This window comes from Nocardioides salsibiostraticola, from assembly GCF_054783655.1.
Genome location: NZ_BAAGQD010000026.1, coordinates 456,546 through 513,102, shown reverse-complemented (window position 1 = coordinate 513,102; position 56,557 = coordinate 456,546). Strand labels below are relative to the sequence as shown.

Below are 56,557 nucleotides of genomic sequence, written 5' to 3'. Positions count from 1 at the left end.
ATGAACCTGAGGGGCACCGTCGGCGCCGCGTTCGCTCGCCAGCCGCTGCGGCAGACCCGTCGCTCGGCGGGCCCGGGTCGCGACCGCGGCCCGAACGGCCGCCTCTGTGCCCACGATCCGCACGAACTTCTCGGCCCGGGTGACCGCGGTGTAGAACAACTCCCGCGTCAACAGCCGGGAGTCGGCGTCGGGGAGCAACACGGTCACGCGCTCGGCCTGGCTTCCCTGGCTCTTGTGGATGGTCATGGCGTGCATGGTCTCGATGGCGTCGAGGCGTCCGGGGGCGAAGTCGCGCACCCCGTCGGCGCCGTCGATCCAGGCGCGGACCCGCCCGTCGGCGCCGGCGACCACGACCCCGGTCTCTCCGTTGTAGATCTGCAGGGTGTGGTCGTTGGTGGTGACCAGGAGCGGACGGCCGACGTACCACTGACCCGCGACGGACGCGGTCGGTTGACCGGGAGCGGCCGCCAGCCACTCCTCGACCCTGCGGTTCCAGTGTCGGACCCCGAAGGGCCCCTCCCGATGGGCGCAAAGCAGTCGGTGGCGGCCCAGAGCGGTCAGCGCATCGGTGGGTCGACCGTCCTGAGCGGCGGCCTGGATCGCGATGGCCGACTCCAGGCACTCCGACTCCAGGGCGGCCGCCGGGTCCTCGGTCTCGACGAACTCGACCTCGGTCGAGGTCACCCGCAACGCGGCGAGCACGTCGTCGGCGTCACCGTCACGTAGGGCCTCAGCCAGGCGCTTGATGTCTTCGGTGGACCGGTAGTTGTGGGTCAGCTCGACCACCGGTGAGGACGCGGCCGCGGCGTACCCACGCACGATGTCGTCGAGCACGGCTCCGGCGCCGACCGAGGTGAGTTGCTGCCGGTCCCCCACGAGGATCAGCCGGGCGTCGGGGCGCACGGCCTCGAGCAGCCGGGCCATCATCGTCAGGTCGACCATCGAGCATTCGTCGACCACGATCACGTCGTGCTTGAGCCGGTTGCCGCGGTGGTGGCGGAACCGGGTGGTGTTGTCGGGACGCCAGCCCAGCAGGCGGTGCAGGGTCATCGACTCCACCGCCCCCAGGGCAGCCGGATCCACGGCGGGCGCCACGGACAACTCGGCGACGATCGCTTCGTTCAGTCGGGCCGCGGCCTTGCCGGTGGGGGCGGCCAGCGCCACCGAGACCGAGCGACCCCCCGCCGCCGTCTGGTCGGCGATCAGGGCCAGGATGCGGGCCACGATCGTCGTCTTCCCCGTGCCCGGGCCACCGGTCAGGACGGTGGTCCGTTGCCGCACGCACCGCTGCGCCGCCTCGGACTGTTCGTCGCTGAGTCGCCCGGCAACGATCCGCCGCACCGCCGCCTGGAGCCGATCCTCGTCGACCTCGGGAGGGGCACCGGCACCGCGGGACAGCAGGTCGTCGCAGACCTGGCTCTCCTGTCGGTGGTAGCGGTCCAGATAGAGAAGGTCGTGCTCCCAACGCAGCACCCCCTGGCGGGTGAGGGGGGACGTGCGGACCGCTTCCACCCACTCCTCGGGGTCGGGCCAACCGCCACGGGGGGTGACCTCGGGGGCCAGCTCCGGAACCGCGCGCAGGTCCAGGCAGACCGAGCCGTGGCGCACCGCTCGCACGGTCAGGGCCATGGCGAGATGCACCCGCGGGTCGGGTTCCCCGCCGAGTTCGGCGATCCGGGTGGCGACGTGGATGTCGGAGGAATCGATCAGGCCCGCCTGATTGATCTCGGCCAGCGCCCCGACCGCGGTTCCGCTCAGCCGCCAGTCGAGGGGTCCGGTGGGTTCGAAGATCTCGGTCATCGGGGGGCTCCGTCCAACAGGTCCGAAACAGCCTCGACCAGCGCCACGGGCGGCTGCCACTGGAAGATGCCGCAGGGTCGGCCCTCGATCAGAGGGGTGCCGGGTCCACACATGCCCCGCAGGTAGAGGTAGAGCACCCCGCCGAGGTGAATGTGCGGGTCGTAGTCGGGTTGGCGCCAGCGCAGGAACCGGTGCAGGACCACGGCGTACAGGAGCGCCTGAAGGGGGTAGTCGGAGTGCCCCATCGCCTCGTCGAGGGCCTCGGGTCGGTAGGAGTCGGCCGTCAGTGGCTCCTCCCTCGGGCCCAGCCAGTTGGTCTTGTAGTCGACCACGACGTACGTCGGCCCGTGCGGTCCCGAGACGCGCAGCACCACGTCCACCGAGCCGGTGAGGTAGCCGCGCAGGGCCTGCTCGCCGAGGTGGGGATCGGTCAGCGCGTCGGCGTACCCGCGCACGGGGTCACCGACCGGCAGGTGTTCGCGGAGCAGGGACGCCAGATCACCGAGCAGCGGTCCGTCGATCCCTCCGCCAGCCAGATCACCGCCAGCCAGGGGCAACTCGAAGTCGAGCTCGCGCAGCCGGTCCCGGAGCGGAATCTCTCGCAGGGTTCGACCCACCAGTGGCCCCAACGGTGAGTCACACACCTCGATCAGTGCGTCGGCAAGGGCTTCGCGCTCCACCTCGACGGGCCACCACACGCGCTGCTCGTCGATGTGGCCGAGCAACTCTGCACGAAGATCTGGCGCATCGGGGTCGGTGTGTTCGAGGACAGCGTGGACCAGCGAACCGAAGGTCGCCCCGAGCGGCAGGTCGGCCATCGGGGACGGCACGGACTGCGCGGCTCGCGGCTCGCTGTCGCCGGTGGTGACCTGGGGGTCGTCGGACTCGTCGTCCTTGGCGGAGACCTCCGGCTCGCTGGTCGCTGCGACCACCGAGGCGTGAGCGGCGTAGTCGGGCCGCGCGGTGAGGGAGGAGTAGGACGTGCGACGCCAGGTGACATCCACCCCGCGGGTGAAGGAGCGTGCCTGCAACAGCGGCTCGGGCGGAGTCGGCGGCTCGGTCCCCAGGGGGGCCGGGGTGGCGATCTCCGGGACGGGGCCCCCCGACTCGCGCCACCGGTCGAGGAACGTGGCGGTCTCGTCGTCGGTCCGCAGGGCCACCTCGTCCGGCACCTCGGGCAGGTCGGGGCGACGTCCGATGAGCATGCGTTGCAACGGAGAGGCGGGGGTGTTCTTGGTGGGAGCCCACCAACACACGACCTGGGACTTGGCTCGGGTGAGGGCGACGTAGAGCAACCGGAGCCACTCCCCGGAGTCCTCGGTCCGCCAGCGCTCGACCGAGGTGGACCACTGGCCGCCACCGGGACCGCCGACGTCGAGGCAGCGCTGACCCTCCTCGTCGTGGAACAGGGGGGTCCGGGGCTTCTGGACGGCACGGTCGGCCAGGGAGGGCAGGTAGACCACGGCGTACTCGAGACCCTTGCTCGCATGGATGGTGACCAGCTGCACCGCGGCGGCATCGGAGTCCAGGCGACGGGTCCGCTCGGTGCCCCGGCCGCCGCGGCCCTCGGCGATCTGGCCCCGCAGCCAGGCGACCAACGCCACCAGCCCGAGGCGGTCGGTCAGGGCGACCTCGTGCAGCACCTCACCCACGTGTCGCAGGTCGGTGAGGAGTCGTTCGCCCCCGACCTGGGCCAGGACGCGGCCCGGAAGTCCGGCCGCCGAGGCCGCCTCGAGGACGGCGGCCACGCCGCGTTGACCGAAGACCTCGGCCCAGCGACGCATCTGGTCGGCCACCTGATCGGTCAGTTCGTCGGCGGTGGCGGCGCCCGGCCCGCCCTCGTCGAGATCTCGCGCGCTGCGTCCGACGAAGCAGGTCAGGGCCGCGCTGCGGACCCGGGCGGCGCGGTGGGGCTGCTCGAGCGCCTCGAGGAGCACCAGCCACTCGACGGCGGCCTCGGTGCCGAAGACGCTGCCACCGCCGGCGATGACCGCGGGGACGCCGACCTCTCGCAGCGCATGCTGGGCCGCACGCAACTCCCGGTGGGCGTACGCGATGACCGCGACGTCGCGCGGCGCCAGAGGTTCGCCGTCGAAGGTCGCCCCGGACGCGAGCAGTTCGCGGATGTCGTGAGCGAGATCCGCGGCGATGTGGGGCCGGGTCTCGTTGACGAAGAGGCCCTTCACCCCACGCCGTCGGAACTGGTCGCGGCGGATCACGCGGAGCCGGAAGGGGTCCGGATGCGGCGCCCCCTGGAGTCGGGACCCCTGGTGATGGGCGGTGACGTCGCGGACCAGGATCCGCGGATCGCCCAGGGAGGCCCCGGAGAGCATCGTCTGGAGTCCGTCGACCAACGCCTGGTCGCTGCGCCAGTTGACCGCCAGGGTCTTCTCCGAGGTGGCCTGCTCCCGCGCCTGGAGGTACGTCGTGACGTCACCCCCACGGAAGGCGTAGATCGCCTGCTTGGGGTCACCGATCAGCACCATGGTGGCGTGCCCGGAGAAGGCCCGGTCCAGGACCTGCCACTGCACCGGGTCGGTGTCCTGGAACTCGTCGACCAGCACGATCTGCCAGCGCTGCCTCATCCGCGCCCGGGCCGGGGCGTCGGGCGCCTCGAGTGCGGAGGCCAGCTGGGAGAGCAGGTCGTCGTAGGACAGGATCCCGAGTCGTCGCTTACGCCGGTCCATCTCGGCCCGAACCGCGTGAGCGAAGGCGACCCGCCGTCCCGAGGGGGTCGCGCGATCATCCGCCGAGGGCTCGAGCCGCGCCTGGGGGTCGCCCACCGCCGTCCGGGCGATCGACATGGCCTCCTCGAAGGTGAAGACAGGGGCGGTGTCGGCGTGAGCGAAGGCCCGCAGGTAGAGGTCGTCGACGACCTCGGACATCAGTTCCTCGAGGTCCTCGACGAGGTGGGCGTGGGCGTCGGTGTCGCCGGCGACACCGAGCGAACCCAGCACCATCGAGCAGAACTGGTGGGTGGTCGCGATGGTGGCGGCGTCGAAGCTGGCCAGGGCTGCTACGACCCGGCGGTGTCTCAGCGCCCGCTCGGTCGCATCGCAGGCGAGCAGGTGGGTGATCAGGATCGACGGCTCTGCAGATCCCTCGGGCGTGGGGGCGGGATCGGCGGCGAGGTAGCGCTCGGCCTCGACCAGTTGAGCCCGCACCCGCTCGCGCAGTTCCTGACTGGCGGCACGTCCGAAGGTCACCACCAACATACGCTCGAGGCTGACCCCCTCCTCGGCGACGAACCGGGTGACCAGGGACCCGATGGTCCAGGTCTTGCCGGTGCCGGCGCTCGCCTCGAGCAGGGTGGTGCCGGTGGGCAGATCACCGGTGATGTCGAACCGATCGTTGGGTGCGGTCATAGCGGCGACACCCTCTCGTGGGTCAGTAGCGGCTCCCAGATGCGCCAGGCAACCTCGCCCAGCCCAGCGTCCTCGAGGGCGGACACCGGGGCGTCGGCGCCGTAGACCTGGATGTGCCAGGCGTCGTCGTCCTCGTTGGTGATCCCGAAGGTGTTGAAGCGGTCGGTCACCCACCCGCGGGCTGCCGCCTGAGCCGGTGATCGATCGTTGCCCTGGGACTCCTGGAGGTGGGCCTCGGCCCAGGCGCACGCGGTCGCGACCGGTGCCGGCAGCGGTCGGCGCAGGCCCTCGTCGCGCAGCGCGACCAGGTCGGCGAGCCACACGCCGGCCTGATGGTCCAGCGGCCCGGCCAGGCCCCGCTTGGGGCCCGCCCGCTCGCGTCCCACCGCGTGCGAGGTCCAACTCCGATCCGGTTCCGCGGCGGAGAGGGCGAGCAGGTCGATCCAGGCCAACAGTCGCTGCCGCGGCTTGAGTCTGCTGTAGCCCAACGTCAGCAGGCGGTCACCGAAGATGTCGGACACGGTGCCGGTGACGCGGCGTCCGTCCGGCAGGGGTACGTCGACATCGAGGGTCCGGCGCCGGCCCTCCCGCAGTCCGACGGTGGCGTTCATCAGGCGATCCACCTCGTGGGTGATCTCGGAAAGTGCCCGGACCCCGAGGTGGCCCGGAGGCAGGGTCCCGCGCAACTGCTCGGCCAGCATCACGGCCTGGGGGTCCTCCCCCGCCAGGACCTCGCGCAGAAGTCGATCACCGACCCCCCACTTCTCCAGGTTGTCGAGGTCGATGGGGATCGCGTCGAGCACCTCCTCGGGGTCGAGCGGCGCGGTGATCTCGAGGCGGGACCGGCAGAAGGTGCGCACAGGATGGGTGAAGAAGGACTTCAGGTCCGCCAACGACACATCACCCGCGAGCCTGCCCTGCACCGGGGTCAGCGCCCCGGTGAGGAACGGCTGGCGCGGAATCGCCTGCGTCGCGGCTGCCTGCGCCCCGGCCAGGGCGGAGCGGTCGAAGCTGAACGGCACCTCGGGCACCAGCACCCCGGCCGTCAGGTTGCGGGCGTCGTAGGGCTGCAGCGGGTGTCGGGTGAGCACCTGACCGCGCACGGGGGCGGCGGTGGTCCGGTCGGCGGCGTCGAGGATCTCCCCGAGGGGGACGGCCGGCGGACGGGAGGCGCCGGATTGCTCGTTGGCACCGGTGTAGGTGATCACGACCGTCTCGGTCGCGGCGAGCAAGGCATCGAGGAGGAGTTGGCGGTCCTCACTGCGAGGGTCGCGCTCCCCGGTCAGAGGATGCCGGGCCAGGACGTCGTCACCGTCGGGCGTTGAAACGCGGGGGAACACCCCGTCGTCGAGTCCGACCAGGCAGATCACCCGGTGCGGAACCGAACGCATGGGCACCAACGTAGCCACCGTCAGGGTGCCGGTGCGGAAGTTGGCGCGGGTGGGCCGGCCCTCCAACCGGCCACCGAGCAGGGAGCGGACGTCGGCCAGGCGCAACTCGATGCCGCCCTCGGCCGAGTCGGCGGCCCGGGCCAACTCGCGATCGAACTGAGGCACCTGCCAGGCGTCGTCGCCGCCGACCTCGGTCAGGGCGTGGGTGCCGCGGCTCAGCGCCTCCATCCAGTCCTCGACCGTCGTCGCGGCCTCGGTGGCCCGCAGGCAGACACCGAGGCGGTCGAGGAGTTCGGCCAGGCGACCGGCCAATGAGATGTCGCCGCTCGCCACGTCGTCCAGGGGCAGGCCCCGACCGAGGTGACGGTGGTGGTCGCCGCTGAGGGCGACCCCCAGGAGGATCCGATCCAGACCGGCGCGCCAGGTGTTGTGAGCGAACCCGTCCATCAGGAAGGCCGACCGGTGCTCGGCGTCGACGCCCCACCGGATGCCGGCCGCGCGCACCCACCCCGTCATCCGACCCAGGTCGTCGTCGGTGAAGCGGAACCGGGCGCGCACCGGTTCGCTGGCGATCAGGTCCAGCACAGCCGAGGCGGTCACCCGACCTCCGGCCAGCTCGATCAGATCGGCGGCGACCGCGAGCAGCGGGTTGGTGCTGCTCAACGCCCGGTCGGCCAACAACACGCGCAGGCGATGCGCCGGGTGCCCGCCGCCCTCGGTGTCGGCCACCACCTGAGCCAGGCCGAACCCGGCCGAGATGAGCGGAGCGAAGGTCTCCACGTCGGGGCACATGATCAACACGTCACGTGGCTCGAGGTCCGGCTGGTCCTCCAGGAGTCCGACCAGCACCTCGCGCAGCACATCGATCTGCCGCGCCGGGCCGTGGCAGGCGTGGACCTGGAGGCTTCGGTCGGCGGGGTCCACCGTCCGGGCCGCGCGCGCCGTGGCGTCGGGCAGGGTGTTGGTGCGCAGGTCGTGTTGGATCCAGCCGAGCAGGGTCTGCGGTGCCGTCTCTTCGACGGGCACCGGTCGACTCGTCTCGACGGCCTCCTGCGGGAGCAGTCGGCGCAACTCCCGGGTGTCTCGTCCCAGCGAAGCCAGGAGGGGGTGGACCACCAGGGACGAAGAGTCGTCGGTCGCCCTCGGGACAACGCCTCCCACCCCGGCCAACTGGTCCCACAACACCGGCGAGGGCTGGGGCAGCCACAGGTGGACCTCGCGCACCTCGCCGAGGGCTCCGAGCAGTTCGACCTCGGTCACGGTCAACCGGGTGTGGCCGAACAACGAGAGCCGGTCGGGCAGGTCAAGGGCGTCGAGCACCGTCGGGTCGCCCGCCCGCAGTCCGGTGACCACCCGGAGATGTCGCAGGTCGGGGGCCTCCTCGTCCACGCGGGCCAGCAGTGCGCGCCACAGCTCGGCCTGCCACAGGAGGTCCTGGTCCAGCTCACCGCCAGCCCCGTCGGTATCCCGGCCCTGTCGCCAGTCGCCGATGACGCCAGGGCGAGCTGCGGCGTACGACGAGAAGAGCCCAGCCAATCGCCGCGCCACGGAGTAACGACGGTTGCGGCGCAGGATCGCCTCCTCGCCCTCGAGCCCATGGCCCAGGTGCGTCGCCAACGTCGAGCACCAGGGCTCGTCGAGGTGTTCGTCGATGGTGGCCAACAGCGGCCAGACCAATCGCTCGGGATCCCAGACGTCGTCGCGGTCGCGATCGAGGAGGAGCGAGACCAGGGAACGCGGGTTGAGGAAACGGATGCCGGCACACACCCCGTCGCCCCCTCGCTCCCCCACTCCGAGCCGGTGCGAGAGCCGTTGGGTCAGCCACCGCTCCACCCCTTTGGCAGGAACGACCACGATCTCTTCGGCGAACGGGTCCGGAAGGGGGGTCGCGAGCAACTCGCCGAACGCGTCGGCGAGGAGGTCGGTCCGGGAGGCCCGGTGCAGGGTGAGCGTCATCGACGATGACCCTAGACGCGACCGCCGACAGAGGACAGGACAGTGGGCTCAGTGCCGCCCGTGGGCCACCGGGGGACCGCCGTGCCAGACTGCGGAAGTGGCCGCACTGTTGATCATCCCCGCGTTGGCCATGCTCCTCGTGGGACACGGCGTCGGGAAGTTGTCCGGGGCCACCGTGGTGGTCAAGCCCCTGCGCGAGTCGGGCTTCCCCGAGGACTACTACACGCCCTTCGGGATCTTCGACCTCGCCCTGGCGGGGGGCCTGTTCCTGGGCCTGTTCTTCACGCCGGTCGGTCTGTTCTGCCTGCTGATCCTGGTGCCCTACTGCTTGCTCGCCTTCGTCTTCCACTTCCGGGCCGGGAACCCCCAGGCGGTCCCCATGCTCGTGTTCGGTGCGCTCGCGGCCTACGCCATCTACGCCGCGCTGAACGCCACCCCGACGCCGGACCGGCCCGACGAGTACGGCGACCTGGGCCAGTTCAGTCGCTCAGCGAACTGAGCCGTCGTCCGCGTCGTCCCCGTCATGTCTGTGGTCCCAGCCGGCGCCGTCGTCGGCCGCCTCGATGTCCCTGTTGAGCAAGGCTCGGGCCTCGGGGTTGTCGTGGAACCGGCGGTAGGAGTAGACGAGCATCCCGGCCGCGAAGATCGCGGAAGCCACCTGGACCACGCCGGTCCACAGGCCACCGACCAGCCACCAACTGTCTGGCAGCCCCCACCAGCCCGGGGCCGGCGGGTCGACGATCCACAACGCCCCCGCGGCGGCCAGGAGGAGTACGCCGACACTCGAGGCGAGGATCCGCGGCACCGTCTCGACGCTCTCCGCAGCCCCGTTCATCGCGCGTAGGCGGATCGGTTCAACCCGCTTGTCGGCCCATTCGTACTGCTGGGACAACAGGACCATCCCGGCGAACAGCGCCAACAGTCCCGGTCCCGGGGCGAAGATGAGAACGACGCCAGCGATGAGTAGGAACCAGCCGAGGCCCTCGAGCACGATGCGCTTGGCCAATCCGGCCCCTGGAGCATTCACGTGTTGACTTTCTCAGGTCCCACCAAACCACCGTAGGCGGCGAGGTACTTCTCCCCGTCGGCTTCCAGCCGTCCGTGCTGCTGGGCGATCCGGGCCCAACGAACCGACATCGAGGCGAATCGCATCGGGTTGTAGATGTCCTCCTCTCGAGAGAACAGCCCGTCCCCGGCGTAGGTCATGATCGTCAGGTTCGATTCCTCATGCACCGAACCGTCGCCCGGATCGGGCATCAGGTTGCGGACCTCGCAGATCAGCCGGGCGGTGGGGATGTCCACCACCTGCCAGGCCAACGGGAACCCGGTCATCACCCGTCCTGGGAATCCGGTCATCGTCCTGACCGCCCAGGCGCGGATCTCCTCCCGCCCGTGGAAGGTCCCGAAGGCGTGCTCGACGTACTCCGCGTCGGGGGTGAAGTGCAGGGCGAAGTCGTCCCACTCCCCACTCTCGGCGTATCCGGCGACGCTGCGATGCAATGCGGCGTAGGCCTCGGTGATCTCCTCGGAGTTGAACGTGCTCATGGCAGTCATCCAACCAGTTTCGACCGAACAGCGGCGCGTCTTGACTGACGCAGGGAGGCCACGGTGGTCAGCAGCAGGATGCCCACGATCACCCCGAGCGAGACGAGCGTGGGGATCTCAGGCACCGGGGACCACACCAGGTGTGCCCAGTGCAGGGCCAGTTTGACGCCGATGAACCCGAGGATGGCGGCCAGACCGTAGGAGAGGTAGACCAATGTCGCCAAGGCTCCCTCGAGCACGAAGTACAACGCCCGCAGACCCAGCAACGCGAAGGCGTTGGTCACGAACACCAGGTAGGGGTCGCCGGTGATGCCGTAGACGGCGGGCACCGAATCGACGGCGAAGACGACGTCCGTGGCGAACACCGCGATCACCACCAGCGCGAACGGGGTCAGCGCCCGACGACCGTCCACCCGCACGGTGAAGCGGGTTCCGGCGTACCGGTCGGTCACCGGCATCAGCCGACGCACCACGCGCACGATGCGCATCTGATTGATGTCGATCTCGTGGCTCTGCCCGGAGAGTTCGTCACGCAACAGCTTGACCCCGGTGAGCAGGAGCACCAGACCGAAGATCAGGAACACCCAGTCGAAGCGGGACAGCGCCGCGGCGCCGAGAGCGATGAAGATGCCGCGCAGCACCAACGCACCGACGATGCCGTAGAGCAGGACCCGTTGTCGAAGCACCCTCGGCACCGCGAAGGCGGACAGGAGCAGAATGAAGACGAACAGGTTGTCGACCGACAGCGACTTCTCGACCACGTAGCCGGTGTAGTACTCAAGACCGCGTTCCCCGCCGTGGTTGGCCCAGATGTAGACGCCGAACGCGAGCGGCAGGGCGATGTAGAAGACCGACCATCCGACAGCCTCCCGCATGGAGACCTCGTGTGGTTTGCGGGTGGCGACGAAGTCGACGACCAGGAGCGCGATGACGGCGCCGATGGTGACGGCCCACAGGGTCGGGGTGGCGATGGTGTCCAATCCGGACATGACTCTCCTCGAGCTGGCAGCTCGAGGTCTCCCTCCTCCACGTCTCGCCCCGGCGGGCCAAGATGCGGCGCCCACCCGAGATGCCGATGGCGGCGTCGTATTGACCGGGCGGGTCTTTGGGCGAGGTACTCCCCTCGCACTCAGCATAGAGGACGGCAGGTGATGGTGAAATCCACTCACGCGCGTCGCGTCTGGGTGGGACACTGACCCGACGACGACCTGGGGTGGGAATGACCGAGAACGACACGATCCGGTGCAACTTCTGCGGCCGGCAGTACGACGGTGATGCCGCGAACTGCCCCGGCTGCAACTTTCCGAGTCCCGGAACCACCTCGGCCGGCACCGTGAGCAACAAACGAATCGAGCCGACCAAGGTCCTGCTGGTGGCCGGCGTCGCCGCCCTCGCGGTCGCCCTGGCCATCGGGGTCAGCGTCGTGGTCTCCGGTGATGACGACGAGCCGGCGGCGCAGACTCCCGGCTCCAGCACCGTCGGTGACGCCAGCAGCCGGGCCGAGGCCTGGTCCTCCACGGTCAACGGAGCGGTGGCCAGTCAGGTCGCCCTCCCCGACGCGTTGGTGGTGTCCACCAACGACCGTCTGACCCGTATCGACGCCGACGGTGGCGACGCCTGGATCACCTCGCTGGCCGCCGACGCGAACGTGCTCGCGGAGTCCGCGAACGGCGAGTACGTCCTGACCGAGGACACCACCGGCAGCGGGGTCGGCGCCTACGACGTGGCGTCAGGCGAGCAGCGGTGGTTCCTCGACGGCCTCACCTACGTCGCGGTCGCCCCCGGTGGCGCGATCGTTCGAGCCGGCGACGGCCCCTTCGGTCTGGTCGATCACGACGGCGGCCTGGCCTGGCGGGTCGAGACCAACGACCAGGCCGCGTTCCCCGACTCCGGCGAGGACGCGGAGGTCGTGTTCGTCCGCACCGGACCCCGCGTGGTCGGACTCGACGTCGCGACCGGCCAGGAGCGTTGGTCCCAGCGCACGTCCTTCAAGGTCGGCGGCGGGGACCCGCTAGGGATAGCCGCCACCAACGACATGGTCGTGCTCGGCGGCCCCGGACAGGTCCTCGCCCTGGACGCTGACACCGGCGAGCAGTTGTGGAAGGTGGACGGCGACGGCAGCGTCCCGCAGGTCCAGCAGTTCGGGCCGGACCTCGTCGCCGTCGCCTTCGACGCCGACTCCGCCACGGTGTTGTACGACGCGAACGGCGAGAGGGCGACGCTGACCGGCGCCAGCCGCTCCACCATGACGGTGGTGTCCTTCGAGGTGGACGGCACGTCGTACGCCGCTGATGTCCGCAACTCCAGCGTCTACGACTCCTCCGGGTCGAGGGTGGGGACCTACCCCGAGGGCGCCCTGACCCCCGCCCCGGACGGTTACTTCGTCACGGCTGCGGACCTGGCCATGCACTTCACCGTGGGCGCCAGCGCGGCGGACTACACCGTGCCGGCGCCCTCCGGGTCATTGCTCGCGCCGCTGACGAACCGTGTGGTGGTCAGCGCCGGCGCAAACGTTCGCGGGTACTGATCTCTCAGGAGACCAGCGCGATCGAGTCCAGTTCTTCTTGCAGGGCCCGCGAGCTCCGCTCCTGGCGGACCGCCCACACGATGCCGTAGATCCACAGAACGGCCAGTCCACCGGCGATCATGCCGACCTGGGCGCCGGAGGCGCCGAGGGCCTCGGCGATGGTCTTGGAGTTGGTGACGATGATCAGGCCACCGGCAGCGACACCGAGCACGCGGGCGGCGAGGATCTTCACGAGGTACGCCGCGATGGGGGCTGCGATGACGCCACCCACCAGCAGCGCACCGGCGTAGGACCACGGGATCTCACTCGACGACAGGGCGAGAATGAAGCCCAGCGAGCCGCCGACGGCCACGACGAACTCGGAGGTGTCGATCGAACCGACGACCTTGCGCGGCTCCAGGCGACCGGAGGACAACAGGGTGGTGGTGCCCACCGGGCCCCACCCACCGCCGCCGATCGCATCGAGGGCGCCGCCGAACAATCCCATCGGGGCAAGCATGGCCACCGAGGGGCGGCTCTTGAACACGGGGCGACGACCACCGAGGACCAAGAACCGGTAGACGACGTACACCCCCAGGGTCAGGAGCAGGCCCGCGACGTACGGCTTGGCGGCGGCCCCGTCGAGACTGGCCAGGAACGTTGCGCCGACGAAGGCACCCACGAACCCGGGCAACGCCAAGATGGACACGGTGCGCCAGTCGACGTTGCCCAACTTGGAGTGCGAGATGCCGGAGACCAGCGACGTGCCGATCTCGGAGAAGTGCACGGCGGCCGAGGCAGCGGCCGGTGCGACCCCGACCGTCAGGAGCAACGTGGTCGAGGTGACGCCGTAGGCCATGCCGAGCGAGCCGTCGATGAGTTGGGCCAGCAGGCCCACGAAACCGAGGACGAGAAGTTTGCGCATCAGGTGATCCTTCGAGGAAGAGGAAAGCGAGTCTTGTTGATTCAGTAACTTTGTCTAATCCATTAACTTGGTAGACATTAAAGACATGACGACGCGCTGGCAAGTCGACGCGCTGTGACGGCTCGGTCAGCCAGCAGGGATGCAGGGCTTGCGAATGATCGGGATCCGGCAGTTCTGGCCGACCCCTCCGCGCGATCGAGCGGGCCGGTAGCGGCGCGCCTGCTCCTTGGCGGTGGGGATGAAGAAGCGTTTCAGCGTCGCCGACTTGGTGGCGCTGATGTGCAACTTGTCCCACCAGCTGTAGATACCGTGGCTGCGGGCCCTGCAGGTCGTGGCGTTGCAGAACGCCGGGCTGATGTCGATGTAGCGGGTGTCGCCGCGCAGCTTGCCGATGTTCCTGGCCAGGAACCGGTCGCTCGCACGCTCGGCGAAGTAGGCCCGGGATCGGGCGACCCCGCAGTTCCAGGGAAAGGTGCCGCGATCGCAGTCGGGTTCGTCCGCCGGCACCGCAGGGCCCTGCGCGTTGACGTCGACGTGAACGCCCTTCTTGCCCAGCCACTTGAACAGGGCCGGGGTGCTGCGCCGGAAGAACTGGGCGCTGGCGGCGTTGATGCTGGGCCGCTCACCGCGCCTGATCTGCTTGAGCGACTGAAGGTAGATCCCCCAGAACGAACCGAGGATGACGCTGACCGGGCGGTCCTTCTTCTGGAGCTTCCGCACGAACCGCATCGCGCGGTCGTTGGTCAGGTCGCACGGCGAGGCGTTGCGTCTCGTGCGCGCGTTGAGCGCCGGGTTGCCCGGCGGGCAGGCCCCCATGATGAAGGTGACCAGGTTGACGGGCTTTCCGCGGACGGCCTTCTCGATGGCGGGGATCATCATCCACATGTGGGAGTCGCCCCACAGCACGAGCGTGGGACGGAACTTGTCGAACGTGTTGAGGTTGCACACGATCGGATCGCCCGGCGTCGTGTCCTCGGTCGTCAGGCACTGCTGCGGCAACTGCACGTGGTCGCTCTGCGGATCCGCAGCGGCGGCAGCAGGACCGGCCGGGAGCACCGCGAGGAGGGCGAGGCTCAACAGTCCCGCACACAGCACCGCGACCCAACGGGAGGTGAATCGACTCATCGATCAGCGCTCAGGACATCGTCGACGGAGGCCTGGAAGTAGGGGGTGAGCTTGCGGGCGCGGCTTCCGGAGAGGTGGAGGTAGTCGTACCAGGTGTTGGTGGGACCCACCTTGGCCCGGCAGAAGGAGGCGTCGCAGAAGGCCTGGTTCACGTCGATCACGCGGGCTCCGCCGCCCAACAGCCGGCGGCCCCCCTCGATCATGTTGCTGGTGCGTTGCTCCATCGGCAGGGCACGGCCGCGTCGTACGTCGCAGCCCCAGGGAACCCGCTGCTGACAGACCGACTTGCGCGGGATGATCGCCACCTGACCGACGACATCGGTATCGATCCCCCGGTTGCCGAGCCAGCGGAACAGCTTGGGCCCCATCGTCTTGAAGTACGGCGCGGCCGGCCCGCCGTACCCGGCGCGCTTGAAGCCCTTGGCCTGACGGTCCAGGGCCCGTAGGTAGGCGTCCCAACTGCCCCCGAGGACGACCTTGAGACCCTGGTTCCCCTCGTCGAGGCGACGCACGAAACGTGCCGCCTTGTCGTTGCCCTTCAGGCATGGAAGGCCCTTGTACTGACCGTTGCGCAGACCGGGTTTCATGGGAGGGCAGGACCCGAGGAAAAAGCCGACGAGGTTGACGTCCTGGTTCTTGGTCAGCTTCTTCAGCGCCGGCGTCATCATCCAGGCGTGCGAGTCACCCCACAGCACGATCGTGGGCCGATCGGCCTTGAACGCCTTGATGTTGCAGCGCGTCGGCTTCTGCGGGATCAGGTCCCGTGGCAGCGCGCACTGACGCGGGAGCTTGGCGTGGTCCTTGTACGGGTCAGGCGCAGCGGTGGCCGTGGTGCTCCCCGCGGCGAGGAGGCCGGCCACGAGCAGCATCACCACCGACCAGGCGCCGAGGCCCCGGGTCAGCCCGGGCCACACAGCAGCGGTATCCCACACGAGCCGGGCTCTTCGGGATCCGGTTCCTGGTCCACGGGGGCACTGGTGGCGCTGGGGGCGACGTCGGCGACGGAGGCCGCGAAGTACTTCGCCATCCGCTCCTTGGCCATGGTGGCGCTGATGTGGAGGTCGTCGTACCAGGTCAGGGTCCCGCGGGTCGTGCCCTTGCAGAGCCGGGCGTTGCAGAACTCACCGTTGACGTTGATCAGGCGCGCCGGCCCGTCGAGGCGTCGGGTGAGTTGCTTGGCGCGGTTGAGCCGCGACTGCTCCTTGTTCAGCACCCGGGCTCGGGGCAGCGAGCAGCGGTAGGGCAGCTTGCCGCGCGCGCAGTTCTTGGTCGACCCGGGGACCTGACCGACCGGGGCGAGGACGTCGACGTTGATGCCCTGTCGACCCAGGGCCGTGAAGAGGCGGGGGGTGCCCTTCCGGAACGAGGCGGCGGTGGTCGCGACGTACCCGTTGTAGGCGGGCTTGCCCTGACGGGCGCGCTCGATCGCTGACATGTAGATGTCCCAGTTCAGGCCGAGGATGACCTTGGGCTTGTGCTTGGTGCGCTGCAGCTTCTTGATCTGCCGGAAAACCATGTCGCCGGCCTCTTCGCATCCGGTGCGGGCGCGCTTCTGCTTCTTGGTCTGCGCCCCGGACAGCACCGGCGGGCAACTACCGAGCACGAAGGCGACCAGGTTCACGTCCTGACCGGCCACGGCCCTCTTGGCCGCGGGAACCATCATGAACGCGTGGGAGTCGCCCCAGACGAAAACGGTGGGTCGGTCGGACTTGAACTTGTTGATCCGGCAGAAGATGAACTTCTGCGGAATCTGCTCCTTCGGGGTCGCACAGACCCGCGGCAGACGAGGGAAGTCGTTGCGCGGTTTCACGGCGGACGCGGGCGCGGGGAGGGCGCTCAGGAGGGACAGTGCCAGGAAGGTCCCCAGGAGCAGGCCGATAGCTTTTCTCACAGTCATAGCAGCGCTGATGTTGTCACCGATCTAGACAGTTGGCAGCAGATGTACAGAAAATCTTGCCCGGAGTTCTGACCAGCGGTACGACGCACGGCAGTCCCTGCCACTTGGACTGCCACTTGGACTGCCACCGGGACCGCTACCGGGAGCGGCGAGAGTAGGCGACGGCGGCCGCGTTGACGGCCTCGACGTACTCCCGCGACCGGTTGTAGGACAGCACCGCATCGGTCCACCCGCGGTCGCTGGCGACGTCGCGTTCCCCCACGCACAGGTAGCGTGCGGCGGCCAGGGTGGCGTCGTCGATGTCGTTCGGATCGGACTGCCCGTCACCGTCCCCGTCGGAGGACCAAGCGACCCAGGTCGACGGGATGAACTGCATCGGACCCACGGCGTGGTCCCACTCGGGGTCCCCGTGCATGCGGGTGCTGGTGCTGGTCGCGCGGATGGCGGCCACGGGGCCGACCCCGTTCAGCGCCGGGCCGAGGATCCGGGTCGAGGACCACCCGTCCGCGCCCAGCAAGCGGCCACCCAGCGTCCCGTGCTGCGACTCGACCCAGCCGATGCCGGCCAGGGTCGTCCATCCCAGTCCACACCCGGGCTCCACCTGGAGGGTGGCTCGGGCGTAGGCCTCCACCGCGACCCGGGGGATGCCGGCCGCGGTCGCCGTACGCTCGACCCAGCGCTGGTCCACCGCGGGTACGCCGCCCGCGACGCCGCGGCTGGGGGCGGGGGCCACCACCGGGGCCGAGACGGTGGGCGTGCCGGTGACGAATCGGGCGGACTGTGGGGTCAGGTCGCGGACCGGGTCGGAGGCGTACAAACGCTGTTGCGCGGCGTACGCCGCCACGCTCAGCAGACCCAGGGCGGTCAGGAACAGCACCGCTCGACGCAGGATGCCCACTAGCGCTCGACGGGCGGGAGCGCGTTGGCCACGGAGGGCTCGAAGTAGTCCGAGAGGCTGCGCGCGAAGGTGGCGCTGATGTGGTTGTCGTCGAAGAAGACCAGGGTGTCGTCGACCTTGGCCCGACAGACGGACTCGTCGCACAGTTCCTGCGACACGTCGATCAGGCGGCTCTTGCCCTGCAGGGACCGCAGCTTGAGTTTCAGCCAGGTCATCGCCGAACTCTCGTTGATTTCGAACTCGGCGTTGCTGACGTCGCAGTCCAGCGGGTAGGGCCGCGCCTCGCACAGCGGGGCGTTGCGAGGAACCTCAGGGATGGGAGCGATCACGTCCACGTCCACCCCGAGCTCGCCGAGGCTGCTGAACAAGGCGCCTCCGCCCTGTCGGAAGACGTTCGTCATCGCCCCGACGTTGCGGGTGTGCTGCGGGTTGCCGTTGCGAATGTCCAGCAGGTTCAGCGGCGGCTCACCGAAGTAGCTCTGCCAACTGGCGCCCAGGATCACCTGGAGCGGCTGGTCGCCGTCGGCGAGCTCCTCGACGAGATCGAGCGCCAAGACGTTGTTCATCGAGCACCGTGTCTTCGGCAGCTCGGTCGCGTCGTACGGCGGGCAGGTCCCCAGGTTGAACGCGACGAGGTTCACGTCCTCGCCCTCGGCGGCCTTGACCACCGACGGGATGTACATCCACGCGTGCGAATCACCCCAGATGACCATGGTGCCCCGGTCGGCCTCGAAGTCGTTGAGGTTGCACTGCATGGGGCTCCGCTGGATCTGCTCGTCGGCAGTGGCGCACTCCAACGGAAGCGGCGGGAAGTCGTTGACCTGCTCGGTGACCGCGGCCCAGCGTGGCGTCTGGGCCTCCTCGGAGGCGATCATCGAGGCGACCCCGGCGGTGGTGGCGACCAGGGCCATGGAGGCGACCCCCGCGACGACGATCCGGGGAGACGCCCAGGTGCTGCCGGTGACGCGGTTGCCGCCGCGGCTGTAGAAGAGGCCCTCGATGAAGCGGTAGCTCAAGTAGGCCACGCCCAGCGCGGCCATGATCAGCGCGATGCGGACCCACAGTGGCGGCGGAGCCAGGTTGACCGACTCCCCCATCACCAGGAAAGGCCAGTGCCAGAGGTACCACCCGTAGGAGATCAGGCCGAGCGACACGAAGAGCTTGTTGGACAAGAACTTGGTGATCGCCGTACTGCTGCCGGTGCCGGCCCAGACCATGAAGATCGCCCCGAAGCAGGGGATCAGGGCCCAGTAGGTCGGGTAGCCGTCGGTGGGCATGGGCTGCCACAGCACCGAGGCGATCAGGGCCGCCCCCACCAGGCCCAGGATCCGACGCGCCCACGTCGGCAGGGAGATCCGCGCCACCAACAGGGCCAGCCCGACCCCGAGGAGGAACTCGTAGGCGCGGGTGATCGGCAGGTAGTAGGCGGCCTCGGGGTAGGGGTTGGCCCAGGCCATGGCCAGGAGCAGCGACCCGATCACGAGCAGCCCACACACGGCCAGCGCGACCGTCTGGAAGTCGCGCTTGAACCGGCGGGAGATCAGGGCCGCGGCCAGGATCAGCAGCGGGAGGGCGAGATAGAACTGCTCCTCGACCGAGAGGGACCAGGTGTGCAGGAGTACGCCGGTGCCCGGGACCTGACCGAAGTAGCTGACGTCGGAGATCTTCCAGAAATAGAAGTTCGACAGGAACCCGGCGGCCGCGCCAGCGGACTCGGCGGTCTCCTGTTGGGCCCCGGTCGGATTCATCAGGAAGAAACTCAGCAGCAGGACGCCGAGCAACATGGTGGCCTTGGCCGGGATCAGTCGGCGTGCACGACGGGCGTAGAACGACATCCATCGCACACCGCCGGTGCGGTGGTACTCCGAGAGAAGCAGGTTGGTGATCACGAACCCGGAGACGACGAAGAAGAGGTCGAGACCGATGAAGCCGCCCTTGAAGCCGGGAACGTCAGCGTGGTAGCCCATCACCATGATCGCCGCGGCCCCGCGGATGCCGTCGATGTCGGGCCGGTAGTTCATCCGAGTGGGCTTCTTGCGCTCCTCCTCGGCCTCGCTCGACACGGCGACGGTGGCCCCCGGGGACGTCGGGGAAGCACCTACGGCGGAGCGTCCCGTGGGGGACGAATGGACGACAGCAGATGAGCGCGTCAGAGTCGCCAACTCACCCACCTCTTCCCATGCATTCCTGCGGCCTCAGCCGCCGATCGTACGGCGCTGCTAGTTCTCGGGATGTCGATTTTCTCAGACTGCCTGGGAGAAGTATGGCCAACGGCCCAACTTCGACGAAAATGTCCCGTCCGTCATGTGGCCGGACCGATCAGTGAGAGAGATCAGTGGGAGCGATCAGGAGCGGGGTCCGACACCCGATGGCGCGCCCAATTGGGCCCGCCGCTTCGATCCGGGCAGCCGCGAGACCACATCGGTCAGGGGTTCGAGCAGACGCACCAACTGGGCCGCCGACTGGTCGATGCCGCGGGCAGATCCATCCAGACCCTCGACCGCGGAGTTGATGCCCCCCACGGAGTCTCGTACCGAGGCCACCACCGGTTCGAGGGCCGCCAGGATGGGCCCGATCCGTTCGATGTTGATCATCAGGTCACCCAGCCGCGCGATGATGCCGTCCTCGGCCACCAACTGTTCGAGGAGACCCTCACGGGCGAGAAGCTGATCGAGGGCGCCGCCCTCTTCGAGGATGCGGTCCAGGGGACCGCCCGGTTCCACGACCCGGTCGATCAGACCGCCCTCGGCGATCAGGCGGTCCAGCACACCCTGCGGGGCGCTGAGGCGCGCCAGCACTCCGCGTTCATCCAGAATCCGATCCACGATCCCGTTGGGCTGGAGCGCCTGGCCCAGCGGCCGGTCGGGGGCGGTGACGGCCGAGAGCATGTAGATCAGCCGGCCGGGACCCTCGGGGGCGACCAGCTTGGCTACGCCGATGCTGGCCTGTCCGAAGGCGATGGCCGCCCGGACCGGGAAGGTGGCGATGTCGAAGAGCCGCATGGCAGGAGAGTAGTAGCACTCGTCACGTTCTCGCCGGTGTTCACACCTTGGCCCTCCCGACGCGCGATACTGCGCCCACACCACACCCGTGGGGCGAGAGGAGAGGTGATGGCTGAGCTTTTCGGGCGCCCCCGCGTCCCGAGCCCCTTCGGTTCGCGCCTCCTGGGGCCCGATGACCAACCCATCGAGCGACTGCGGGTGCGGGTGCAGTTGCTGCTGACGGTTCTCCTGCTCGCGACCAATCTGGTCAGTGCGGCCACGGTGATCGTCATCTCGCTGTTCCTGGTCCCCGCGCCGACCGCCACCCCGACCACGTTGCTGGCCCTGTCCATCGCGATCCCGGCGTACGTCGCGATGGCGATCGTCATCGGCGTGGCGGTGGGGACCTCGATGACCCTGGGAGCCCTGGACTGGGCCCGCGAGGGCCGAGCCCCGCGCCCCGAGGACCGCGCGCGGGCGTTGCGCGTCCCGTTGCGATTGACGCAGGTCCAGGCGCTGTTGTGGCTCGGCGCGACGGTGACCTTCACGACCCTCGCCCTCATCCTGCAGCCCGAGCGAGCCGTGGCGACCGGGCTGACCGTCGGCGTAGCCGGAATCGTCGGGTGCGGCATCGCCTTCCTGCTGACCGAGTTCACCCTGCGGCCGGTCTCCGCGCGCGCCCTGGCCGGGGAGCCGTTCACCGTGCGACCCCGCGGCGCCGGTGTCGGCGCTCGGATGATCATCTTCTGGCTCGTCGGGACCGGAGCTCCCGTGGCCGGTCTGATCGTGGCCGGCGTCCTCGCCCTGGCCGACGACTCGACCTCCCGGGTCCGTCTGGCGATCATCACCATCGTGGTGGGAGGGGTGGTGCTGTCCTTCGGGCTGTTCGTGACGATCCTCAACGCCCGCTCCGTCGTCGCACCGATCGTGTCGGTGGGGCAGGCGCTGCGCGACGTCGAGCGGGGGGACCTGGACCGCGAAGTCATCGTCTACGACGGCACCGAGCTCGGGCTGCTCCAGTCCGGGTTCAACCAGATGGTGAGCGGCCTACGCGAACGCGAACACCTGCGCGACCTGTTCGGGCGCCACGTCGGTGAGGATGTGGCCCGGGCCGCCGCCAACACCACCGGCGGCCGGATCGAGCTGGGCGGGGAGATCCGCACCGTCTCGGTCCTCTTCGTCGACCTGGTCGGCTCCACGCGCTACGCCACCGACCGGGACGCCGATGTGGTCGTCGGCATGCTCAACCGGTTCTTCGGGGTGATCGTCGACGAGGTCGACCGGGGTCACGGCCTGGTCAACAAGTTCATGGGAGACGCCGTCCTTGCGGTCTTCGGCGCCCCCAACCCGATCGGCGACCACGCCGGTGCCGCCCTCCTCGCCGCCCGCACCATCGCGGCTCGGCTGGTCGAGGAGATCCCGGAGATCAGCGCCGGCATCGGGGTCGCGACCGGCAAGGTCGTGGCTGGCAACGTGGGCCACCAGCACCGTTTCGAGTACACGGTGATCGGCGACGCGGTGAACTCGGCGTCACGACTCACCGAGCTCGCCAAGGACGTCCACGGGAACGTGCTGGTCTCCTGGGACACCGTGCGTGCCGCTCACCCGCAGGAGGCGAACCGCTGGATCGCCCAGGGGAGCACGACCCTGCGCGGTCGAACGTCCAGGACACCGCTGGGCATCCCCCGCTCGCGTCCCTGGGCCGGCTGAGCCCCGCGCCCCGAAAAGGGGTACCGCCAGGGCAGAGCCATTTACCCTGAGGAGTCCCTATGGAGTTGTCCGGAGCAAGGATGCTGGTCGTCGGCGGGACGGGGGTGCTCGGCGAGGGCATCGCCCGAGCCCTGCTCGAGAAGGGCGCCTCGGTCGTCGTCACCGGCCGCGACGCCGAGCGTCTGACCGATCTCGCGCAGGACTGTGGCACCTCCCCCATCGAGCTGAACATGCTCGACGTCGACGGTTGCGCCGACGCCGTGGCGCAGGCCAAGGAGGCCCTCGGCGGTCTGACCGGGGTCGTGGTGGCGACCGGAGTGGCCGCCTTCGGAGCGGCCGTGGAGGCCGACTCGGTCGTCGCCGAGGAGCTCTTCGCGGTCAACACCCTGGGCCCCATGGCGGTCGTGCGGGCTGCGGCGTCACACCTGGATGAGGGCGGTGGGGTCGCCGTACTGTCCGCGATCCTGGCTGACATGCCGACCGCGGGGATGGCGGAGTACTCCGCATCCAAGGCGGCACTCACGTCCTGGCTCACCGTCGTACGACGGGAGAACCGTCGCAAGTTCACCGTCCTGGACGTCCGCCCGCCCCACCTGGACACCGGTCTCTCCGACCATCCGTTGGCCGGGAGCGCCCCCAAGTTGCCCGAGCCGCTGGCCGGATCGGCGGTCGTCGCCAAGGTCATCGAGGGGCTGGAGTCCGGCGCCGCGGAGCTCGTGTGGGATGCCAAGGCCAAGGAACTGAAGCTGATCTGATGACGGACTCGGACGGGGGCCGGGGCAGGGTCGGCGACGTCACATACCAAAGGTCTGTCACATACCGCGCTATTGAACTACGTTCAGCAGCATGTTCAAGACGACTCTCACCCCTTCCCCCCTCCTGGCGCTGGCCCTCGCCGCAGCACTGATGCTCCCCGTACCCGCATCGGCATCGGCATCGGCACCTGCACCCGCGGCGTCCGCCCCGACCGCGAAGAAGTCGTCGGGCCAGTCCTCATCGTCGTCCGTACGCAGCCGGCGGGTCTCCTTCGAGGTCGTCAACACCAACGAGACCTCCGTGGCGTGCCGGGGAGACAACCGGAACTACACGGTGCGGGGACGCCTCGTGGGACCGCGCAAGGTCGTCAACGGCTACGGCGGAGCCGCCCGCTTCAACGTCCTGGTCCACGACGCCGGGACCGGCGGATGGTTCTGGAACCTGCGACGGACCCCGCGTTACGACTACGCCACCCAGCTCGCGAAGAAGGGTGAGACCTCCCTCGTCCTGGACCGGCTGGGGTATGACACCAGCCCGTTGTCGAACGGTCGCGACACCTGCCTGGGCGCCCAGGCGACCATGCTCAAGCAGGTCATCCAGAAGCTGTACGCCGGCACCTACAACCACGCCGGACCCTCGCAGTCACCGCCTCACGCGGGAAGCATCGTCGTGCACGGACACGGGACGGGTGCGGCCATCGCCCAGCTCGAAGCCGCTGAGTTCAAGGACACCGCCGGCCTGGTCCTCATGTCCTGGTCGGGTGCCAACGGGGCCTCGACCGCGGGCATCAGTGAGGCCCGCCGCCAGTTCGGCGATTGTCTCCTCGGGGCCAGCCGGGCGGCGTACGGCGCGTCGGTCAAGGACTACCGCAACCTTCTCTTCGGTCGCGCGACCGGTCGGGTGAAGAACACCGCGGTCCGGCTGCGTAACGCCACCCCCTGTGGCGACGTGACCAGCCTGGCTGCCGCCGCGCTGACCGCCGACACCTCGGCCACCGGGGTCCGCGTGCCGGTCCTGGTCCTCGTGGGAGGCAACGACCGTCGAGTCCGTGGCAGCGCCCAGGATGCGGCCTCCGCCTTCACCCGGAGCCCCAGCGTGCGGGCCCGCACGATCTCCGGAGCCGGGAGCGCCCTGCCCCTGGAGAAGTCGGCCCCGAAGACCCGTCGCATCGTGAAGCGCTGGCTCGACCAGCGCTAGCCTTCTACGGTGCCTTCGACCTTTCCCCTGCCGCTCTACCGTGACGAGGGATCCGGCGATGCCGTGGTTCTCTTCCACGGTTTCCCCGACACCGCCGCCACCTGGGACGGCATCGCCGACGCCCTGGTCGCCGACGGCCATCGCGTCATCGTGCCGCACCTGCGCGGCTACCACCCGGACACCGTGAATCCGGCCCGCGGCTACCAAGCCCTCGAACTGGCCGAGGACGTCCTGGCCGTGCTCGACGTCTGCGGCGTCGAACGGGCCACGCTCGTGGGGCACGATTGGGGCGCCACGTTGGTCTACGGCGCGGCCGGACTCGCCCCCGAACGAGTCCGCGGAGTCGTGGCCTGCGCCATCCCCCACCCGCGCACCCTGAAGGCGACTCCGTCACTGCTGGTGAAGGCGCGCCATTTCGTCGCCCTCAAGATGCCGTGGGCGGCTCGGGAGTTCGCGTCACGCAACTTCCGTGCCGTGGACACGCTCTACCGTCGGTGGGCACCGACCTGGGTCGGCCCGGAGCGCGACCTGTGCATCGCCCACGTCAAGACGGCCTTCGCCGATCCCGCCGTACTCAACGCTGCCCTGGGTTACTACCGCGATCTGTCCCCCAAGGCCCCACCCGAGGTACGCCGCCGCCTCGCGATGCCGGGTCTGGTGGTGGGCGGGACCCGCGACCTCCTACCGCCGGAGGCCTTCGAGGCGAGTCGCACAGCCTTCACCGGTCCGGTCGATGTGGAGATCTTCGACGGGGCCGGGCACTGGCCTCACCGTGAGGACGAGGAACGCTTCATCGCCCTCCTCCGGGACTTCCTGGCCCGCCTGGACTGACTATCCGCGGTCGAGGGCCGCCAACTCCTCCGCCGACAGGACCAGATCGGCCGCTGCTGCCGAATCCCGCACCGACTCGGGACGCTTGGCCCCGGGGATCGGGATGACGGTGGGTGACTGGGCGAGCTCCCAGGCCAGGGCGATCTGCTGGGCGCTGACCCCGCGGGTCTCGGCGACGGTTGCGAACGCCGGGTGCTTCTCGGCCAGTTCCTTGGCGTCACCCAGCCCGCCCAACGGACTCCAGGGCAGGAAGGCCAGTCCGAGCTCGGCGCACACCTCGATCTCCGGGAGGGACGAGCGGAACTTCGGGGAAAACTGGTTCTGCACGCTGACCAGGGCGTCGCCCAGGACGTCGTGGGCCAACCTGATCTGGTCAGGGTCGGCGTTGGACAGTCCGATTCGGGCCACCTTCCCGGAGTCGTGGATCGACTTCAGGGTGTCGACCACCTCGGCGTACTCCACCGACGGGTCGGGGCGGTGGTGCTGCCACAGGGCGATCTGCTCGACCCCGAGCCGTCCCAGGCTGGCGTCGACGGCGTCGCGCAGATGGTCGGCGGAGGAGTCGACGTCCCAGTCGCCCCCGTCGGTGCGGACGTGACCGCCCTTGGTCGCCAACAGGATCTGGTCGCGAACGCCGAGCTCGTCGAGGAGTCCGGCGATGAGCGTTTCGTTCTGTCCCTGCGCCTGGGCCCCGGCGGTTCCGTCGCCGTAGGCGTCGGCGGTGTCGAAGAGCGTCACGCCGGCGTCGAGCGCGGCCCGGACAGTGGCCAGGAGTTGCTCACGGGGCTGGGCCCCGGACTGGTCGAAAGTCATCAGGCCAAGGCCGACGGCCCCCACCTGGATCCGGCCGACGGTGTCGTTTCCGATCTCGCGTGTCTGCATGTCTCCTGTTTACCGGCTCCACCCCGGCGAGCACACACCCGTCGGGGCGAGAAGTCCGACATGCTGGCTCCATGAACAGACTCACCGACCGCACCATCATCGTCACCGGCGCCGGCTCCGGCATCGGTCGTGGCACCGCGCTGCGGCTCGCCCGCGAGGGCGCGTACGTCGCCGCACTCGATGTCGCCCCGGAGTCGCTCGAGAGCCTGGCGGCAGAGGCTGCGGAGGAGGATCTCCCCGGCACCCTGGTCACGGGACCTATCGACATCGCCTCCGAGGACTCGGTGGCCACCGGGGTCGGCGGGGTGATCACGGCTCGCGGCGGTCTCGACGCGGTCGTGAATGTGGCCGGGATCCACTACGGCGACCACACCCACGCGATGACCTTGGACCGGTGGAACCGGCTGCTCGCGGTGAACCTGACCGGAACCTTCCTGATGACCCGTGAGGCGATCCCCTCGCTGCTCGAGTCGAAGCACGGCGGAGTGGTCGTCAACTTCTCCTCGACCTCGGCGTTCTTCGCCCACCCCTACATGGCGGCGTACGCCGCGACGAAGGGGGCGATCATGTCCTTCACCCACGCCATCGCCCTCGAGTACGCCGATCGCGGGCTACGCGCGGTCAGCGTTGTCCCCGGCGGCATCGAGACCGCGATCACGGGGTCGACCCCGGCCAATCTGCCCTCCGACACGGACTGGTCGAAGATGAACAAGTTGATGCCGGTGCTGGGCCGCGGTGGTTTCGGGAACCCCGAGAACATCGCCGGCGTGGTCGCGATGCTGGTCAGCGACGACGGCGCCTACATCACCGGCACCGAGATCCGCGTCGACGGCGGCACCCACATGTGAGTGCGACCTCAATCAACTCCGCGTCGACGGCGGCACCCACATGTGAGTGAGACCTCAATCAACTCCGCGTCGACGGCGGAACCCACATGTGAGTGAGACCTCAATCAACTCCGCGTCGACGGCGGAACCCACATGTGAGCGTGATTGTGCTGAGCGCTAACCCGGGTCGCCGGCGCGTTCGGGCATCCCGACCTCGATGAACAGGGCGGTCGCCTCGACGGTGCGGGCGCCGTCCACCTCGATCCAGGCCTCGGTGGAGATCTTCCGGCCGTCGCGATCCAGGATGCGGGATCCGAGGGTGACCGGTCGCTCCAGCGGGGTCCGCCCGAGATAGCGGGTGTTCAGCTGACCGGTGACGGCGGGGACCCCGGTGGACTGCACGAGGATCCCGACCATCACGTCCATCAGGGAAGCGATCGTGCCGCCGTGGGCAGTCTCTGGAGGCCCCTCCTGCAGAGCGTTCAGGACGACCTCCGCGGTGGCCGACCGTCCCACGAACGGCGAGGACGCTGTGATGTGTACGTCGAGGCCGGGGTGCATGGGGTTGAGGTCGTTGATGCGGACGACGCGACCCTCCTGCGCCCACCGTTGAGGGGTCTCGTAGCGGGTGCGGGTGACCCGGTTGACGGGGTCGAGCCAGCCGTCCGCGCTCTCGTCCGAGGGCGGGCTGGACAGCGCCTCGGTCAGTTCGTGCACCGTGCGCGTGTGCTCGAGGATCTGCTCGGTCGGTAGCCGGGTGGTCGCCCCGGCGAGGGCGAGGTCGCTGAGCGCATCGACCAGACCACGCAGTGCGTCGTACTGCGGTGCGGTGAGGTCGTCGATCCGGCGGCGGTTCGCGGCCTCGGCGAGGTCCCCCGGAGCCGGGGCCGCTGGCGGGGGCGGACGCCCCAACACGTGGTGCACGATCTGCGCAGCAACCTGCTTCGGCTCCTCGCTCGGCGAGCACTCCGCGGGGCCGGTCCAACACGACCACAACCGATCGGGCGATCCGGCCCGGAGCCGCTCACCGACCTCGCCGCCGATCCCCACGCCGGCGTACGCGAAGCGGGTTTCGAACGATCCCGGCTCCCCTCGTTCGAGCAGCACCTCCTCGACGACGGCGAGAACCCCCGCCGCGAGGTCGGGGACGGTGTCGGGGTCGGTGTAGTCGGGGACCGGCCCGGAGTTGTAGCCGTGACCGGGTAGGTCCCAGGCGAGCAGGTCGAAGTCGGTGGCCAGGATCGAGGCGCAGTCACTCCACAGCGACAGGGCCGAGGAGCCCGCGCTCGGCCCCAGGATCAGGAGCGGCAGTTCGTTGCGGCCCGCGGCGCCGTTGAGGCGGACGGCGGTGATGACGGGAATCAACAGGTACCTCGATCGGTTGGCCAGATCACCGAACCATCCTCTCAGGCCTCTCAGAAAGGTCCGGTCATGCATGTAGGTGTCGACAGTTTCGTATCCGAGGTGACCGACCCGACCACGGGGCACGTGGTCGGACCGCAGGAGCGGATGGAGCATCTCCTCGAGGAGATCACCCTGGCCGACAGGGTCGGGCTGCACTCCTTCGGCATCGGCGAGCACCACCGCGAGGAGTACTACGACTCCGCACCGTCGATCATCCTCGCTGCCGCAGCCGCACGGACCGAACGCATCCGGCTCGGTAGCGCGGTCAAGGTGCTCAGCGCCGACGACCCGGTGCGGGTCTTCCAGCAGTTCGCGACGTTGGACCTGATCTCGAAGGGGCGGATCGACCTCGTCGTGGGTCGCGGCTCCTTCACCGAGGCCTTCCCGCTCTTCGGTCTCGACCTGGCGGACTACGACTCGCTGTTCACCGAGAAGCTCGAGCTGTTGTTGAAGATCCGCGACGAACACGAGGTCACCTGGTCCGGACGACACCGCGCTCCCCTGGTGCGCCAACGCGTCTTCCCGCGGCCCGCTCAGGAGCAGCTGCCGATCTGGGTCGGGGTGGGCGGGACGCCCGAGTCCTTCGCTCGCGCCGGGGCGCTGGGTCTGCCGCTGATGGTCGCGATCATCGGTGGCCAGCCACGCCAGTTCGCTCCCCTGGTCGACCTCTACCGCCGGGCCGGAGCCGAGGCCGGGCATGCTCCCGAGCAGTTGAAGGTCGGCCTGCACGTCTTCGGCTTCGTCGCCGAGAGCACCCAACTGGCCGCCGACACGATCTTCCCGGGGTGGCACGAGATGTTCACGAAGATCTCCCGGGAGCGGGGCTTCGCGGCGCCCAGCCGTGCGCAGTTCGATGCCACGGCGGGCCCGGACGGCGCCTTCTTCATGGGTGACCCGACCACGGTGGCGGACAAGATCCGTCGGGTCTCGGACCAACTCGGTGGCGTGGACCGCTTGTCGCTCCAGATGACCAACCCCCGGTTGGCGCACAGCGACCTGCTGCGCGGGATCGAGCTGTTGGGCACCGAGGTCGCCCCGTCGGTCGGAGAGCTGTGATGGCGGACTCTACGACGACGGTCGTCGTGACGGGCGCGAACGGGCTCGTGGGAGGTCGCGTCTGCGCAGCACTGGCCGAGCGGGGCGTCCCCGTGCGTGCCGTCGTACGACGCGCCGGCACCGCCCCTGTCCTGCCCGGGGTCGAGGAGGTGGTGGGCGAGTTCTTCGACGCCGACCTCGCCGCCCGGGTGACCCACGGGGCGGCTGCGGTGGTCACCACCGTGCACCCGATGGGCAGCGACCGGGAGACCCAGCACCGCATCGGCGTGAGCGGCACCGCCGTGATGGCGCGGGCCGCCCGTGACGCCGGGGTCGGACGTCTGATCCACGTCTCGACTGCTGCCGTCTACGACCGGTCACCCGGGACCGGGGACGTCGACGAGTCGTCCGCGCTGGTTGGCGATGACGGGGGCGACTACCCCGAGACCAAGCGGGATGCCGACGCCGAGCTCGCGGAGATCGACCGGATCACCATGGTCCTGTTGCGACCCCCCGCCATCCTCGGGGCGGGTACGAGTTCGGTCTGGAACACGCTGCGCCCGGCAGCGATCCGCGATGTCGAGAGCCAACGCCACACGGTGCCCGACAAGTCGTTCGCCTGGGTGCACGTCGACGACCTCGCCGCGATCGCCGCCGACCTCGCCAGCGGCCGCATCGCCGACGCCACCGATCCTGCCGACGGTCCGGTCGCCGGTGCCTGCACCGCGGTCAACGTCGCCGCCGGTCCCGCCAGGGACCGCGACTACTACGAGGCAGTCACCGCCGCGGTCGGCGTCGAACCGATCTGGGACGACGGGCCAGCGTGGACCGGTCGAATCCTCACCGACCGGGCACGCCGGTGGGGCTGGACCCCACGGGTGGGCCTCAGCGACGCCCTGGCCGAGATCCGTGCGGGGCTGCAGGGCTGAGCGGTCCCCTCAGATCCGGCAGGGTTCGTCGGAGAGTTCCATGCCGATCGGCGCCGAAACGCTTCGCTTGGTCCCGTCGGCCGTCGAGTATCTGATCGTGATCGCGGTGAAGGTGCTGGCGTCGGGTCCTACGGTGAACTGCAGCAGCGGCGCCACATAGCGACCCTGCGGGACGTCGTACCCCTCGACCTCGCCGCGCGAGCGGACAACGATCCTCTTGCGGTCCTCGGCGTCGAAGGCCATCGGCCATCGGTCGTCGAGGGTCGTTCCCAACCCGGAGGTGGGGTTGCTCCGTGGGCGAAGCAGGACGACCTGGCTGTTGTCGATACGGACGGCCGGAGAGGACTCGATGCGCACTCCGACCAGGGTCACCGGCCCCCCTACGGCCCGCAGCCTGGGTTGCAACAGCGAGGTCGGACTGGCGTCCTTCTCCAGACACGAGACGCCGCCGCCACCGGGGAGGGCCTGCAACTCGCCCTGCGCCTGGACTTGTTCCTGGGTCTGCTCGGACCCCGCGCTGGTCTCCGGCGTCGGGGTGGATTCCGGCTCACTCGACCCGGTGCAACCGGAGAGGGCCAGACCGAAGCCGACGGCCCCGATTGCCCAGTGACGCATTCCCGAGAGGTTCATGCTCGTTCCATCCTGTGAGGTGACGTGGTGGTTGCTAGCGCTGACGCCGGAGGGCGCGCACCGAGGGCAGGAAGTGCTGCTTCATGGTTCCCGCCCGGGTGGCGCTGATGTGCAGGTCGTTGAAGAAGGTGTAGATCCCGTTGATGCGGCCCCGGCAGATCCGCTGGTTGCAGTACGCCGTGTTGGGGTCGATCAGTCGCGCCCGGCGGTTCAGGGGACGCATCACCCGGTCGAGCCAGGCGGTCGTGGTTCGTTCCTCGGGGAGTGCTTTGCGGCGGGGCAGGTTGCACACGAAGGGCTTCTCACCGGCGCTGCACTTGCGCAGGCCCTTGACCGGGACAGTGGCGGTCTGACCGATGACGTCGACGTCCACGCCGAGACGGCCGAGGCGGCGTAGCAGCGCCGGAGCGCGGTTGGGGAAGATCCGGGCGACCTCCACGACGTACCCCGGGTAGTCGGCACGGTCGAGGGTCTTGGTCACGAACAGACCCTCGTGCAGGTTCCGGTAGCCCTGCCACAGGGCACCGAGGATCACCCGCACGGGCTTGCCACGGCGACGCAGGTCGGTGACGTAGTCCAGCGCGTCGGCGTTGAAGTCCTTACACGTGACCTCGGCGTTGCTACGGGCGTTGTCGAACTTCAGCGGCGGGCAGGAGCCCAGGGAGAACATCGCCAGGTTCACCCCGCGACCGGCCACGGCCTTCTTGACCGCCGGCATCATCTGCAGGGCGTGGGAGTCGCCCCAGAGCACGAGGGTCGGGCGACCGGGCTGCCACCGGTTGACCTCGCACGGGCGGACGTCGGGGTTGATGTAGGTGGACCCCTCGCTGCATCGCTTGGGGATCTTCGGCAGGTCCTGTGAGGGATGGTCCGAGGAGGCGGCGTACGTCGGGCCGGTCAGAGCGAGTGACGGGACGAGCGGAAGCACCAGCGCCCAGAGCGCAGCGATAAGGAGTCCGCGCAGGCGGAAGTGAGCCGAGGGGAGCATTCGGACAGCATAGGTCCGGGGCTTGGAGAAATGTGTGACGATACGCAAGTGACCCTGCTCCCGGGGACGCTGGTTGCGTCCCGCCTCGCTTCGCTGACCCTGGCACTGGTCGCGGCCCTGCTGGCCTTCGCGCCGACCGCTCCGGGCCAGAGTCCGGCCGCGCGTCACCCTTCGCAGGATCTGCCGCAGCCTCCTGCGCGGTGCCTGCTGCCCAGCGGGGCGATCTCGCCCGAGGTCCGGCCGTGCTGGGTCAACAAGCCTCGAGCCAATCGACCCACCGTGGTGTTGTGGGGTGATTCCCACGCCATCCAGATGATGCCTGCGGTTCAGCGTGCGATCCGAGGCCGGAACGTCAACTTCGCCATGTTCGCGTTGGGCGCCTGCCCGCCGCAGAAGTTCGGTCGGTCCAAGGACATCTGCAAGGAGTTCAACTACGACGCCCTGCGCTTCGTCACGCGACTCCAGGAGCGTGGCGATCCGGTGCGGGTGATCCTGGGGGCGAACTGGCAGGGGTACCGCACCCTGCATCGCAAACTGTTCATCACCAAGACCGTCGACCCGGCCGACGTGACCGACTGGGTCGTCGAGATCGCCCGCGTGTTCCCGAAGCGCGCCCCGTCGTTGGCCCGGAAGCTCGGTCGGATGGGGGTGCACGTCGACGTGATCGGTGAGACCGCCACGGTCCCGGACACGGGGCTGAAGAAGTGCCGTGCCGGCGAGGAACCCTTCGTCTGTGCCCTCCCGCGGAACAAGGCCCTGCCGCACGAGGCTGACACCCGGGCCTGGCTGCGCGGCATCATGCGGCCGCTGCCGAACGACGCGCGACTGATCGAGTTCAACAGCGTCTTCTGCAACCGCCGGGTCTGCCGGGGGCGCCAGGACGGGATCTACACCTTCTTCAACGACCTGCACATCAGCGCGACCCGGGCCAAGACCCTCAAGCGGTTCTTCGTCCCCAGCATCACCCGGTTGAAGAACCAGCGCTGACCTCGTCGGCCAGATCCGCTCGCCTCAGAGGTGATCGGGAACGATCAGGGCGTCGGGGTCCTGCCGGGGCGGCACCCCGGCCAAAGCGGACTTCACCAAGGCCACGCGGGCCACGATGGTGGCGGCGCGGCGTACCCGTCCCAGATCGGAACCGACCGTGGTCTCGACGGTGTTGCGGATCTGGGCGTCGGTGAAGGTGGGCCGGGTGCCGATCTCGACCTCGACGTCCGGGAGGGCCACCAGGACCGCAAGGATCTGATCACCGACGCCGTCGAGGAACTGGAAGCGCTGGTACTGCGTCATGGCGTCCCACACCTCGTCCACGTCACGCTTGTCCTTGCGCACCTGCCGTTGGGCGGCCACGACCGTCTTGGCGGCAGCGGTGACCGCCTTGGTGAGTTCGTTCTCGGTGAAGCGCATGGTTCCTAGGATGTCACTGCCGGGGATGTCACTGCCGGATGCTGGACCGTGATCGTGCCGGTGTCACCGTCGAGGCGGACCCGGTCGCCGGTCTTGAGGACCCTGGTCGCCTGACGGGCGTTGACCACACAGGGGAGGCCGTACTCGCGTGCGATCACGGCTCCGTGGGAAACGGAACTGCCGAGGTCGGTGACCAGACCACCGATCATGTTGAAGTACGGCGTCCACCCGATGTCGGTGATGGGGGTGACCAGGATTTCTCCGGACTCCAGAGAGGCCGCCTCAGCAAGGGTGTGGGCCACCCGGACGATGCCCTCGACCACGCCGCGTGACGCGGGACGCCCGGTGAGGACGCCGTCGACGAGTTCGGCCTGGTGTGGTTCCAGTGGTTGCGGCAGTCCGACGGAGATCTCGGGGAACTCGAAACGCTGCTGGTAGTCGAGGGCCTCGCGTCGAGCCTGGGCGCGGCGTACGCCGGCGGTGTCGGGGTGGGCGACGAAGGCTCCCAGTTCCTCGGTGCTGAAGAAGAAGACGAGGTCGGCCTCCGGCAGGGACCCTTCCGCTTCCAGGAGGTGCCCCAGGTGGCGGAAGGCGAGTTTGAAGCGATGGGTCGACTCCACGAGCAGCGACTTGGTGTGTTCACGGCGCCGGATCGCGTCGTGGGCCTTGGGCAGGATCCACTTCAGTCCTCGGCTGAGTCCGGAGAGGTCGAGCTCGTTGTTCTGCACCTCGCGCTGGGCTCCGGTGAGCAGCCGAGCCTGAACGGCCGCCTGCATGCTCTGGACCAGTGGGGTGGGGTCATCACCCCAGGAGAGGTCGCGCACGCAGAGTTCGCGGAAGCCGCGGTGACCGTTGCGCTCGAGGAAGCGATCGAAGGTGCGGGCCAGTTCGGGAACCGACCGTAGCCAGTGCACGGCGCTTTCCAAGGTGGCGGCCTGAAACTTCTCAGCGGCCTCGGGGTGGGCTGCGACCTGGTCGAGGAGCTCGTCCAGTTCCTGGAGCATCACCGCGCTCTCCACGCCACTGGCCCCGGAGAGGAGGCGGATGGTCTCCGCCTGTTCGGCGACGGTGCTCTCGTTGGTCTTGCTCGCCACCATGTTCTCGACGATGGAGGTGCAGAAACCGGCCAGCGCCGAGGACTGGATGTGTACGGCCATGGTCTGCTCAGAGAACGGCAGCTTGGCCGCGATCTCCTGCCACATCGCGGCTGCGGTGGGTCGGTTCTCGATGCGGAAGTTCGCGAGCTCGAGGTCAAAGGCGTCAACCACCTTCGGCGCGCCGAAGCAGTAGCGCATCAGCCTGCCCATGTTGCGCACCCGCTTGGGCAGCGGGAGCGACGGCAGATCCTCGAGCTCGGGCACGATCCGGCCGCAGATCGTTTGCGAGGTCTGCGCTGCGCTGGAACCGAGGATGCCGGCGGCCATGGCCACGTTGCCGGTGAGGTTGAGGAAGAGGTGGCCGTACGCCGACGCGGTGGTCTGCCACTGCGGATCGATCCGCTCGCGCGCACCGACGGTGACCTGCATGTGCTGGACGCCGTAGTCGATCCCCCAGCCGGTGAACGACATCGTCAGCGGGCAGACCGCCCCCGGCATCATCTCGCTGACGTTGCTGATCGTGAGGACATCGTCGGGCCCCGGCAGAACAGAGTCGAACTCGTTGAGGTCCGCGGGCAGGGTGGTGATCGGTCGCGCCTGCAACCAGAAGAGTGTCCCGTCCTGGTCGATCGCCCACTCCAGATCGAGCGGGTGCCCCTCGTTGGCGGCGACCAGTCGCGCCTGCTCGGCGATCTGACGGATCTCGTGGTCGTCGAGCAGCGGGTGGTCGCCGACCAGTTGGCGACGGACCACCTCACCGGAGGTGTGCACGCCGTAGTGGTCGGGGGTGGCCTCGCCACTGACGAGGGCCTCACCGAGGCCAGCAACCGCGTCGATGACGAGCAGGTCGCGTCGCGCGCTGACGGGGTCGGCGGTGAACACGACACCGGCGGTGCGGGCGTCGACCATCCGCTGCACGACCAGGTTCATCGTGGCGCTGGCGCCGTCGAGATGGTCAGCCTGATAGCTCGCGGCGCGCTCGGTGTGGGTGGACTCCACGCAGCGGTCGATGGCGGCCCGGAGCTCGGTCGCGTTTGCGACATTGAGGACGGTTTCGTACTGACCCGCGAACGACGCCTCGGCCCCGTCCTCCCCTTCCGCGGAGGAGCGCACGGCAACGGGAGTCTTGCCCAAGGCTGCGTGATGCTGGTCGAGATCGTCGGGGTAGACCCCGCGCTGCGCCTGCTTGATGACGAAGGCCGGGGGCACGGAGAGTCCCATCCCCACCAGCTGAGCGAGGCCATAAGCCTTGCCACCGACCGAGCCGTCGACGATCTGGCTCAGTTCGAGAATTTCCCCATGCACGTGTGTGCCTCCTGATGACCGTGTGGCGCACACCACACCCTTGGCGCAAGAAGGTACCAGCCTGCGGACCCCTTCGTGAGGGGTTTTTGACACGAGTCAATACGGGCCGTCGGACCGTCAGGCGGCAGTGGATGATCCTTCGGGTCTGTCTTCGCCTGGGATGACCGTCATGTCGATGGTGCCGTCGCGGGTTCTCAGGAAATGCTGACCGTGGGGATCGGTCCACCGATAGATCCCGGGTTCGACCACTCGGTATCGCCATCCCGCATGGGTTTTCAGTTGGTGGTGATGTCGACACAGCGGAGCCAGATTGCATTCACAGGTGACCCCCGATTCTCGGAAGGGGCAGATGTGGTCCAGGTCGCAGGCCCGGGCGGTCCGGCGGCAGAAGGGGAACACGCAGGTGGTGTCGCGCAGGATCACCGACTCACGCAACGTCGTGGACGCGACGTAGGCATCCTCGCCGTCGTGATCGTCGTGGTCACCGAGGTCGGTCAGGTCGATCAGCCCCCGGACACTGACCGAGGTGTCGGGGCGGGAAGCCCACTCCGCGACCTGGTCGGCGAACCAGACCCGACCCCCATCGTCGGTGACCACGACATCGCGGCCAGCCAACGTCTCGGGGGTCAGGTGCAACACCAACTCCAAACGGCGGCGGGGTTTCCCACCGGCCGCCTCATGATCCTTGAGCAACTGAGCGGCGGCCTCGGGGTCCGCCAACACCCCGACCGCCATGGAGCGGCGGGTGTCGAGTGACTCGTGCTCCCCGGCCTCGGTGTGCTTCAACGCCTCAGCAACCGCAGAGACGGTGAGGTCGAACTCCTTGAGGTCCAACCAGTCACCACAGACCTGGAAGTAGGCCAACCCGTTGGTCAACGACAAGTCTCCCTCTTCGAGGGTGGCGTGACGTTTGCCTAACGCATCGAGGCGGTCGTGTTCGTGCTGCTCGGGATACAACCGCAGCATCGCCTCGTCCAAGAACTCCTCGAGCTTGCCCAGACCTGAGGACGCAGCCAGGGGTGCGTACTTCTCATCGACGTAGGCCACCACGTCATCGGGTCGACCCAGGACGGCGACGGCGACCTTGCGGGCCTTCCACAACGGCACCATCCCGTGCACCACCCGGCGATACAGCTTCGGCAGGCGGTGGAACAACACCAACGCATCGCGCAACAGCACCCGACCAGCGGTCGTGGACATCGCGTTCGCGGCCGCGAACGGGGCCGCGGCGTCCCACCGGATCTGTGGGATCGCGAACCACTCCAACTCCTCGAAGTCCGCCACCGTGGTCGGATCCGGAGACCCGTCCTCGTCCATCACCGCACCAACCGACTCGGCGTAGGCCTGACCCTTCTTGCCCGGCCGCCACCACACCACCTCGTCACCATCGAGCTCGGGATGGGAGTGCGCCCACTCCACAGCCAACCGCAGGATCTGGGCCTCAGCTTTCGCGGCCACCCGACGCTGGCGACGGACCTCCACGATCAGGTCGGTCGGCGTGGGGGCGGAGTCGGACGGCTCCTGAGGTGGCGTGTTTTCCGTGTCGTCCGAGTCCATGGACAAACGCTAATAGAACACCAGTTCACTGTCAAGAGACTCAGACCAGATGGCCCAAATCTGTGGACAACCGCATTAGATGACCCTGCGGACGACGAACGCATCACCGTCGTTGCAGTACTTCGTGGGGTAGTCGTCCACGTCGTACAGGGTCACAAAACCGATCTTCTTGCCCTTCGTGGCGATCCCGATCCGGCCGACCTGGACCGGTTGGCCGTGGGGGCGTCCGGACAGGACGATGTCACCGACCTTGACGTCCGCCGCTGGGACACGGTCGAGGACGATCTGGGGGATCGGATTGCGGTTCAGGTTCCCGACGCCCTTGCCACGGTTGATCTGTTCCGTGCTCAGAGCTTGCTCCTCTGCTGATTGCTTCGGACGTTCCTCGTTGATGGTTGGGGGCGAGTAGGCAGGCTGGCCTCGATGCACCGGGGCGGAGGGACGTGCACCTGCTTCTGACCCACCGAGCGCCCTGGCCACAAGGTCGGACACGTCGGTGTCGGGGTTGCGCCAGTTGGCGATCGAGGGGTGGCTGACCGTCGCGACCCGCACTCCGCCCCGCCCCAGGTGGACCCGGGATGTCCAACGGCGATCGTTGCGCTCGGTGAAGCGGTCGATCTCTTGGTGGGCGTCGAAACGATCTCGCACGTATGCACCGACAGTCCCACCGAAGCAGACGACGACCTGCACCTCGAGTGATTCGATGATCTTCGCGTGGACCGGCCAGCAGGCGTCCGCATACCTCCTCATCTGTCCGCTCGCCATGGTCGCCTCGCGGGCGCTCCGAGCGAAGACGAGATTGCTCGATGGCACAGTCCCGGGATCAAGGCCAAGACGTCCGAGCAGATGCAGCACCCGCGGTTGGAGCCCATGAGCTCCTGGCGGCGCCCCGTCCGCCCAGGACACGTCGCGATATTCGGACCAGTTCTCTGGCACTGCGGACATGAGACCTAGATGGCGCTCCACCGTGTGTGTCGGGTGGACCAGCGGGTCTCCGCCCGGGTTCAGACCAAGCAGATAGATGGGCGATGGACGAGCGAACGCCTCCGGACCTGAGAGGAAAACGCCGCCCGACAGCGGCAGCAGTTCGGGCGGTACTAGCGATGAGAAGGCTTCCATGTCTCGGACGCTAGCGGCGCCCACCGACAACCTGCGGCGAGAAGCCGAGGGATAGCGGAAACCAGCGGAGCAGCGTCGACTTCAGGTGGGAGGGCCGGACGGACTCGTCATCGAACTCGTGCAGCCCGTCGAGCCGGACCCCGAATAGATGATGGAGCAAGGTTTGTGTGTCTGAGGCCCGCACGCGCCCATGGGGTGCGCCGATCGACCCCGACGCTCAGGGGGAACTGTTGCCCGCTAGCCCTGGCCGTCATTCTGGTGAATCAGCTCCACGTTTGCCGCTCGCGCCAAGGCGTCCTCGGACTCCTGCGCGTTGACCCCATGCGCTTCCAGCAGCGGTCGGAGACCGTCGAAGAGACTCTGCTCGCCGGTGGCGAAATGCGGAAAGCTCAGGAGATAGGTCGGAATCTGGAAGCGAGCCAAGGAGGTCATCAGCTGGTGGAACCGAAGGGCCAGCTTCTGCTCCTGGGAGCGATTGGGCCGGCTCTTGCCATGGATGACTCCTCCCGGGTGGCTGGTCGGGTCAGCACCCGACTCCTCGGCCAACCGCGAGACCCGTCGCCGGCTTTCGGCAGCGTCAGCGAGGTCACGCATGGGCACGATGCAGGCCTGGACCCGCAACGAACCCTCCCCGATCAACTCCCCCATCCGGGGTCCGATCCACGGGGACTTCGCGACGTAGGGTAGCGCCTTGCCCTGATCGACCGTTCTGCCCAAGGAGTGCTCCAGTCCGGACTTGGAGATCCGGTCGACCTTCGACATGGCCTCATCGAACGAGTACCCGGTCTCGAAGCCCAAAGCGGTGAAGTACTGGACGAGCAGAGTCGTCCCGGCTCTACCCGTGCCCGCGATCAGGATGTTGCCCTGATCCTCCAGATGCCGAGGCGTCATCGAGTCCATTCCCATCCACTCTTGAGATTCGCTGGACGCTCACCGTAACGGGCCGGTTCGGCGCTCGCCGCCTGGAGGGGAAGATGCACGCCGGATGACGGGGGCGGGCAGAGATACCGTGCCCCGGTGACCGTCCGGAGGTTAGAGCCCGCCCAGTGGCAAACGGCCCAGCGCTTGCGGGTGGCCGCGCTGACGGAGTCACCAGGAGCTTTCGGATCAACGGTGACGCGGGAACGCGAGCTTCCGCAGGACGTGTGGCGGGCACGACTGGCCGAGAACGCTTGGCTCCTCGCCTTCGATGACGACACTGCGGTCGGCCTCGCGTGCGGCATCCACACCGCCACGCCCGGCGAACTCGAACTGACGGCTATGTGGATCGCGCCCAGCCATCGAGGGACCGGCCTGGGCGACGCACTGATCGGCGCGGTGCGCGACTGGGCGGCCGATCAGGGAGCCCACCGACTGACTCTCGCCGTCGTCAGCACCAACGACAGCGCGATCAGGTTGTACGCGCGCCACGGCTTCACCGTGGCGGAGTCGGCGCTTCCTTCGGATCACGGTCAGCGCGAGAACGACATCGTGATGAGTCTCGATCTGAGCTCGGGCAACCCCGATCAGCGGCCGGCGGGACTCGTGACGAGGTAGCGATCGTCGCTGATCGTCCGCCCCCAGTATGCGGCGTCGTCCAGGGGAGTCAGGACAGCGGAACGACCCGTCGCCTCGACCAATCGGACCGTCTCCTCGGCCGGCAGCCCGGCGCCGTTGGACCACTGGCCCTCGATGAGCAACAACCGGCCGGCTGGGGCGAGGAGGCTGATCCACCTGGTGAGCGCGACGGCGGGATCCGGCATCGCCCAGAGCACGTGACGACACAGCACGACGTCGTACGACGCCTCCACGAGCGGGGGTGCGAACGCATCCGCCTGTAGGAACCGGACCCCGGCGACGCCCTCCGCCTTCTGCGTCGCTGCCTCAACCATGCGTGGCGAGAAGTCCACGCCCACTACATCGTGCCCGACCTCGGCGAGCAGCACGGACAGCGTCCCGGTCCCGCAACCCAGGTCGACGATTCGGGCCGGCGGGTTCGGCAGCTGGGCTGTCAGCAACTCACGCCAAGCCTGCCGCACCGCCGGATCGCGCAGACCGTGGTCCGCAGGCTCGTCGAAGTTCGCCGCCTCGGCGTCCCAGGTCGCGATGTCGTCAGACGTCCCCATGCCTTCAGACGTTACGTGCGCTCTCGAGTTCCGCCAACTGGTCCGTCGTGAGGTAACTCGGGTTTCCGGTGAATGGGGCCCGGAGAACTTCGATCTGGCTGAGGAGTTTGTGGTGCACGAGCGTATGACGCGCGATAACGGAGTCCAGCGGCGTCAGGTCCACCGCGGCGAAGTAGTCGGCGCGCTTACGGGCCGACCTGTCCAGCCAGTAGTCACCCTCGGCGCGGCCCTCGGCGCAGGGACCGGTGACGGTCCCGCGCGCCCGGAAACCAGCCGGGCAGGACGGGTCGTCGCCGCTGACCCACAGCAGCACCGGATCACCCTCGGTCATCATCAGCGACCGGTAGTTGTGCGAGACCGACCAGGTGCCGACCGGGCCGCCACCGTCCTCGATCCAGCGGCGCACGTCCCACGTCGTCGGCTTGGCCTTCAGCACCCAGGCCCCGAGGTTCTCGCGCGTGACCATGGGACCGGAGCCCTTGCGCCCCGCCACCATGCTCCAGTCGCGGCCGCTCTCGCGGCGGATCACGTCCGCTTCCGAGAGTGCGGCGAAGACCTCGTTGCGCAGCGGGTTGAGGCGCTGTTGACGGCGGGAGTCGGCGTACCCGAGGAGCTTGGCCCACCAGTCCTGGACCCCCTTCTCGACCGACACGACCTTGGCCCCGCGCCGGGCCGGTCGCTGTGCCGCGAGATGCGCGGTGGTCGCTGCCAGCAGTTCCTCGCGGTCCTCCGTGGACAGCCGACCCAGCCGCAGCCGCGGCTCCGCGCCGCCGGCCTCCTCCTCCGCCAGCGCGGCCGCTCGCGTCAGCAGACCCCGGACATCGTGTTCGGTTCGTACCTCGTCCGTGGTTTCAGCTTCAGTTGTCACCCTTCGAATGTAGGGGACGCGGCCGGTCCCCCGTCGGGCAGACGACCGACTACGCCTCGATCCCCGAGCGGAAGCCTCGCAGGCGCAGGCTGTTGGAGACCACGAACACCGAAGAGAACGCCATCGCCGCACCAGCGAGCATCGGGTTCAGCAGACCCGCTGCCGCGAGGGGCAGGGCCGCCACGTTGTAGGCGAAGGCCCAGAACAGGTTGCCCTTGATCGTGCCCAGCGTGCGCCGCGCAAGGCGGATGGCGTCGCCCGCCACCCGCAGGTCGCCGCGCACCAGCGTCAGGTCGCTGGCCTCGATGGCCACGTCCGTGCCGGTGCCCATCGCGATCCCCAGGTCGGCCTGGGCGAGGGCGGCGGCGTCGTTGACCCCGTCACCGATCATGGCCACGACCTTGCCCTCGGCCTGCAACCGCTTGACGACGTCGACCTTGTCGGAGGGCAGGACGTCGGCGAAGACCGAGTCCGGGTCGATTCCGACCTCGGCGGCCACGACGCGGGCCACCAGTTCGTTGTCCCCGGTCAACAGGACGGGGGCGAGGCCGAGCTCCTGGAACTCGGCGATGGCCTGGGCGGACGTCGGCTTCACGACGTCCGAGACAACGACCAGGCCGCGAGCCTGACCGTCCCAACCGACGACGACGGCCGTGCCGCCCTGTGACTGCGCCTCACGCAGTGCCTCGGTGAGCTCGGCCGGAATCGACCACGACTTCGACTCGAACAACTGCGGGCGGCCCACGAGCACCAGCGGGCGCTCACCCTCGGCGATCATCCCCTGCACCCCGAGACCGTCGGTGCTCGCGAAGTCCTCCACATCCGGCAGGGAGCCGGACTCGGACTTCGCCCGGGCGCCGGCCGCGATGGCTCGAGCGATCGGGTGCTCGGAGGCGTGCTCCACAGCACCGGCCAGACGGCGTACGACGTCCGCGTCCTCACCGGGCCCGGCGACGACATCGCTGAGGGTCATCTGTCCGGTGGTCACGGTGCCGGTCTTGTCCAGCACGATCGTGTCGACGGTGCGGGTCGACTCCAGCACCTCGGGGCCCTTGATCAGGATCCCGAGCTGAGCGCCGCGACCGGTGCCGACCATGAGGGCCGTCGGCGTGGCCAACCCGAGCGCGCACGGGCAGGCGATGATCAGCACGGACACCGTGGCGGTGAAGGCCATCGGCAATCCCGCCCCGATCACGAGCCACGTGATGAAGGTGCCGAGCGCGAGCAGCAGAACGATCGGGACGAAGATCCCGGAGATCCGGTCGGCCAGGCGTTGCGCCTGGGCCTTGCCGTTCTGGGCGTCCTCGACCAGGCGGGCCATCTGCGCCAACTGGGTGTCCGCGCCGATACGGGTGGCGCGGATGATCAGGCGCCCGCCCGCGTTGACGGTGGCGCCGACGACCTCGTCACCGACCGTCACCTCGACGGGAACCGATTCGCCGGTCAGCATCGAGGCATCCACGGCCGAAGTGCCGTCCTCGATCGTTCCGTCGGTGGCGATCTTCTCCCCGGGGCGTACGACGAACCGGTCACCCACGGTGAGCTGTTCAGTGGGGATCAAAACCTCGGTGCCGTCACGCAGGACGGCGACCTCCTTGGCGCCCATCTCGAGCAGTGCCCGCAACGCTGCGCCGGCCTGGCGCTTGGAGCGAGCCTCGAAGTAGCGCCCGGCGAGGATGAAGGTGGTGACGCCGGCTGCGGCCTCGAGGTAGATGTTGCCCGCCCCGTCGGTCCGCTCGACGGTGAACTCGAACGGGTGGGTCATGCCGGTCATCCCGGCGGTCCCCCAGAAGAGGGCGTAGATCGACCATCCGAACGCGGCCAGGGTCCCCATCGAGATGAGGGTGTCCATGGTGGAGGTGCCGTGGCGCAGGTTGGTCCACGCGGCGCGGTGGAAGGGCAGCGCACCCCAGACCACGACGGGTGCCGCGAGGGTGAGCGAGAGCCACTGCCAGTTGTCGAACTGCAGGGCCGGGATCATCGCCATCGCGATGACCGGCACGGACAGCAGCGTCGAGACGAGGAGTCGCTCCCGCAGAGCCCGGGTCGAGTCGTCCCGTTCGGGCTCACCGGCGGGGTCGGGTTCGGAACCTGCTGCCGGTGGGGGCGACGGAAGGGTGGCGGCGTACCCCGCGCTCTCGACGACCCCGACGAGGTCTTCGGGCAGCACGGAATCGGCGAAGGTGACCTTGGCCTTCTCGGTGGAGTAGTTGACGGTCGCGGTGACCCCCTCGACCTTGTTGAGCTTGCGTTCGATCCGGTTCGCACACGAGGCGCAAGTCATCCCGCTGATCGCGAGCTCGACGGATTGTTCGGGAGCATTGGTCTGGGTCGTCATGTCGTCTCCTCCGCTGGTGGCACTTCTGGACGTGGGACCTCAGGCCAGGTCGTAACCGGCCTCTTCGACGGCGGCGCGGATGTCGTCGTCACTGAGGCCTTCCGAGGCCGTCACGGTCAGCGATCCGGTCTCGAGGTCGACCTTGACGCGCTCGACCTCGGCGATCGCCTGAACCTCCTCGGTCACGGACGACACGCAGTGCGCGCAGGTCATCCCGGTCACCATGTAGGTGTTGGTCTGGCTCATCGATTTTCTCCTTGTGTTCAGTGGGGTTGCTGTGGGGGGGTGGTTCGACTAGGGGGCCCTCTTCAGGAACGCACGAGGCGTGCGATTGCATCCGAGGCTTCCTTGAGCTTCAGTTCTGCCTCGGGGCCGCCCGCCTTGGCCGCGTCGACGACGCAGGTGGACATGTGTTCGTCCAGCAGGCCAAGGGCGACAGACTGCAACGCCTTGGTCATGGCCGAGACCTGCGTGAGGATGTCGATGCAGTACTTCTCGTCCTCGACCATCTTCTGTAGTCCGCGGGCCTGACCCTCGATGCGCCGAAGGCGCTTGAGGTAGTCGTCCTTACGGTCGAGATAGCCGTACGTGGCTTGATCCTGGGTCACGTCGGATACAGTACCCCCCTAGGGTATAAGAACCAAACCGGGTGTGAGACTGCACCGGTGACCGCGACCCATACCCAACACGACCTCGCGCTTCGGGGCCTGTTGTACGTCGTCGCGGCCGGCGTGATCTGGGGAACGATCGGCCCGGCGGTGGCCCTCGTCGATGATGCCTCCAACCTGAGCGCCTTCACCGTCACCGCCTACAGATCCGTGCTCGCGGTGACGGTTCTGACGATTGCCACGGTCACCAAGCGCCAGGTTGGTGCGGTAGCCCATGTGGTCCGCACCCAACGCGGACGCGTGGTCACGGTGGGGCTGCTGACCACCACCTTCCAACTGCTGTTCTTCATCGCAGTGATCGGGGCCGGAGTCAGCGTCGCGACCGTGGTGATGCTGGGTTTCGCGCCGGTGCTGCTGCTCGTCCTGACCAGTGCGCGGCAACGGCGACTGCCCGCCGGGCCACGGGCCCTGACGGTGGGCACCGCCCTCGTCGGGCTGACCCTGGTCGCCCTGGTCGGGGAGTCCGGACCGCGCCCCGACGGCATCGTCTGGGGTCTGGCCGCCGCGTTGGGGGCGGGCGCGGCGTACGCCGTCTCCGCGGAGATCGCCGCTCCCCTCACCCAGGGTCACGGCGCTGTGCCGGTCACCACCGCGACCATGTGTGTCGCTGCGCTGGTGCTGGTCCCCGTCGGGTTGGTCTCCGGGTCGACCGGCTCGAACGCCCTGGTTCCCGAGACGCCCCGGGTCTGGCTGCTGATCCTCTACCTGGGTGTCTTCACCATGGCGGTCGCCTACGTCCTGCTCTTCGCGGGGCTGCGCACCACCCCGAGCTCGGTGGCCGTGGTGGCGACACTGATCGAGCCCGTCACCGCCGTGGCCATCGCGGTTGCTTTCCTCGGGGAGGTCCTGACCCTTTCCGGGGTGGTGGGATCCGCTCTCATCCTCGCGGCGATCGCGAGCCTCGGCGTCAAGCGGCAGCCACAACCGCAATAGGCGGCCGATTGCGCCGGCACCGCTAGACGATCTCGATCCGCGCGTCCCCCTGAGACGGTTGTTGTGACCACTGCGACCCGTCGACGCCCACGATGAGCGCGCCGAGGTCGGGATGACGCTGCACCCACGCGCGACCCTGGTGTCCCATCGCGAAGACCGCCGTGGCCATCGCGTCGACGTGACTGAGGTCGGCGCCCACCAGCGTCACCGACGCCAGGTCGTCGACCGGACCACGGCCCACCGGGTCAACGATGTGGTCGCCGCGTTCCGCCGTACCGGAGGTGGCCACGGCGAGGTCCGTGCCCACGACGACGGCAGCGACGCGCAACCGATCGAAAGGATCGACGATCCCGAGCCGCCAGGCCACCCCGGGCTTCGACTCCCCACTGCTGCGCAGGTCGCCGCCGGCGGCGATGCAGTGGTCACGCGACCCCGCGTCCCTCAGCATCCGGCTGGCCACCTCGACGCTCCATCCCTTCACCAGACCGGTGGGGTCCAGACGACCGTGCGGGTGAGCGGTGAAGTACCCGTCGCTCACCTTCACCGCTCGCTGACACCGAGCGAGGACCTCACGCACCTCCGGCGGACAGTCCTCGATGCTGCGCCTGCCCTCGGCCAGTTCGTTGATCACACTGTCGGGCCGGTAGGTGCTGAAGGTCGTGTCCACCCACTGCCACCAGGCGACGACCTTGTCGACGGTTGCGGAGGCAGGATCGAGGTCGCGCATGTCGAGGGTGAATACCGTCCCCATCACCGACACGATGCGCCGCGTGCCGTGGATCTCGTCGCGGGTCGCTTCGTTCATGCCGGGGCTCTCATGCCGGGGTGCTTGCGGACGCGCTCTGCCCTGCGGGGGTCGGCGACTGTCCCGCCGCGATCTGGTCCAACGCCCCCTGGAGGGACTCGGAGTACCCCTGGCTCGTGTACGTCGCACCCGACACCGCATCGATGCCTCCGCCCTGGGCGGCGAGGGCCTCGCGCCGCAGCACCGGGGCCGAGTAGTCGGCGATCTGACCGGACTTGCCGCCGGTGGGCAGCTGGATGGCCTGCACGTCGGTGACGGCGCCGCCCTTGACGGTGACCTGCACCTGCACGGGGCCGTAGCGGGTGTTGATCAGCGGGCCGGCGACCGAGCCCTGATCGCTGGCCACCAGGTTCACGGCGGGCCCCAGCGTGCTCGGATCGGAGGTCAGCGTCTTCACGCCGAGCAGAAGCAGGACGCCGAGCACGCTGGCGGAGAACTTCAGCGCCGGATTGAACCGCCTCAGGTAGCGGCCACGGCCGCCGAGGGGATGGGTGGTCATATCGAACTCCTAGAACTCGAAGCGTTCGGCGTGGATGTGGCGTGGGGCGACTCCGCAGCGCAGGAGGCTCTCCGTGGCAGCCCCCATGAACGGGGCGGGACCGCAGAGGTAGACGTCACGCTCCTGGAGATCAGAAACCGCAGAGCTCAGGCGATCGGCGACGAACACGTCGTCGTCACCACCGGGATCGCCGACCCCGTAGAGGATCTCGATGTGGTCGGCCCCGCCCAACTGGTCGATCTCCGCGCGGTGCACCAAATCGGCGACCGTGCGGGCCCGATAGATCAGGGTCACCGGTCCCGCGTCCGGGCCCTCGTTGTGATGGTGCTCGAGCATCGCCCGCAGGGGCGTGATGCCGATGCCTCCGGCAAGAAGGAGTACGCCGTGGTTGCGGCGGCGAGCGACGGTGAGAGCGCCGTACGGGCCCTCCATCAGGACCCGGGTGCCGGGCCGCAGGCTCGCCAGCTGTTCGCTGTGCTTGCCCAGTGCCTTCACGGTGATCCTCAGCTCGGTGTCGGTGGGCACGGCGGACAGGGAGTAGGGGTGCGACTGCCACCACCCACTCGGCGTCAGGAACCGCCACCGGAAGAACTGTCCCGCCTCGGCCCCCAGCCGGCCCAGGTCGCGCCCGGCGACCGAGATCGAGACGACTCCCGGCCCCTCGGTGGTCACCGCAGCGACGCGTGGGTGGTGGCGCATGGCGTTGCGCACCGGGTTGAGCCAGCGGTACCAGACCAGCAGGACTGTGACCGCGGCGTACATCGCGATCCAGAAGGCCTTGGCCCACCCGGTCTGGAAGTCCGCCCCGACGGTCAGGACGTGCAGGAAGCTCAGGCCGATCGCGACATAGGTCAGCAGGTGGATGAGATACCAGGCCTCGTAGCTGACCCGGCGACGGACCTGCCGGGCCGACATCACTCCGACCACGACGAACAACGCGTAGCCGATAGCGGCGATCAGCACGTTGGGCACCGCGACCAGCATGAGATTGGTCTGGGCCCACAGGCTCGTTCCGGAGGTCAGGGCGTAACCCCAAGTGATCAGAGCGGCGTGGGCGCTCAACAGCCCGAAGAGGTAGCGCCCCGACATCGCGTGCCAGCGGGAGAGGCGATCGGTGCCGAGAGCGTGGTCGATCCAGGGAGCACGGCACATCAGCAGCAACGCCACAACGATGGCGTAACCGCCGAGCAGGCCGGTGACCCGGCCGGCGGCGGTCACCCACTCCCCCAAGCCGGGCAGCATCGTCGTGTCGTGCCACCAGAGCCCGAGCACCGCGACGGCGCCCAGGATCACCCCGGCCAGGAGTCCCCGTTCGCTGACCGCGCGTCGACGCCGAACCCGGACGCGTGGCGGGGTCGAGGGCCGGGGCTGTACGGCGGTGGCGGTCATGACGGGCTTCTTCCGGTGGGTCGGTGCTGACTGAGCTCACCGTGACACCGACGACCTGACGTGAACCTGACTGAGACCACCCGGATTCAGTCAGGTTGACGACAGGGTCCTCGTGGGACGCTGACCGCAGCAACGGAAGGAACCGCGATGCTGATCGGAATCTGTGAGGACGACCCGGCCATCCGTCGGCTGGTCTCTCGAGCCCTGGAATCGGCCGGCCACGAGGTCCGCAGCACCCACGACGGCGGGGAAGCGTTGCGGAACCTCGACGCCAGCAGCGGGGTCGAGGTGATCGTGATGGACGTCGGCCTGCCCGACTCCGACGGTCGTGACGTCGTACAGGCGCTTCGTTCCGGCGGACAGTCCGCGCCGGTCCTCTTCCTGACCGCCCTCGGTGCGGTGCACGACCGCATCGCGGGGTTCCACGCCGGCGGCGACGACTACGTGGCCAAGCCGTTCGACATCAAGGAGTTCCTGCTGCGGGTCGAGGCGCTCGGTCGCCGGGGACGCCCGGCGACTGCACCCTCGACGGGGCTGGTGCTCGACCCAGCGGGACACCGGGTGCGCTGCCCGGGGGGCGAGGCCAATCTGACGCCCACCGAGTACCGGATGCTCGCGGCGATCACCTCGCGCCCCGGCGAGGTGGCTCGGCGCAAAGCCGTGGTGGCCGCCGCCTGGCCCGACGGCTCCATCGTCAGCGAGAACACCATCGACTCGTTCATCCGACGGATCCGGGTGAAGCTCGACTCGATCGACTCGCCGGTCACCATCGAAACCGTCCGCGGCATCGGATTCCGACTCTCGTGACGAACCCGCCTGCAAGCGTGGCTGCGGTTCCGACGGGATCCTTCCAGCGGCAGATCGTCATCCTCACCGCCTGCGTCACCGCCTTCGCGATGGTCCTGTTGACCCTGGTCGTGCAACTCATCCTCGCCTCCCAGACCACCCGCAACGTCGACCGCGTCCTCGAGGACCGTGCCGAGGCGGTGGCCGGTTCGGTCACCAGCGACTCAGCCGGGGCCGACCTGTCGGTCCCCGCCTCGGCGCTGGACCGAGGGGTCGCGGTGTACGACGCGAACGGGGTTCTCGTGTCGGGTTTCGTCCCACCCGGGTTGGCCGACGCCTATGCCGATCTCAGCCGAGCCGACAGCCTCGAGCAGCGCGACGACGATGACGATCGACGTCTGCTGGCCCTTCCGTTCACAACGGGGGCAGGCACCCCAGGTGTGGTGATCGTGGACGAATCGATCACGCCGTACGAGGAGGCCGAGGTGTACGCCCTGATGGTCAGCCTGGCGACCGGCGCCCTGGCCACTGCCGCCGCAGCCGCCCTCGCCGCGTGGGTCACCAGGCGGGCTCTGAAGCCGGTCTCCGTGCTGGCCAGCACCGCCGCCGACTGGAGCGAACACGACCTCTCCCGCCGCTTCGACCTCGGACCACCCACCAACGAGCTGACCGCGCTCGCCGGGACGCTGGACTCCCTGCTGGACCGGGTCACCGCCGCCATCCGGTCCGAGCAGCGCCTCACCTCGGAGTTGGCCCACGAACTGCGCACCCCGCTGACCACCATCCAGGGAAACGCCGACCTCGCCCTGATGAACGAGGATCTCTCCGCCTCCACCCGCGAGGACCTGACGGAGATCTCCGCCGCAGCCCACCGGATGACCAGCACAATCTCGACGCTGCTGGAGCTGGCGCGCAACGAACGGGACGTTGCCGAGTCGGCTGTCTCGTCGCTGGCCGAGGTCGTCGACGAGGTCGTCCGCAACGCCCCCGGCGAGGTCGACGTCGAGGTCGACGTACCGGATCTGCAGCTCGGCCTTCCCCACGCCCTGGCGGTGCGAACGCTCACCCCGATCGTCGCCAACGCCGTACGGTTCGCCGACTCTGTTGTCCGAGTCCAGGTCGCATCCGACACCACCTCCACCGTGGACGTGATCGTCGAGGACGACGGTCCTGGTGTGCAGGGCGACCCCGCCGCGATCTTCGACGCAGGCACGACCAGTGGCGGCGGCTCCGGAGCGGGCCTCGGCCTCTCCCTGGCTCGGCGGGTGGCTCAGTCCTGCGGCGGTGACGTCGTACTGACTCACCCCGCCGGCCCGACCCGCTTCACCGTCCGACTCCCCCGCGTCTGAGGCACTGAACCAGTCAGGTCATGGGCAGGCTCCGGACCGCAATCTCTGTCCATGACCACACCGAACCCGACGCCGGCCACGAGGCCCTCGTCCATCCCCGCCGCCAACCGTCCCTTCAACAGCCCCTCCCGAATCGGGCGGACCATGCTCAACAAGGTCCCCGAGGTCTTCCTGCTCTTCTGGGTGGTGAAGATCCTCTCCACCACCGTTGGCGAGACCGCCGCCGACTTCCTCGCCGGCAACGTCGGCCTCGGCCTGACCGGCACCTCGCTGATCATGGCCGGTCTGACCGCGGTCGCCCTGGCCTTCCAGTTCCGCGCCACCCGCTACGTCCCGGCGATCTACTGGACCTCGGTGGTCCTGATCAGCATCATGGGCACCCTGATCACCGACAATCTGGTCGACAATCTCGGAGTCAGCCTGTGGACCACGACGATCGCCTTCAGCGTCGCCCTCGCGGCCGTGTTCGCCGCCTGGTTCCGCTCGGAGCGCACCTTGTCGATCCACACCATCCTGACCAGCCGCCGCGAGGCGTTCTACTGGTCGGCCATCCTGGTCACCTTCGCTCTGGGCACCTCGGCCGGAGACCTGGTGGGCGAGAAGCTGGCCCTGGGCTACCTGCCCTCCGCCGGGCTGTTCGGCGTACTGATCGCTCTGGTCACCCTGGCCCACCTCAAGGGCGGCCTGAACGCCGTCCTCGCCTTCTGGACCGCCTACATCCTGACCCGCCCCTTCGGCGCCTCGATGGGTGACTACCTGACCCAGGCCCCCGCCGACGGTGGCCTCGGGCTGGGCGCCAACGGGACCAGCGGCCTATTCTTGGTCGTGATCGTGGCAGCGGTCAGCTGGTTCACCGTCCAGCAGCGTCGCGCCGACCGGGCCGTCTGATCGCTGAGGCCGCATCATGGTTGGCGTGAGAGATCCCATCACTCGAGGACGTCGCGTCCCTTCACCTCGCCGAACCACGGCGCTCCTCGTCGCCGTCGCCCTCACGGTCGCCGGATGCAGCACCCCCGCCGACACCCCCACCGACGAGATCCGCGGTCCCGAGGCCGGTCTGCCCTCGACGACGGCCGGACCCGAGGCGACGGTCGACGTGGTGGCGGTCGGTGACATCGTCTGCTCCTCGGACCTGGAGGTCACCGACACCGAGTGCCAGCAGCAGGCCACCGCGGACCTCGCGAGCTCGCTCGATCCGGACGCGGTAGTGGCCCTGGGAGACCTTCAGTACACCGAGGGTCTGTACGACGAGTTCCTGAAGAGTTGGGCCCCCAGCTGGGGACAGTTCGACGACATCATCGCGCCGGTCCCGGGCAACCACGAGTACGAGACCGAGGGTGCTGCGGGGTACGCCCGCTACTTCGACACCGGCCCGTACTACGTCCGGGAGATCGGGGCCTGGCGGTTCTACCTCCTCGACTCCAACTGCGATCAGATCGACTGCGACGAGGAGGCACGCTGGTTGGCCGACGACCTGGCGGCCAACCCCACGACCTGCACCGCGATCGCGATGCACCACCCCCGTTGGTCCTCAGGGGTCGAACACGGGTCCCAGGAGCAGGTCGACGGGCTGTGGCGAGCAGCCGTCGAGGGTGGCGTCGACCTCTCCCTCGCCGCCCACGAACACGACTACGAGCGCTTCGCGCCCATCGACGCGGACGGCAACGTCACCGACCCGGAGTCGGGCACCACTCACTTCGTCGTCGGAACCGGTGGACGGTCGCAGTACTCGATCGGCGACCTACAGCCGGGCTCGGAGTTTGCGGCCGACCAGGTCTTCGGCGTCCTCGACCTGAAACTGCGTCCGGACGCCTTCGAGTGGCGCTTCCTCGACGTCGACGGCGAGGTCCTCGACAAGGGTGGCCTGGACTGCTTCTGATCCGGCAGACGCCGGACGCGACCCACACAGATGGGTGTTCAGGAACAGTCAGGAGCCCGTCAGCGTCCCTCCATCACTGTTGCCTCTCGACACCACATCAACCAGGAGGGTTTCCAACATGACGAAGACCAAGAAGATCTGGATCGGCGCAGGAACGTTGGCCGGTGCGGCGGTGCTGACCGTCGGCGGAGTGGCTACCGCGTTCGCGGGCGGCTCGGGCGGCGACGAGGAGAACGACAAGGACACCCCCCTGACCGGGACCACGCTGACCCAGGCCAGCGACGCGGCTCTGAAGGCCGCCGGCGGCGGAAAGGTGACCGAGTCGGAGGCCAGCGACGAGCCCGGTTCCGCCTACGAGGTGGAGGTCCTTCTCGACAACGGTCAGGAGATCGAGGTCCAGCTCGACAGGTCCTTCGCCGTCGTCAGCCAAGAGACCGAGGCGGTGGACGACGCGGACGACCCGGACGACGAAGCCGACGAGGCTGCTCCGAACTGATCCCGCGGCCGTTCAGCCCGCATTCAGGCCGGATCCCTCACACTGAACTGTGATGAGAGGCGAAGGGCCATGAGGGTGCTGGTCGTGGAGGACGAGGTGCGTCTGGCCGACGGTTTGCGCCGGGGGCTGGAGGCCGAGGGCTTCGCCGTCGACGTGGTCCACGACGGGGTCGAGGGGCTGTGGATGGCTCGGGAGGAGAGCTACGACCTGATCCTTCTGGACATCATGCTGCCGAAAATGAACGGCTACAAGGTGTGCGAGGCCCTCCGGGCCGACGAGAACTGGACCCCGATCCTCATGCTCACCGCGAAGGACGGGACCTGGGACCAGATCGAGGGTCTCGACACCGGGGCGGACGACTACATGACGAAACCGTTCTCGTTCCAGCTCCTGTTGGCCAGGATCCGGTCCCTCCTCCGTCGTGGCGCGGCCGAACGACCGGTCGTCCTCCAGGCCGGGGATCTCCACCTCGATCCCTCCGCCAAGCGGGTCCGTCGAGGCGAGCAGGAGCTTTCCCTGACGGCACGCGAGTTCACCGTCCTGGAGTACCTCATCCGCAACAAGGGGGCGGTGGTCTCCAAGCGGGACATCCTCGATCATGTGTGGAACTACGACTTCGAGGGCGACCCGAACATCGTGGAGGTGTACGTGCGTCGGATCCGGACCAAGATCGACAACCCCTTCGCTCGCCGAGCGCTGGAGACCGTGCGTGGCTCGGGATACCGATTGGCGAGCGACGGTGGCTGAGCGGTCCCGATCGGCTCCCCTGCGCGTGCGGATCACCCTCGTCGCGGTCATCGTCGTCGGAGTCGCGCTGGCTGCGGGATCCCTCCTCCTGGTTCAGCAGCTGAACTCGCGCCTGACCGACAGCGCCCGCGCAAGTGTCGAGATCCGTGCGGACTCCATCGCGTCCGCCCTGTCGCGCAGCCCCGGCGTCGACGGCGCCGCGCTCTCCTCGGTCGGCGACGATGACGACGAGTTCATCCAGATCCTCGACCGCGATGGGCGGGTGGTCGCGGCCACCGACAACATGCTCGGAGAGGACCCGGTTCGCAGCGGCGACAAGGTTCGCGTCGACGACGACCACGACCTCTACATCGTCGCGGATTCCAGTGTGGACACGTCGCAGGGGCGTCGAACCGTGATCGTGGGGGCCAGCCTGGAAGACGTCGATGACGCGCTCGGGTCGGTCCGGAGCCTGCTCCTCATCGGTTTCCCGGCGATGGTCCTGATCGTGGGTGCAGTCACCTGGCTCGTCGTGGGTCGCACCCTGGCGCCGGTCGACCGCATCCGCCGGGAGGCCGAGGAGATCGGCACCTCTCAGCTGCACCGGCGCCTACCGGAGCCCGAACGGCACGACGAGATCGGTCGGTTGACCGACACCATGAACCGGATGCTCGAGCGTCTGGACCGCGGCCAGAAACAGCAGCGCCAGTTCGTCTCCGACGCCGCCCACGAGCTGCGGTCCCCGATCGCCTCGATCATGCAGAACCTCGAGGTGGCCACGGAGTATCCCGACCACCTCAGCACCACGGAGTTCGTGGACACCGTGCGGATCGAATCGACCCGCCTCGAACGGCTCGTCGTCGCACTGCTGAGTCTGGCCCGCCTGGACGAGCGTTCACCGCAACATCCCGCGGGCCCGGTCGATCTGGACGATCTGGTCTTCGAGGAGACCGCTCGCCTCCGCCAGTCCACCCAGCTCCGGGTCGACATCGCCGGGGTGTCCGCTGGCAGGGTCGCTGGCGACCCGTTGCTTCTCGCTCAGGCCCTGCGCAACCTCGTCGACAACGCCCAGCGGCACGCATTGGGGTCCGTCGCGCTGACTCTTCGCGAAGACCTGACGACGGTGACCCTCACCGTGGAGGACGACGGAGCCGGGGTGCCCCCGGCGGACCGCGAGCGAGTCTTCGAGCGGTTCGTTCGCCTCGACGAGGCCCGCGCTCGGGACGACGGTGGGAGCGGTCTCGGTCTCGCGATCGTCCACACCATCGTCACGTCGTACGACGGATCGGTCTCGGTCGACGAGAGCCCGTTGGGCGGAGCCCGGTTCGTGGTGCAGCTTCCTCGGTTCGACGAGGACGAGTAGCCACCCCAGCTGGAAGCGGGTCAGGCTGCGGGCAACAACACGCCACGGGCGAGGTAGTCGGTGAGGGCACGGCGGCAGATGGCCTCGGCGGTGCTCAGCAGCCGTTCGGGCGGCGAAGCGTCCTTACGCAGCCGTCGACTGACTCGACGAACCAGCGATTCGACATCGGCGGCCGGGACAGCGCCGGAGTACTCCACAGCCAGGCGAGCGCCCAGCGCCCGCTCGGCGTCGCTCGAGACCGCGGCCCCGGGTGCGGCGACCATGACGCGCACCGGGTCAGGAGACGACACCGCCGAAGCGGTCGGGACCGGGCCCGCGAAGAGGGTGGAGCCCACCAGCACCACGGCGACCGCCGCCTGCTTGCTGCGGGACGCCCATCCTCGGATCCGATCGCGCGGCTCGACCTGCGTTAGCTCCATGGGTCGATCATGCGCCGCCGGGCCTGACGGGAACCTGACCACGAGCGCCACCGCGGTCAGGTGAGAGGCAGGTTCGAGACGGGAGGCTGCGCCGAGCGCACGACCACGTCGACCAAGGGAATCTGCATGTCAGCGATCAGCCTCGGCCAAGCCGTCCTACGGTGATATCGCCCGGATCGCCCGGGCCTGGTTCGGTGGGTTGGCCCACCGCGAGCGTCGTGACGAGCACGACTACCGGTTCGGCTGGTGGATCATCTACGCCACCATCGCGTGGCTCCTGCGCTTTGTCGCAAGCCACTCGTTCAACCGCTTCGTCGCCTACCGAATCGGGCTCGGCACCGTCCTGATCGGTGCGCTGTCGATGGGCTACCTCGCCGCCTGACATGTTTGCCCAATGATCACAAGGCGCTGGAGAAGGAGCAGTTGATGGAAGCCCGTCTCAAACGTGTGGTTCTGATCGTCGCGGCGCTGAACTTCGCCTACTTCTTCGTCGAGTTCGCCGTGGCGCTGTCAGCCGGTTCGGTCGCTCTCCTGGCCGACAGCGTCGACTTCCTCGAGGACACGGCGGTCAATCTGCTCATCTTCATCGCGCTGGGTTGGCCGCTGGCCCACCGCGCGGTCACCGGCAAGGTCATGGCCCTCATCATCCTGGGCCCAGCATCAGTTGCCGGGTGGAAGGCCATCGGCCAGTTCGCCGACCCCACCGCACCGCTCGTCCTGCCTCTGGTGCTCGCCTCACTCGGCGCCATCGTCGTCAACGGGACCAGCGCCTGGCTCCTCGCGGGGCTCCGCCACGAAGGCGGATCTTTGAGCAGGGCAGCCTTCCTGTCGGCGCGCAACGATGTGTTGGTCAACGTCACCATCATCGCGATGGGCATCGTCACGTTGTGGACCGACTCCGGGTGGCCCGACCTCATTCTGGGCTGCTTCATCATCGTGCTGGCCCTCCACGCGGCGTACGAGGTCTGGGAGGTCAGCGAGGAGGAGCGTCTGGCCGCCAAGGCACTGGCTGGCGACGAGATCGGCTGACGACCCGGCTCGCTAGACGTCAGTGCCCGTGGCCGTCGTCCTCGTGAGCGTCGTCGGAGTTCTCCGTTGGCTTCGGCGGCTCTGACTTCCCCGGAGCCTTGGGGTTCTTGGGGCTCGATGGGACCTCGCCGTCGATCAGGTCCTCCGGCGCCGGGTCATGCCCGTCGTCGTGCCCGTCGTCGTGATTCCCCTCGTCCAGGTGGGTGTCGGCGTGGTCGCCGTGGTCGTGAGACAGACCCGCTGTCACGCCGTACGCCGAGGCACCCCCGAGCACCAGGGTGGACGCGACCAGCAGGGGAATGCCCGCCATCAAGGTCTTCTCGGGACGGACCCGGCGAGCCACGAGCAGCCCGAGCAGTACGCCGGCCTCCAGGACGCTGCTGATGATGCCCGCGGGACCGATCGGGAGCGCGGTCCCCGCGTTGGGGCCGAACGGCTCGCCGATCACCGATCGAGTCAACACCCACAGAATGATCGACCCTGCGCTGACGATCGCCGCCGAGAGCCACAGCGATCGGCCCCAGAAGCCTCCGGCCAGAGCCGCTGCGGGGCGGGCCAACACCACGGCACCCCAGGCGAGCTGGAAGACGGCCAGCGCGAGGAAGAAGACTCCGGTCACCCACCAGGTGGCGTAATGATCAGGCGTCACCGCGAGGTGAATCGCGCCGCCCCCCAGGGAAGCGATCGCGGCGATCCTGAGCACCGTGGTGGGCATCGGCAGATGGGGCATGCAGAGAGTTCCGTTCGTCGATAGCGTCAGTACGATCAACGACCGTAGGTCAGCTCTGACGACAAGACCGTGATCTACACAAAGCCTTTACGACCTGGCCCATGCTCTCGCT

53 protein-coding genes (1 of these 53 running past the window's edge) are annotated in these 56,557 nt (G+C 68.8%); 21 read left to right on the top strand and 32 right to left on the bottom strand.

Annotation, left to right across the window (positions count from 1 at the left end):
- The 3 genes in view from recD to recC are tightly spaced (each overlapping or abutting the next) and all read right to left on the bottom strand, a layout consistent with a single transcriptional unit that may run on beyond the window.
- A protein-coding gene (gene recD / locus ACYVLV_RS16850) for an exodeoxyribonuclease V subunit alpha (RefSeq protein ID WP_460811726.1) crosses the window boundary here: on the bottom strand, window positions 1–1,800 show its 5' portion. Its footprint begins 24 nt before the window's first position; the window shows 1,800 of its 1,824 coding nt (coding positions 1–1,800); its start codon is at window positions 1,798–1,800; its stop codon lies off the left edge, out of view.
- Window positions 1,797–5,165 carry a UvrD-helicase domain-containing protein gene (locus ACYVLV_RS16845; RefSeq protein WP_460811724.1) on the bottom strand — a complete coding sequence of 1,123 codons (3,369 nt, stop codon included), beginning with the start codon at window positions 5,163–5,165 and terminating at the stop codon, window positions 1,797–1,799. The genes recD and ACYVLV_RS16845 overlap by 4 nt, the downstream gene beginning before the upstream one ends.
- Window positions 5,162–8,512: an exodeoxyribonuclease V subunit gamma gene (gene recC, locus ACYVLV_RS16840; protein ID WP_460811721.1), complete on the bottom strand. Its 3,351-nt coding sequence runs from the start codon at window positions 8,510–8,512 to the stop codon at window positions 5,162–5,164. The genes ACYVLV_RS16845 and recC overlap by 4 nt, the downstream gene beginning before the upstream one ends.
- Window positions 8,513–8,609: 97 nt before the next feature.
- Between recC and ACYVLV_RS16835 the strand changes: the two genes are divergently transcribed.
- Complete coding sequence (locus ACYVLV_RS16835) at window positions 8,610–9,011, top strand: DoxX family protein (RefSeq protein ID WP_460811718.1); 402 nt, start codon at window positions 8,610–8,612, stop codon at window positions 9,009–9,011.
- Here the strand turns inward: ACYVLV_RS16835 and ACYVLV_RS16830 are convergent.
- The 3 genes from ACYVLV_RS16830 to ACYVLV_RS16820 are packed head-to-tail and all read right to left on the bottom strand — an operon-like array spanning window position 9,000 to window position 11,046.
- Entirely contained in the window at window positions 9,000–9,539 is a 540-nt protein-coding gene (locus tag ACYVLV_RS16830) for a PGPGW domain-containing protein (RefSeq protein ID WP_460811716.1), read from the bottom strand. The genes ACYVLV_RS16835 and ACYVLV_RS16830 overlap by 12 nt on opposite strands.
- Complete coding sequence (locus ACYVLV_RS16825; protein ID WP_460811714.1) at window positions 9,536–10,057, bottom strand: nuclear transport factor 2 family protein; 522 nt, start codon at window positions 10,055–10,057, stop codon at window positions 9,536–9,538. The genes ACYVLV_RS16830 and ACYVLV_RS16825 overlap by 4 nt, the downstream gene beginning before the upstream one ends.
- Window positions 10,058–10,062: 5 nt before the next feature.
- On the bottom strand, window positions 10,063–11,046 hold the full coding sequence (locus ACYVLV_RS16820) for a TerC family protein (RefSeq protein WP_460811711.1): 984 nt from the start codon (window positions 11,044–11,046) through the stop codon (window positions 10,063–10,065).
- 230 nt (window positions 11,047–11,276) lie between these two features.
- Between ACYVLV_RS16820 and ACYVLV_RS16815 the strand changes: the two genes are divergently transcribed.
- Window positions 11,277–12,584, top strand: coding sequence for an outer membrane protein assembly factor BamB family protein (locus tag ACYVLV_RS16815; RefSeq protein WP_460811709.1), 1,308 nt, complete (start codon window positions 11,277–11,279; stop codon window positions 12,582–12,584).
- A gap of 4 nt (window positions 12,585–12,588) precedes the next feature.
- On the opposite strand, the gene ACYVLV_RS16810 is transcribed toward ACYVLV_RS16815, so the two are convergent.
- The 7 genes from ACYVLV_RS16810 to ACYVLV_RS16780 form a co-directional block, all read right to left on the bottom strand.
- Window positions 12,589–13,488, bottom strand: a complete 900-nt coding sequence (locus ACYVLV_RS16810; RefSeq protein WP_460811707.1) for a sulfite exporter TauE/SafE family protein — start codon at window positions 13,486–13,488, stop codon at window positions 12,589–12,591.
- A 126-nt stretch (window positions 13,489–13,614) separates the two neighbouring features.
- Window positions 13,615–14,613, bottom strand: a complete 999-nt coding sequence (locus ACYVLV_RS16805) for an SGNH hydrolase domain-containing protein (RefSeq protein WP_460811705.1) — start codon at window positions 14,611–14,613, stop codon at window positions 13,615–13,617.
- Window positions 14,610–15,545 carry an SGNH hydrolase domain-containing protein gene (locus ACYVLV_RS16800; protein WP_460811703.1) on the bottom strand — a complete coding sequence of 312 codons (936 nt, stop codon included), beginning with the start codon at window positions 15,543–15,545 and terminating at the stop codon, window positions 14,610–14,612. Before ACYVLV_RS16800 ends, ACYVLV_RS16805 begins: the two co-directional genes overlap by 4 nt.
- On the bottom strand, window positions 15,512–16,510 hold the full coding sequence (locus tag ACYVLV_RS16795) for an SGNH hydrolase domain-containing protein (RefSeq protein ID WP_460811701.1): 999 nt from the start codon (window positions 16,508–16,510) through the stop codon (window positions 15,512–15,514). Before ACYVLV_RS16795 ends, ACYVLV_RS16800 begins: the two co-directional genes overlap by 34 nt.
- A gap of 136 nt (window positions 16,511–16,646) precedes the next feature.
- The gene (locus tag ACYVLV_RS16790) at window positions 16,647–17,387 is read right to left on the bottom strand and encodes a lytic transglycosylase domain-containing protein (RefSeq protein ID WP_460811697.1); all 741 of its coding nucleotides are present in this window, start codon (window positions 17,385–17,387) and stop codon (window positions 16,647–16,649) included.
- 20 nt (window positions 17,388–17,407) lie between these two features.
- Window positions 17,408–19,570: an acyltransferase family protein gene (locus ACYVLV_RS16785; RefSeq protein WP_460811694.1), complete on the bottom strand. Its 2,163-nt coding sequence runs from the start codon at window positions 19,568–19,570 to the stop codon at window positions 17,408–17,410.
- 183 nt (window positions 19,571–19,753) lie between these two features.
- A complete protein-coding gene (locus ACYVLV_RS16780; RefSeq protein WP_460811692.1) occupies window positions 19,754–20,410 on the bottom strand; it encodes a hypothetical protein in 657 nt (218 codons plus the stop codon).
- A 108-nt stretch (window positions 20,411–20,518) separates the two neighbouring features.
- Between ACYVLV_RS16780 and ACYVLV_RS16775 the strand changes: the two genes are divergently transcribed.
- From ACYVLV_RS16775 to ACYVLV_RS16760, 4 genes are all read left to right on the top strand, one after another.
- Window positions 20,519–22,099, top strand: coding sequence for an adenylate/guanylate cyclase domain-containing protein (locus ACYVLV_RS16775; RefSeq protein WP_460811688.1), 1,581 nt, complete (start codon window positions 20,519–20,521; stop codon window positions 22,097–22,099).
- A 59-nt stretch (window positions 22,100–22,158) separates the two neighbouring features.
- Complete coding sequence (locus tag ACYVLV_RS16770; RefSeq protein ID WP_460811684.1) at window positions 22,159–22,854, top strand: SDR family NAD(P)-dependent oxidoreductase; 696 nt, start codon at window positions 22,159–22,161, stop codon at window positions 22,852–22,854.
- A gap of 91 nt (window positions 22,855–22,945) precedes the next feature.
- Complete coding sequence (locus ACYVLV_RS16765; RefSeq protein WP_460811680.1) at window positions 22,946–24,052, top strand: alpha/beta fold hydrolase; 1,107 nt, start codon at window positions 22,946–22,948, stop codon at window positions 24,050–24,052.
- A gap of 9 nt (window positions 24,053–24,061) precedes the next feature.
- On the top strand, window positions 24,062–24,883 hold the full coding sequence (locus ACYVLV_RS16760) for an alpha/beta fold hydrolase (protein WP_460811676.1): 822 nt from the start codon (window positions 24,062–24,064) through the stop codon (window positions 24,881–24,883).
- On the opposite strand, the gene ACYVLV_RS16755 is transcribed toward ACYVLV_RS16760, so the two are convergent.
- Window positions 24,884–25,765, bottom strand: a complete 882-nt coding sequence (locus ACYVLV_RS16755; RefSeq protein WP_460811674.1) for an aldo/keto reductase — start codon at window positions 25,763–25,765, stop codon at window positions 24,884–24,886.
- Between the two features lie 71 nt (window positions 25,766–25,836).
- Between ACYVLV_RS16755 and ACYVLV_RS16750 the strand changes: the two genes are divergently transcribed.
- Window positions 25,837–26,613 carry an SDR family NAD(P)-dependent oxidoreductase gene (locus ACYVLV_RS16750; RefSeq protein WP_460811672.1) on the top strand — a complete coding sequence of 259 codons (777 nt, stop codon included), beginning with the start codon at window positions 25,837–25,839 and terminating at the stop codon, window positions 26,611–26,613.
- A 156-nt stretch (window positions 26,614–26,769) separates the two neighbouring features.
- Here the strand turns inward: ACYVLV_RS16750 and ACYVLV_RS16745 are convergent, their stop codons facing one another.
- On the bottom strand, window positions 26,770–28,029 hold the full coding sequence (locus tag ACYVLV_RS16745; protein ID WP_460811670.1) for a hotdog domain-containing protein: 1,260 nt from the start codon (window positions 28,027–28,029) through the stop codon (window positions 26,770–26,772).
- Here ACYVLV_RS16745 and ACYVLV_RS16740 point away from each other — a divergent pair.
- Entirely contained in the window at window positions 28,024–29,052 is a 1,029-nt protein-coding gene (locus ACYVLV_RS16740) for an LLM class flavin-dependent oxidoreductase (protein ID WP_460811668.1), read from the top strand. The two genes, ACYVLV_RS16745 and ACYVLV_RS16740, sit on opposite strands and share 6 nt — an antisense overlap.
- Window positions 29,052–29,960, top strand: a complete 909-nt coding sequence (locus ACYVLV_RS16735) for an NAD-dependent epimerase/dehydratase family protein (RefSeq protein ID WP_460811666.1) — start codon at window positions 29,052–29,054, stop codon at window positions 29,958–29,960. Before ACYVLV_RS16740 ends, ACYVLV_RS16735 begins: the two co-directional genes overlap by 1 nt.
- A 9-nt stretch (window positions 29,961–29,969) precedes the next feature.
- On the opposite strand, the gene ACYVLV_RS16730 is transcribed toward ACYVLV_RS16735, so the two are convergent.
- Window positions 29,970–30,590: a hypothetical protein gene (locus tag ACYVLV_RS16730; RefSeq protein WP_460811662.1), complete on the bottom strand. Its 621-nt coding sequence runs from the start codon at window positions 30,588–30,590 to the stop codon at window positions 29,970–29,972.
- A 34-nt stretch (window positions 30,591–30,624) separates the two neighbouring features.
- The gene (locus ACYVLV_RS16725; protein WP_460811658.1) at window positions 30,625–31,578 is read right to left on the bottom strand and encodes an SGNH hydrolase domain-containing protein; all 954 of its coding nucleotides are present in this window, start codon (window positions 31,576–31,578) and stop codon (window positions 30,625–30,627) included.
- 48 nt (window positions 31,579–31,626) lie between these two features.
- Here ACYVLV_RS16725 and ACYVLV_RS16720 point away from each other — a divergent pair, with 48 nt between their 5' ends.
- Complete coding sequence (locus ACYVLV_RS16720) at window positions 31,627–32,565, top strand: SGNH hydrolase domain-containing protein (RefSeq protein ID WP_460811655.1); 939 nt, start codon at window positions 31,627–31,629, stop codon at window positions 32,563–32,565.
- Window positions 32,566–32,589: 24 nt separating this feature from the next.
- On the opposite strand, the gene ACYVLV_RS16715 is transcribed toward ACYVLV_RS16720, so the two are convergent.
- The 5 genes from ACYVLV_RS16715 to ACYVLV_RS16695 all read right to left on the bottom strand — a co-directional run bounded on the left by ACYVLV_RS16715 (window position 32,590) and on the right by ACYVLV_RS16695 (window position 38,954).
- Window positions 32,590–32,985, bottom strand: coding sequence for a hypothetical protein (locus ACYVLV_RS16715; protein ID WP_460811651.1), 396 nt, complete (start codon window positions 32,983–32,985; stop codon window positions 32,590–32,592).
- Between the two features lie 5 nt (window positions 32,986–32,990).
- On the bottom strand, window positions 32,991–35,387 hold the full coding sequence (locus ACYVLV_RS16710; RefSeq protein ID WP_460811648.1) for a PEP/pyruvate-binding domain-containing protein: 2,397 nt from the start codon (window positions 35,385–35,387) through the stop codon (window positions 32,991–32,993).
- A gap of 117 nt (window positions 35,388–35,504) precedes the next feature.
- The gene (locus ACYVLV_RS16705; RefSeq protein WP_460811646.1) at window positions 35,505–36,944 is read right to left on the bottom strand and encodes an HNH endonuclease signature motif containing protein; all 1,440 of its coding nucleotides are present in this window, start codon (window positions 36,942–36,944) and stop codon (window positions 35,505–35,507) included.
- A gap of 75 nt (window positions 36,945–37,019) precedes the next feature.
- On the bottom strand, window positions 37,020–37,694 hold the full coding sequence (locus ACYVLV_RS16700) for a uracil-DNA glycosylase family protein (RefSeq protein ID WP_460811643.1): 675 nt from the start codon (window positions 37,692–37,694) through the stop codon (window positions 37,020–37,022).
- Window positions 37,695–38,300: 606 nt separating this feature from the next.
- Window positions 38,301–38,954, bottom strand: a complete 654-nt coding sequence (locus tag ACYVLV_RS16695; RefSeq protein ID WP_460811641.1) for a hypothetical protein — start codon at window positions 38,952–38,954, stop codon at window positions 38,301–38,303.
- Between the two features lie 222 nt (window positions 38,955–39,176).
- Between ACYVLV_RS16695 and ACYVLV_RS16690 the strand changes: the two genes are divergently transcribed.
- Window positions 39,177–39,599: a GNAT family N-acetyltransferase gene (locus ACYVLV_RS16690; RefSeq protein ID WP_460811639.1), complete on the top strand. Its 423-nt coding sequence runs from the start codon at window positions 39,177–39,179 to the stop codon at window positions 39,597–39,599.
- Here the strand turns inward: ACYVLV_RS16690 and ACYVLV_RS16685 are convergent.
- From ACYVLV_RS16685 to ACYVLV_RS16665, 5 genes are all read right to left on the bottom strand, one after another.
- Window positions 39,569–40,168 (bottom strand): class I SAM-dependent methyltransferase, encoded by a 600-nt coding sequence (locus ACYVLV_RS16685; RefSeq protein ID WP_460811637.1) that lies wholly within the window; start codon window positions 40,166–40,168, stop codon window positions 39,569–39,571. The genes ACYVLV_RS16690 and ACYVLV_RS16685 overlap by 31 nt on opposite strands.
- A gap of 4 nt (window positions 40,169–40,172) precedes the next feature.
- The gene (locus ACYVLV_RS16680) at window positions 40,173–41,036 is read right to left on the bottom strand and encodes an EVE domain-containing protein (RefSeq protein WP_460811635.1); all 864 of its coding nucleotides are present in this window, start codon (window positions 41,034–41,036) and stop codon (window positions 40,173–40,175) included.
- 49 nt (window positions 41,037–41,085) lie between these two features.
- Window positions 41,086–43,374, bottom strand: a complete 2,289-nt coding sequence (locus ACYVLV_RS16675; RefSeq protein WP_460811633.1) for a heavy metal translocating P-type ATPase — start codon at window positions 43,372–43,374, stop codon at window positions 41,086–41,088.
- 39 nt (window positions 43,375–43,413) lie between these two features.
- Entirely contained in the window at window positions 43,414–43,620 is a 207-nt protein-coding gene (locus tag ACYVLV_RS16670) for a heavy-metal-associated domain-containing protein (protein WP_460811631.1), read from the bottom strand.
- A 62-nt stretch (window positions 43,621–43,682) separates the two neighbouring features.
- Complete coding sequence (locus tag ACYVLV_RS16665; protein ID WP_460811628.1) at window positions 43,683–43,982, bottom strand: metal-sensitive transcriptional regulator; 300 nt, start codon at window positions 43,980–43,982, stop codon at window positions 43,683–43,685.
- A gap of 57 nt (window positions 43,983–44,039) precedes the next feature.
- Here ACYVLV_RS16665 and ACYVLV_RS16660 point away from each other — a divergent pair, with 57 nt between their 5' ends.
- On the top strand, window positions 44,040–44,975 hold the full coding sequence (locus ACYVLV_RS16660; RefSeq protein WP_460811626.1) for a DMT family transporter: 936 nt from the start codon (window positions 44,040–44,042) through the stop codon (window positions 44,973–44,975).
- A gap of 22 nt (window positions 44,976–44,997) precedes the next feature.
- Here the strand turns inward: ACYVLV_RS16660 and ACYVLV_RS16655 are convergent, their stop codons facing one another.
- The 3 genes from ACYVLV_RS16655 to ACYVLV_RS16645 are packed head-to-tail and all read right to left on the bottom strand — an operon-like array spanning window position 44,998 to window position 47,668.
- Window positions 44,998–45,780, bottom strand: coding sequence for an FAD:protein FMN transferase (locus ACYVLV_RS16655; protein ID WP_460811623.1), 783 nt, complete (start codon window positions 45,778–45,780; stop codon window positions 44,998–45,000).
- A 10-nt stretch (window positions 45,781–45,790) separates the two neighbouring features.
- A complete protein-coding gene (locus ACYVLV_RS16650; protein WP_460811621.1) occupies window positions 45,791–46,279 on the bottom strand; it encodes an FMN-binding protein in 489 nt (162 codons plus the stop codon).
- A gap of 9 nt (window positions 46,280–46,288) precedes the next feature.
- On the bottom strand, window positions 46,289–47,668 hold the full coding sequence (locus tag ACYVLV_RS16645; RefSeq protein ID WP_460811618.1) for a ferredoxin reductase family protein: 1,380 nt from the start codon (window positions 47,666–47,668) through the stop codon (window positions 46,289–46,291).
- Window positions 47,669–47,815: 147 nt separating this feature from the next.
- Here ACYVLV_RS16645 and ACYVLV_RS16640 point away from each other — a divergent pair, with 147 nt between their 5' ends.
- The 7 genes from ACYVLV_RS16640 to ACYVLV_RS16610 all read left to right on the top strand — a co-directional run bounded on the left by ACYVLV_RS16640 (window position 47,816) and on the right by ACYVLV_RS16610 (window position 54,267).
- A complete protein-coding gene (locus tag ACYVLV_RS16640) occupies window positions 47,816–48,475 on the top strand; it encodes a response regulator transcription factor (RefSeq protein WP_460811616.1) in 660 nt (219 codons plus the stop codon).
- A gap of 17 nt (window positions 48,476–48,492) precedes the next feature.
- Entirely contained in the window at window positions 48,493–49,803 is a 1,311-nt protein-coding gene (locus ACYVLV_RS16635) for a sensor histidine kinase (RefSeq protein ID WP_460811613.1), read from the top strand.
- A 51-nt stretch (window positions 49,804–49,854) separates the two neighbouring features.
- Window positions 49,855–50,691, top strand: a complete 837-nt coding sequence (locus ACYVLV_RS16630; protein ID WP_460811611.1) for a COG4705 family protein — start codon at window positions 49,855–49,857, stop codon at window positions 50,689–50,691.
- 25 nt (window positions 50,692–50,716) lie between these two features.
- Window positions 50,717–51,682, top strand: coding sequence for a metallophosphoesterase family protein (locus tag ACYVLV_RS16625; protein ID WP_460811608.1), 966 nt, complete (start codon window positions 50,717–50,719; stop codon window positions 51,680–51,682).
- Between the two features lie 118 nt (window positions 51,683–51,800).
- Complete coding sequence (locus ACYVLV_RS16620; RefSeq protein WP_460811603.1) at window positions 51,801–52,178, top strand: PepSY domain-containing protein; 378 nt, start codon at window positions 51,801–51,803, stop codon at window positions 52,176–52,178.
- A 69-nt stretch (window positions 52,179–52,247) separates the two neighbouring features.
- The gene (locus ACYVLV_RS16615) at window positions 52,248–52,925 is read left to right on the top strand and encodes a response regulator transcription factor (protein ID WP_460811600.1); all 678 of its coding nucleotides are present in this window, start codon (window positions 52,248–52,250) and stop codon (window positions 52,923–52,925) included.
- Window positions 52,918–54,267, top strand: a complete 1,350-nt coding sequence (locus ACYVLV_RS16610) for a sensor histidine kinase (protein ID WP_460811597.1) — start codon at window positions 52,918–52,920, stop codon at window positions 54,265–54,267. The genes ACYVLV_RS16615 and ACYVLV_RS16610 overlap by 8 nt, the downstream gene beginning before the upstream one ends.
- A gap of 20 nt (window positions 54,268–54,287) precedes the next feature.
- Here the strand turns inward: ACYVLV_RS16610 and ACYVLV_RS16605 are convergent, their stop codons facing one another.
- The gene (locus ACYVLV_RS16605; protein ID WP_460811593.1) at window positions 54,288–54,686 is read right to left on the bottom strand and encodes a hypothetical protein; all 399 of its coding nucleotides are present in this window, start codon (window positions 54,684–54,686) and stop codon (window positions 54,288–54,290) included.
- 199 nt (window positions 54,687–54,885) lie between these two features.
- Here ACYVLV_RS16605 and ACYVLV_RS16600 point away from each other — a divergent pair, with 199 nt between their 5' ends.
- Window positions 54,886–55,068 (top strand): hypothetical protein, encoded by a 183-nt coding sequence (locus tag ACYVLV_RS16600; protein ID WP_460811591.1) that lies wholly within the window; start codon window positions 54,886–54,888, stop codon window positions 55,066–55,068.
- Window positions 55,069–55,112: 44 nt separating this feature from the next.
- A complete protein-coding gene (locus tag ACYVLV_RS16595; protein WP_460811589.1) occupies window positions 55,113–55,715 on the top strand; it encodes a cation transporter in 603 nt (200 codons plus the stop codon).
- A gap of 19 nt (window positions 55,716–55,734) precedes the next feature.
- Here the strand turns inward: ACYVLV_RS16595 and ACYVLV_RS16590 are convergent, their stop codons facing one another.
- A complete protein-coding gene (locus tag ACYVLV_RS16590; RefSeq protein WP_460811586.1) occupies window positions 55,735–56,445 on the bottom strand; it encodes a hypothetical protein in 711 nt (236 codons plus the stop codon).
- Window positions 56,446–56,557 lie beyond the last annotated feature (112 nt).

Coding starts and splice junctions, on each gene's coding strand:
- ACYVLV_RS16630 (WP_460811611.1), top strand. CDS start 49,855: ATGACCACACCGAACCCGACGCCGGCCACGAGGCCCTCGTCCATCCCC.
- ACYVLV_RS16810 (WP_460811707.1), bottom strand. CDS start 13,488: ATGCGCAAACTTCTCGTCCTCGGTTTCGTGGGCCTGCTGGCCCAACTC.
- ACYVLV_RS16795 (WP_460811701.1), bottom strand. CDS start 16,510: ATGACTGTGAGAAAAGCTATCGGCCTGCTCCTGGGGACCTTCCTGGCA.
- ACYVLV_RS16700 (WP_460811643.1), bottom strand. CDS start 37,694: ATGAGGAGGTATGCGGACGCCTGCTGGCCGGTCCACGCGAAGATCATC.
- ACYVLV_RS16755 (WP_460811674.1), bottom strand. CDS start 25,765: ATGCAGACACGCGAGATCGGAAACGACACCGTCGGCCGGATCCAGGTG.
- ACYVLV_RS16825 (WP_460811714.1), bottom strand. CDS start 10,057: ATGAGCACGTTCAACTCCGAGGAGATCACCGAGGCCTACGCCGCATTG.
- ACYVLV_RS16805 (WP_460811705.1), bottom strand. CDS start 14,613: ATGAGTCGATTCACCTCCCGTTGGGTCGCGGTGCTGTGTGCGGGACTG.
- ACYVLV_RS16815 (WP_460811709.1), top strand. CDS start 11,277: ATGACCGAGAACGACACGATCCGGTGCAACTTCTGCGGCCGGCAGTAC.
- ACYVLV_RS16695 (WP_460811641.1), bottom strand. CDS start 38,954: ATGACGCCTCGGCATCTGGAGGATCAGGGCAACATCCTGATCGCGGGC.
- ACYVLV_RS16640 (WP_460811616.1), top strand. CDS start 47,816: ATGCTGATCGGAATCTGTGAGGACGACCCGGCCATCCGTCGGCTGGTC.
- ACYVLV_RS16745 (WP_460811670.1), bottom strand. CDS start 28,029: ATGCATGACCGGACCTTTCTGAGAGGCCTGAGAGGATGGTTCGGTGAT.
- ACYVLV_RS16780 (WP_460811692.1), bottom strand. CDS start 20,410: ATGCGGCTCTTCGACATCGCCACCTTCCCGGTCCGGGCGGCCATCGCC.
- ACYVLV_RS16845 (WP_460811724.1), bottom strand. CDS start 5,165: ATGACCGCACCCAACGATCGGTTCGACATCACCGGTGATCTGCCCACC.
- ACYVLV_RS16590 (WP_460811586.1), bottom strand. CDS start 56,445: ATGCCCCATCTGCCGATGCCCACCACGGTGCTCAGGATCGCCGCGATC.
- ACYVLV_RS16730 (WP_460811662.1), bottom strand. CDS start 30,590: ATGAACCTCTCGGGAATGCGTCACTGGGCAATCGGGGCCGTCGGCTTC.
- ACYVLV_RS16765 (WP_460811680.1), top strand. CDS start 22,946: ATGTTCAAGACGACTCTCACCCCTTCCCCCCTCCTGGCGCTGGCCCTC.
- ACYVLV_RS16715 (WP_460811651.1), bottom strand. CDS start 32,985: ATGCGCTTCACCGAGAACGAACTCACCAAGGCGGTCACCGCTGCCGCC.
- ACYVLV_RS16705 (WP_460811646.1), bottom strand. CDS start 36,944: ATGGACTCGGACGACACGGAAAACACGCCACCTCAGGAGCCGTCCGAC.
- ACYVLV_RS16770 (WP_460811684.1), top strand. CDS start 22,159: ATGGAGTTGTCCGGAGCAAGGATGCTGGTCGTCGGCGGGACGGGGGTG.
- ACYVLV_RS16650 (WP_460811621.1), bottom strand. CDS start 46,279: ATGACCACCCATCCCCTCGGCGGCCGTGGCCGCTACCTGAGGCGGTTC.
- ACYVLV_RS16595 (WP_460811589.1), top strand. CDS start 55,113: ATGGAAGCCCGTCTCAAACGTGTGGTTCTGATCGTCGCGGCGCTGAAC.
- ACYVLV_RS16775 (WP_460811688.1), top strand. CDS start 20,519: ATGGCTGAGCTTTTCGGGCGCCCCCGCGTCCCGAGCCCCTTCGGTTCG.
- recC (WP_460811721.1), bottom strand. CDS start 8,512: ATGACGCTCACCCTGCACCGGGCCTCCCGGACCGACCTCCTCGCCGAC.
- ACYVLV_RS16655 (WP_460811623.1), bottom strand. CDS start 45,780: ATGAACGAAGCGACCCGCGACGAGATCCACGGCACGCGGCGCATCGTG.
- ACYVLV_RS16675 (WP_460811633.1), bottom strand. CDS start 43,374: ATGACGACCCAGACCAATGCTCCCGAACAATCCGTCGAGCTCGCGATC.
- ACYVLV_RS16605 (WP_460811593.1), bottom strand. CDS start 54,686: ATGGAGCTAACGCAGGTCGAGCCGCGCGATCGGATCCGAGGATGGGCG.
- ACYVLV_RS16750 (WP_460811672.1), top strand. CDS start 25,837: ATGAACAGACTCACCGACCGCACCATCATCGTCACCGGCGCCGGCTCC.
- ACYVLV_RS16740 (WP_460811668.1), top strand. CDS start 28,024: ATGCATGTAGGTGTCGACAGTTTCGTATCCGAGGTGACCGACCCGACC.
- ACYVLV_RS16725 (WP_460811658.1), bottom strand. CDS start 31,578: ATGCTCCCCTCGGCTCACTTCCGCCTGCGCGGACTCCTTATCGCTGCG.
- ACYVLV_RS16620 (WP_460811603.1), top strand. CDS start 51,801: ATGACGAAGACCAAGAAGATCTGGATCGGCGCAGGAACGTTGGCCGGT.
- ACYVLV_RS16735 (WP_460811666.1), top strand. CDS start 29,052: ATGGCGGACTCTACGACGACGGTCGTCGTGACGGGCGCGAACGGGCTC.
- ACYVLV_RS16615 (WP_460811600.1), top strand. CDS start 52,248: ATGAGGGTGCTGGTCGTGGAGGACGAGGTGCGTCTGGCCGACGGTTTG.
- ACYVLV_RS16685 (WP_460811637.1), bottom strand. CDS start 40,168: ATGGGGACGTCTGACGACATCGCGACCTGGGACGCCGAGGCGGCGAAC.
- ACYVLV_RS16645 (WP_460811618.1), bottom strand. CDS start 47,668: ATGACCGCCACCGCCGTACAGCCCCGGCCCTCGACCCCGCCACGCGTC.
- ACYVLV_RS16670 (WP_460811631.1), bottom strand. CDS start 43,620: ATGAGCCAGACCAACACCTACATGGTGACCGGGATGACCTGCGCGCAC.
- ACYVLV_RS16820 (WP_460811711.1), bottom strand. CDS start 11,046: ATGTCCGGATTGGACACCATCGCCACCCCGACCCTGTGGGCCGTCACC.